46 protein-coding genes and 1 pseudogene (1 of these 47 running past the window's edge) are annotated in these 57,671 nt (G+C 71.4%); 31 read left to right on the top strand and 16 right to left on the bottom strand.

Annotated elements, in window-relative coordinates; translation table 11 throughout:
• Positions 1 to 198 (top strand): annotated as a pseudogene (locus ACWAT2_RS10465) (hypothetical protein); the annotation flags it as partial.
• Between the two features lie 4 nt (positions 199 to 202).
• On the opposite strand, the gene cysC reads toward ACWAT2_RS10465, so the two are convergent.
• Both cysC and ACWAT2_RS10475 read right to left on the bottom strand, forming a co-directional pair.
• The gene (gene cysC, locus ACWAT2_RS10470; protein ID WP_402375897.1) at positions 203 to 1,429 is read right to left on the bottom strand and encodes an adenylyl-sulfate kinase; all 1,227 of its coding nucleotides are present in this window, start codon (positions 1,427 to 1,429) and stop codon (positions 203 to 205) included.
• Entirely contained in the window at positions 1,426 to 2,409 is a 984-nt protein-coding gene (locus ACWAT2_RS10475; RefSeq protein WP_402375895.1) for a sulfite exporter TauE/SafE family protein, read from the bottom strand. Before ACWAT2_RS10475 ends, cysC begins: the two co-directional genes overlap by 4 nt.
• Before the next feature lie 184 nt (positions 2,410 to 2,593).
• On the opposite strand from ACWAT2_RS10475, the gene ACWAT2_RS10480 reads away from it, so the two are divergent.
• From ACWAT2_RS10480 to ACWAT2_RS10510, 7 genes are all read left to right on the top strand, one after another.
• A complete protein-coding gene (locus tag ACWAT2_RS10480; protein WP_402375893.1) occupies positions 2,594 to 3,487 on the top strand; it encodes an inositol monophosphatase family protein in 894 nt (297 codons plus the stop codon).
• Entirely contained in the window at positions 3,484 to 4,386 is a 903-nt protein-coding gene (gene cysD / locus ACWAT2_RS10485; protein ID WP_402375891.1) for a sulfate adenylyltransferase subunit CysD, read from the top strand. The genes ACWAT2_RS10480 and cysD overlap by 4 nt, the downstream gene beginning before the upstream one ends.
• A gap of 3 nt (positions 4,387 to 4,389) precedes the next feature.
• On the top strand, positions 4,390 to 5,700 hold the full coding sequence (cysN, locus tag ACWAT2_RS10490; protein ID WP_402375889.1) for a sulfate adenylyltransferase subunit CysN: 1,311 nt from the start codon (positions 4,390 to 4,392) through the stop codon (positions 5,698 to 5,700).
• A gap of 15 nt (positions 5,701 to 5,715) precedes the next feature.
• Complete coding sequence (locus ACWAT2_RS10495) at positions 5,716 to 6,465, top strand: sulfotransferase family 2 domain-containing protein (protein WP_402375887.1); 750 nt, start codon at positions 5,716 to 5,718, stop codon at positions 6,463 to 6,465.
• 107 nt (positions 6,466 to 6,572) lie between these two features.
• Positions 6,573 to 7,658: a sulfotransferase family 2 domain-containing protein gene (locus ACWAT2_RS10500; protein WP_402375885.1), complete on the top strand. Its 1,086-nt coding sequence runs from the start codon at positions 6,573 to 6,575 to the stop codon at positions 7,656 to 7,658.
• Between the two features lie 337 nt (positions 7,659 to 7,995).
• A complete protein-coding gene (locus ACWAT2_RS10505; RefSeq protein WP_402375883.1) occupies positions 7,996 to 9,996 on the top strand; it encodes a CDP-glycerol glycerophosphotransferase family protein in 2,001 nt (666 codons plus the stop codon).
• A 68-nt stretch (positions 9,997 to 10,064) separates the two neighbouring features.
• Positions 10,065 to 11,324: a nucleotide sugar dehydrogenase gene (locus ACWAT2_RS10510; protein WP_402375918.1), complete on the top strand. Its 1,260-nt coding sequence runs from the start codon at positions 10,065 to 10,067 to the stop codon at positions 11,322 to 11,324.
• Positions 11,325 to 11,454: 130 nt separating this feature from the next.
• Here ACWAT2_RS10510 and ACWAT2_RS10515 read toward each other — a convergent pair whose 3' ends face one another.
• Positions 11,455 to 11,859, bottom strand: coding sequence for a hypothetical protein (locus ACWAT2_RS10515; RefSeq protein ID WP_402375881.1), 405 nt, complete (start codon positions 11,857 to 11,859; stop codon positions 11,455 to 11,457).
• Positions 11,860 to 11,982: 123 nt separating this feature from the next.
• Between ACWAT2_RS10515 and ACWAT2_RS10520 the strand changes: the two genes are divergently transcribed.
• The 3 genes from ACWAT2_RS10520 (at position 11,983) to ACWAT2_RS10530 (ending at position 16,376) form a co-directional block, all read left to right on the top strand.
• On the top strand, positions 11,983 to 13,680 hold the full coding sequence (locus ACWAT2_RS10520) for a CDP-glycerol glycerophosphotransferase family protein (protein ID WP_480048908.1): 1,698 nt from the start codon (positions 11,983 to 11,985) through the stop codon (positions 13,678 to 13,680).
• Between the two features lie 261 nt (positions 13,681 to 13,941).
• The gene (locus tag ACWAT2_RS10525; protein ID WP_402375878.1) at positions 13,942 to 15,780 is read left to right on the top strand and encodes a glycosyltransferase family 2 protein; all 1,839 of its coding nucleotides are present in this window, start codon (positions 13,942 to 13,944) and stop codon (positions 15,778 to 15,780) included.
• Between the two features lie 185 nt (positions 15,781 to 15,965).
• Positions 15,966 to 16,376, top strand: a complete 411-nt coding sequence (locus tag ACWAT2_RS10530) for a hypothetical protein (protein WP_402375876.1) — start codon at positions 15,966 to 15,968, stop codon at positions 16,374 to 16,376.
• Positions 16,377 to 16,438: 62 nt separating this feature from the next.
• Here ACWAT2_RS10530 and ACWAT2_RS10535 read toward each other — a convergent pair whose 3' ends face one another.
• From ACWAT2_RS10535 to ACWAT2_RS10545, 3 genes are all read right to left on the bottom strand, one after another.
• On the bottom strand, positions 16,439 to 18,892 hold the full coding sequence (locus tag ACWAT2_RS10535) for a glycosyltransferase (RefSeq protein WP_402375874.1): 2,454 nt from the start codon (positions 18,890 to 18,892) through the stop codon (positions 16,439 to 16,441).
• Positions 18,889 to 21,000 carry an acyltransferase family protein gene (locus ACWAT2_RS10540; RefSeq protein WP_402375873.1) on the bottom strand — a complete coding sequence of 704 codons (2,112 nt, stop codon included), beginning with the start codon at positions 20,998 to 21,000 and terminating at the stop codon, positions 18,889 to 18,891. Before ACWAT2_RS10540 ends, ACWAT2_RS10535 begins: the two co-directional genes overlap by 4 nt.
• Before the next feature lie 296 nt (positions 21,001 to 21,296).
• Positions 21,297 to 23,381 carry an acyltransferase family protein gene (locus tag ACWAT2_RS10545; RefSeq protein ID WP_402375871.1) on the bottom strand — a complete coding sequence of 695 codons (2,085 nt, stop codon included), beginning with the start codon at positions 23,379 to 23,381 and terminating at the stop codon, positions 21,297 to 21,299.
• A 245-nt stretch (positions 23,382 to 23,626) separates the two neighbouring features.
• On the opposite strand from ACWAT2_RS10545, the gene ACWAT2_RS10550 reads away from it, so the two are divergent.
• The 5 genes from ACWAT2_RS10550 (at position 23,627) to ACWAT2_RS10570 (ending at position 27,815) form a co-directional block, all read left to right on the top strand.
• A complete protein-coding gene (locus ACWAT2_RS10550) occupies positions 23,627 to 24,580 on the top strand; it encodes a hypothetical protein (protein WP_402375869.1) in 954 nt (317 codons plus the stop codon).
• Between the two features lie 188 nt (positions 24,581 to 24,768).
• Positions 24,769 to 26,082 (top strand): CDP-glycerol glycerophosphotransferase family protein, encoded by a 1,314-nt coding sequence (locus ACWAT2_RS10555; protein ID WP_402375867.1) that lies wholly within the window; start codon positions 24,769 to 24,771, stop codon positions 26,080 to 26,082.
• 10 nt (positions 26,083 to 26,092) lie between these two features.
• A complete protein-coding gene (locus tag ACWAT2_RS10560; protein ID WP_402375865.1) occupies positions 26,093 to 27,052 on the top strand; it encodes a cation diffusion facilitator family transporter in 960 nt (319 codons plus the stop codon).
• A gap of 81 nt (positions 27,053 to 27,133) precedes the next feature.
• Complete coding sequence (locus ACWAT2_RS10565; RefSeq protein ID WP_402375863.1) at positions 27,134 to 27,391, top strand: hypothetical protein; 258 nt, start codon at positions 27,134 to 27,136, stop codon at positions 27,389 to 27,391.
• Complete coding sequence (locus tag ACWAT2_RS10570; RefSeq protein ID WP_402375861.1) at positions 27,384 to 27,815, top strand: TA system VapC family ribonuclease toxin; 432 nt, start codon at positions 27,384 to 27,386, stop codon at positions 27,813 to 27,815. The genes ACWAT2_RS10565 and ACWAT2_RS10570 overlap by 8 nt, the downstream gene beginning before the upstream one ends.
• A gap of 30 nt (positions 27,816 to 27,845) precedes the next feature.
• Here ACWAT2_RS10570 and ACWAT2_RS10575 read toward each other — a convergent pair whose 3' ends face one another.
• A complete protein-coding gene (locus ACWAT2_RS10575) occupies positions 27,846 to 29,654 on the bottom strand; it encodes a gamma-glutamyltransferase family protein (protein WP_402375859.1) in 1,809 nt (602 codons plus the stop codon).
• Positions 29,651 to 30,340, bottom strand: coding sequence for a YoaK family protein (locus ACWAT2_RS10580; protein ID WP_402375857.1), 690 nt, complete (start codon positions 30,338 to 30,340; stop codon positions 29,651 to 29,653). Before ACWAT2_RS10580 ends, ACWAT2_RS10575 begins: the two co-directional genes overlap by 4 nt.
• A 283-nt stretch (positions 30,341 to 30,623) precedes the next feature.
• On the opposite strand from ACWAT2_RS10580, the gene ACWAT2_RS10585 reads away from it, so the two are divergent.
• The 3 genes from ACWAT2_RS10585 to ACWAT2_RS10595 are packed head-to-tail and all read left to right on the top strand — an operon-like array spanning position 30,624 to position 33,797.
• Positions 30,624 to 31,883 (top strand): quaternary amine ABC transporter ATP-binding protein, encoded by a 1,260-nt coding sequence (locus tag ACWAT2_RS10585; RefSeq protein WP_402375855.1) that lies wholly within the window; start codon positions 30,624 to 30,626, stop codon positions 31,881 to 31,883.
• An 8-nt stretch (positions 31,884 to 31,891) separates the two neighbouring features.
• Entirely contained in the window at positions 31,892 to 32,809 is a 918-nt protein-coding gene (locus ACWAT2_RS10590; RefSeq protein WP_402375853.1) for an ABC transporter permease, read from the top strand.
• Positions 32,810 to 32,867: 58 nt separating this feature from the next.
• Positions 32,868 to 33,797: a glycine betaine ABC transporter substrate-binding protein gene (locus tag ACWAT2_RS10595; protein ID WP_402375852.1), complete on the top strand. Its 930-nt coding sequence runs from the start codon at positions 32,868 to 32,870 to the stop codon at positions 33,795 to 33,797.
• Between the two features lie 126 nt (positions 33,798 to 33,923).
• On the opposite strand, the gene ACWAT2_RS10600 is transcribed toward ACWAT2_RS10595, so the two are convergent.
• Entirely contained in the window at positions 33,924 to 35,153 is a 1,230-nt protein-coding gene (locus ACWAT2_RS10600) for an acyltransferase family protein (protein WP_402375850.1), read from the bottom strand.
• A 158-nt stretch (positions 35,154 to 35,311) separates the two neighbouring features.
• Here ACWAT2_RS10600 and ahcY point away from each other — a divergent pair, with 158 nt between their 5' ends.
• The 4 genes from ahcY to ACWAT2_RS10620 all read left to right on the top strand — a co-directional run bounded on the left by ahcY (position 35,312) and on the right by ACWAT2_RS10620 (position 40,406).
• Positions 35,312 to 36,868 (top strand): adenosylhomocysteinase, encoded by a 1,557-nt coding sequence (ahcY, locus tag ACWAT2_RS10605; RefSeq protein WP_402375848.1) that lies wholly within the window; start codon positions 35,312 to 35,314, stop codon positions 36,866 to 36,868.
• Between the two features lie 101 nt (positions 36,869 to 36,969).
• Positions 36,970 to 38,334, top strand: coding sequence for a sensor histidine kinase (locus ACWAT2_RS10610; protein ID WP_402375846.1), 1,365 nt, complete (start codon positions 36,970 to 36,972; stop codon positions 38,332 to 38,334).
• A 44-nt stretch (positions 38,335 to 38,378) separates the two neighbouring features.
• Entirely contained in the window at positions 38,379 to 39,056 is a 678-nt protein-coding gene (locus ACWAT2_RS10615) for a response regulator (protein WP_402375917.1), read from the top strand.
• A 123-nt stretch (positions 39,057 to 39,179) separates the two neighbouring features.
• A complete protein-coding gene (locus ACWAT2_RS10620; protein ID WP_402375845.1) occupies positions 39,180 to 40,406 on the top strand; it encodes an acyltransferase family protein in 1,227 nt (408 codons plus the stop codon).
• Between the two features lie 19 nt (positions 40,407 to 40,425).
• On the opposite strand, the gene ACWAT2_RS10625 is transcribed toward ACWAT2_RS10620, so the two are convergent.
• Complete coding sequence (locus tag ACWAT2_RS10625) at positions 40,426 to 40,848, bottom strand: hypothetical protein (protein ID WP_402375843.1); 423 nt, start codon at positions 40,846 to 40,848, stop codon at positions 40,426 to 40,428.
• 67 nt (positions 40,849 to 40,915) lie between these two features.
• Positions 40,916 to 41,737, bottom strand: coding sequence for an RDD family protein (locus ACWAT2_RS10630; protein ID WP_402375841.1), 822 nt, complete (start codon positions 41,735 to 41,737; stop codon positions 40,916 to 40,918).
• A 73-nt stretch (positions 41,738 to 41,810) separates the two neighbouring features.
• Here ACWAT2_RS10630 and ACWAT2_RS10635 point away from each other — a divergent pair, with 73 nt between their 5' ends.
• On the top strand, positions 41,811 to 42,800 hold the full coding sequence (locus ACWAT2_RS10635; RefSeq protein WP_402375839.1) for a stage II sporulation protein M: 990 nt from the start codon (positions 41,811 to 41,813) through the stop codon (positions 42,798 to 42,800).
• A 142-nt stretch (positions 42,801 to 42,942) separates the two neighbouring features.
• On the opposite strand, the gene ACWAT2_RS10640 is transcribed toward ACWAT2_RS10635, so the two are convergent.
• Genes ACWAT2_RS10640 through ACWAT2_RS10660 form a run of 5 tightly spaced genes read right to left on the bottom strand, consistent with a single transcriptional unit; the run spans position 42,943 to position 48,556 of the window.
• On the bottom strand, positions 42,943 to 44,316 hold the full coding sequence (locus ACWAT2_RS10640; protein WP_402375837.1) for a DUF58 domain-containing protein: 1,374 nt from the start codon (positions 44,314 to 44,316) through the stop codon (positions 42,943 to 42,945).
• A 1-nt stretch (position 44,317) separates the two neighbouring features.
• On the bottom strand, positions 44,318 to 45,460 hold the full coding sequence (locus tag ACWAT2_RS10645) for an AAA family ATPase (protein WP_402375835.1): 1,143 nt from the start codon (positions 45,458 to 45,460) through the stop codon (positions 44,318 to 44,320).
• Positions 45,457 to 46,671: a DUF4350 domain-containing protein gene (locus ACWAT2_RS10650; RefSeq protein ID WP_402375833.1), complete on the bottom strand. Its 1,215-nt coding sequence runs from the start codon at positions 46,669 to 46,671 to the stop codon at positions 45,457 to 45,459. Before ACWAT2_RS10650 ends, ACWAT2_RS10645 begins: the two co-directional genes overlap by 4 nt.
• Positions 46,668 to 47,345, bottom strand: a complete 678-nt coding sequence (locus tag ACWAT2_RS10655) for a DUF4129 domain-containing protein (RefSeq protein ID WP_402375831.1) — start codon at positions 47,343 to 47,345, stop codon at positions 46,668 to 46,670. The genes ACWAT2_RS10650 and ACWAT2_RS10655 overlap by 4 nt, the downstream gene beginning before the upstream one ends.
• Entirely contained in the window at positions 47,342 to 48,556 is a 1,215-nt protein-coding gene (locus ACWAT2_RS10660) for a DUF7847 domain-containing protein (RefSeq protein ID WP_402375829.1), read from the bottom strand. Before ACWAT2_RS10660 ends, ACWAT2_RS10655 begins: the two co-directional genes overlap by 4 nt.
• 121 nt (positions 48,557 to 48,677) lie before the next feature.
• On the opposite strand from ACWAT2_RS10660, the gene mtrA reads away from it, so the two are divergent.
• The 7 genes from mtrA to secA all read left to right on the top strand — a co-directional run.
• A complete protein-coding gene (mtrA, locus tag ACWAT2_RS10665; RefSeq protein ID WP_402375827.1) occupies positions 48,678 to 49,358 on the top strand; it encodes an MtrAB system response regulator MtrA in 681 nt (226 codons plus the stop codon).
• Complete coding sequence (mtrB, locus tag ACWAT2_RS10670) at positions 49,345 to 51,045, top strand: MtrAB system histidine kinase MtrB (RefSeq protein WP_402375825.1); 1,701 nt, start codon at positions 49,345 to 49,347, stop codon at positions 51,043 to 51,045. The genes mtrA and mtrB overlap by 14 nt, the downstream gene beginning before the upstream one ends.
• Positions 51,045 to 52,766 carry an LpqB family beta-propeller domain-containing protein gene (locus tag ACWAT2_RS10675; RefSeq protein ID WP_402375823.1) on the top strand — a complete coding sequence of 574 codons (1,722 nt, stop codon included), beginning with the start codon at positions 51,045 to 51,047 and terminating at the stop codon, positions 52,764 to 52,766. Before mtrB ends, ACWAT2_RS10675 begins: the two co-directional genes overlap by 1 nt.
• An 89-nt stretch (positions 52,767 to 52,855) precedes the next feature.
• Positions 52,856 to 53,614, top strand: a complete 759-nt coding sequence (locus ACWAT2_RS10680; protein WP_402375821.1) for a ComF family protein — start codon at positions 52,856 to 52,858, stop codon at positions 53,612 to 53,614.
• A gap of 187 nt (positions 53,615 to 53,801) precedes the next feature.
• Positions 53,802 to 54,461: a ribosome hibernation-promoting factor, HPF/YfiA family gene (gene hpf, locus ACWAT2_RS10685; RefSeq protein WP_402375819.1), complete on the top strand. Its 660-nt coding sequence runs from the start codon at positions 53,802 to 53,804 to the stop codon at positions 54,459 to 54,461.
• Between the two features lie 47 nt (positions 54,462 to 54,508).
• A complete protein-coding gene (locus ACWAT2_RS10690; protein WP_402375818.1) occupies positions 54,509 to 55,792 on the top strand; it encodes a winged helix-turn-helix domain-containing protein in 1,284 nt (427 codons plus the stop codon).
• A 155-nt stretch (positions 55,793 to 55,947) separates the two neighbouring features.
• On the top strand, positions 55,948 to 57,671 hold the 5' portion of the coding sequence (gene secA, locus ACWAT2_RS10695; protein WP_402375816.1) for a preprotein translocase subunit SecA. 1,219 nt of this gene lie beyond the right edge of the window; 1,724 of the gene's 2,943 nt are visible here — the first part of the coding sequence; it begins with the start codon at positions 55,948 to 55,950; its stop codon lies off the right edge, out of view.

Below are 57,671 nucleotides of genomic sequence, written 5' to 3' on the forward strand. Positions count from 1 at the left end.
ATGCACCAAGGCCGCCTCGTCATGGACGGACCCGTCGACCAGGTCACCACCGCCTACAAGAAGTTCGTCCGCGCGCACCGCCAGGCGCGGTCGGGCGGCCGACCGGGTGGCGGCGGTGGCGGCCGTGGCCGTGGCCGTGGTGGCGGCGGCGGCCGTGGCCGTGGCGGCGGCCGACGCCGCCAGCGCGACGAGGGCTGACGGCTCAGAGGACGGCGCGCACCTGGGCCACGGCGTCCTCGACGGAGGTCACCGAGGTGTCGACCACCACGTCGGCGTCCTCGGGCACCTCGTACGGTGAGGAGATGCCCGTGAACTCAGGGATCTCCCCGGCGCGCGCCTTGGCGTAGAGGCCCTTGCGGTCGCGGGCCTCGCACACCTCGAGCGGCGTCGAGACGTGCACCAGCACGAAGCGTCCGGAGGCCTCCGCCAGCTCGCGCACCCGCGCCCGTCCGCTCGCGAACGGCGCGATAGGAGCCGCGACGGCGGTGCCGCCGTGGTAGGCGACCAGGGAGGCGACGTAGCCGATCCGTTCGACGTTCAGCTCGCGCGAGGCCTTGTCGAACCCGAGCCCCTTGGACAGGTGCTGGCGCACCTCGTCGCCGTCGAGCAGCGTGGTGTGGCGGCCCTCGTCGTCGAGCTCGGCCGCCAGTGCGCGCGCGACCGTCGACTTGCCGGAGCCGGACAGCCCCGTGAAGAACACGACGGTGCCCTCGCGCCGGGCGCTGCTCGCCGCACGGGTCACCTCCTCGGCCACGGGCTCGGGGTACAGATCGGCGACCTCGTCGGCCCACAGCGTGCCGAGCCGTGCCAGGCGTGCGCGCGTGGCGGTGGACCGGTGGTCGGCGAGCAGCACGGACCGGTCGGCACCGTGCTGCGCCGCGATCTCCTCCCAGGAGAGCCCGGCGTCGGCCGCCCAGGGGACGACGACGGCGCGCGGCCGGGTCGCGCCGGTGCCGCCGACGGCGTCGCGCACCACCGTGGCGGCGCGGGCCAGGCCGGGGCCACCGAGCGTTCCGGGCGCCGGTGCCCGGCGCTCTGCGGGTGCGAGGACGAGGACGGCGGCGGCGCCGGCCGTGACGTCCGGCAGCGCGGCCAGCTCGTCGCGGGTGGGTGCTTCGGTGACGACGACCGCCAGCACGTCGGCGTCCGGTCCGACGGCGCGGCGCACCTCGTCCCGGACCTCGTGGGCGGTGCGGCGCAGCGCGGGGTCCCAGTGTGGACCGGCGGCGCGGGCCAGCGGCTTCACGGCCGTCGCCGTCCCGTCGGTCTCCAGGACGGCGAGGGGGGTGTTCTCCGCGTCCGTCAGCGTGACCGCGGCGTTCGGGCTGCCACCGCCCAGGCGCATCGTCGGCGTGCCGCCCCCGAGGTGGAGCTCGAGCAGGTCGAGCTCGTCGGGCGTCAGGACGTGGGTGGTCTCGGGAGTGTTCATGAGCTCTCGGTGCTGTCCTTCGTGACGGAGGCCGGTTCGGCGGTGGCTGGTGCGGCAGCGGGTGGTTCGGCGGTGGCCGGCGGTGGCGGGCGCTTCTTGAGCCGTTCGCGCACGATCACCCAGGCGAGGTTGCCGAGCACGAGGGCTGCGACGGCGGCCACCGCGACGACCGTGACGGACGCGCCGAGCAGCTTGAGGCCCGAGGCGAGCAGCAGGATCGCCAGCGCCCGGCGGATGAGCCCACCGGGGGCGCGGCTGGAGACCTGGGCACCGAACCACGCGCCGGGGATCGCACCGACGAGCAGGGACACGGTGAGTCCGAGCTCGAACTCGCCGTAGAGGACGTGGCCGAGGGACGCCGCGGCCACCAGCGGGACTGCCTGCACGAGGTCCGTGCCGACCAGGTTGGAGGCCTTGAGCGCGGGGTAGAGCATGAGCAGCGCGACGATGATGATGGACCCGGACCCGACCGACGTCATCCCGACGAGCAGCCCGGCGACGACCCCGAGGATCACGGTGGGCACCTTGCGGACGACGACCTCGGCGTTCGACAGGCGGGCCGGGCCTTCGCCGAGCGCCCGGCGGTGCTGGATCATGCCGAGGGTGGCGCGGACCACGAGCATCGTGGCCGCCATCAGCAGCGCGATGCCGAGGATGATCTGCAGCGCCTCGTCCAGGGAGTCGCCGAAGGGCAGGGCACGGATGAGGAACACTCCGCAGAACGCGGCGGGCACCGAGCCGAGGCAGAGCCACAGGACGAGCTGGAGGTTCACGGTCCGGCGGCGCAGGTGCACGATCGCGCCGGCGGGTTTCATGAAGAGGCTGGCGACGATGTCGCTGGAGACGGCGACGAGCGGGTCGACGCGGAAGACGAAGATGAGCATCGGCGTCATCAGGGCACCGCCGCCCATACCGGTCAGCCCGACGATGAACCCGACGAGCAGCCCCCCGACGATGAGGCCGGGATCGATGTCGATCATGCCGGGTGCCGGCCCCCGTCCCGGTGCTCGACGGCGGAGCGACAACCGCGGACCGGTGTGGTCGCCGGTCGTCTCGGCCGTCGGGTGCGCACGGTGACAGGCATGGTCGGAATGGTAGCCTCAGCGGCGTCCGAGGGCCGCGGTGAGCCACCTCCCGAGACACTCCCCAGACACAAGGAGCTTGATGTCCACGACCACCCCGGTCTTTCCTGAACCGGTGCTCGACGACGCCGCCCTCGCGGCTGCGCTGGCCGAGGGCGCGGGTGCGGTGCTGCTCTCCCTGCGCGACGAGGTCGACGCCGCGGGCGGTGGCTTCGAGCCGCGCCGGCTCAAGGATGCGGGCGACGCCGCCGCGCAGGCGTGGCTGGCCGGCGCGCTCGCCCACGCCCGGCCCGACGATGCCGTCCTCTCCGAGGAGGCCAAGGACGACTCGGCGCGAACGGGTGCCGACCGCGTCTGGATCATCGACCCGCTGGACGGCACCCGCGAGTTCGCCGAGCGTCCGGCCGACGGCGGGGCGGGGTCCTGGCGCGATGACTTCGCCGTGCACGTCGCGCTGTGGGTCCGCGGGGCCGACGGCGGCACGAGCGGTCCCGGCGGGCTCGCGGCCGGCGCTGTGGCCCTGCCCGCCCGTGGCGTGGTGCACACGACCGGCGCGCCGTCGTCGGCCGCTACGCGGGACGCCGAGGCCCAGGCCGTGCTGGCGGGGGAGCGTCCGCTGCGCATCGCGGCGAGCCGCAGCCGCCCGCCCGCCTTCGTCGCCGAGCTCGCCGGGCGCGACGACGTCGAGCTGGTGCCGATGGGATCGGCCGGCGTGAAGGTCGTCTCCGTCGTAGACGGTACTGTCGATGCCTACGTGCACGGCGGTGGCCAGTACGAGTGGGACTCCGCGGCTCCGGTCGCGGTCGCCCTCGCCGCCGGGTACGACTGCACGAGGCTCGACGGCACCCCGCTCGAGTACAACCGCCAGGATCCCTGGCTCCCCGATCTGTTCGTCTGCCACCCGAGCCTCGCCGCGCACCTGCGCGCGGCGCTCCAGGGCGTCGGCGTGGCGATCAAGGAAGGTGCCCAGTCGTGACGTCTCACGTCCTGAGCCAGCTCCGCAGCCTTGAGGCGGAGAGCATCCACATCATCCGTGAGGTGGTCGCCGAGATGGAGCGGCCCGTGCTGCTGTTCTCCGGCGGCAAGGACTCGATCGTGATGCTCCACATGGCGGCCAAGGCCTTCGCTCCGGCGCGGATCCCGTTCCCGATCATGCACGTGGACACGGGGCTCAACTTCCAGTCGGTGCTGGACACCCGCGACCGGTGGGTCGAGCGCCTGGGCATCCAGCTGGTCGTCGCCTCCGTGCAGGACGCGATCGACCGCGGCCTCGTCAAGGAGGAGCCCAACGGCTCGCGCAACCGGATCCAGACACCGGTGCTGCTCGAGGCCGTGGAGAAGCACGGCTTCGATGCCGCGTTCGGTGGTGGGCGCCGCGACGAGGAGAAGGCCCGCGCCAAGGAGCGGGTCTTCTCGTTCCGTGACGACTTCGGGCAGTGGGACCCCAAGAACCAGCGTCCGGAGATCTGGAACCTCTACAACGGCCGCGTCCACCAGGGCGAGTCGATCCGCGTGTTCCCGCTGTCCAACTGGACCGAGCTGGACATCTGGTCCTACATCGCGGCCGAGAACATGGACATCCCGGACCTGTACCTGGCCCAGGAGCGTGAGGTCGTGAACCGGGACGGCATGCTCTTCGCCGTCAACGAGTTCACCCCCCTCAAGGAGGGCGAGACCTCCGAGATCCGCTCCGTGCGCTACCGCACCGTGGGCGACGCCAACCTGACGGCTGCCGTCGAGTCCCAGGCCTCCACCCTGAACGCCATCGTCGAGGAGACCGCCGCGGTGCGCATCACCGAGCGCGGCGCCACACGTGGCGACGACAAGGTGAGCGAGGCCGCCATGGAGGACCGCAAGCGAGAGGGCTACTTCTAAGCCATGAGCACCACGACCGAGAACCTGGCCGAAGCACTGACCGACGGCTCGACCGACCTGCTGCGGTTCGCCACCGCGGGGTCCGTCGACGACGGCAAGTCGACCCTCATCGGCCGCCTGCTGTTCGACTCGAAGACCATCTTCGAGGACCAGCTCGACTCCGTGGAGAACGTCTCCAAGGACCGCGGGAACGACTACACCGACCTCTCGCTGCTGACCGACGGCCTGCGGGCCGAGCGCGAGCAGGGCATCACGATCGACGTCGCCTACCGCTACTTCGCGACCCCGAAGCGCAAGTTCATCATCGCGGACACCCCGGGGCACATCCAGTACACGCGGAACATGGTCACGGGCGCCTCGACGGCGGACGCCGCGCTGATCCTCGTGGACGCCCGCAAGGGCGTCATCGAGCAGTCCCGGCGCCACACCTTTCTGGCGACCCTGCTCGGTGTGCCGCACATCGTCGTGTGCGTCAACAAGATGGACCTCGTGGACTACTCGGAGGAGGTCTTCGAGAACATCCGCAAGGACTTCACGGAGTTCGCGTCGCGCCTGCGGGTGCCGGACCTGACCTTCATCCCGATCTCCGCGCTGGAGGGCGACAACGTCGTCAACCGCTCGGAGAACACGCCGTGGTACGAGGGCTCGCCGCTCCTGAGCCACCTCGAGCGCCTGCACGTGGCCTCGGACCGGAACCTCGTGGACGTGCGGTTCCCGGTGCAGTACGTGATCCGCCCGCAGTCGCACGACGCCCGTGACTACCGCGGCTACGCGGGAACCGTCGCCTCCGGCGTGATGAAGCCGGGCGACCGCGTCGTCGCGCTGCCGGCCGGCCTGGAGACGACCATCGAGTCGATCGACACCGCCGACGGCCCGGTCGACGAGGCCTACCCGCCCATGGCCGTCACGGTGCGCCTCGCCGACGAGATCGACATCTCCCGCGGCGACATGATCGCGCGGCCGAACAACACCCCGGCCGCCCTGCAGAACATCGACGCGCAGATCTGCTGGATGGACGAGTCGGCGCCGCTGACGGTGGGCAAGAAGTACGCGATCAAGCACACGACCCGGTGGGCCCGTGCCATGGTCAAGGACATCAACTACCGCGTGGACGTCAACTCCCTGCACCGTGACGAGGGCGTGACCGAGATCAAGCTCAACGAGATCGGTCGCATCCAGCTCCGCGTGACGCAGCCGCTGTTCGTCGACCCGTACCAGCAGAACTCGGAGACCGGTTCGTTCATCCTGGTCGACGAGTCCACGAACAAGACGGTCGCAGCGGGCATGGTCGGCGGCCTGCCGCACAGTTCCTGACGGGACGCGACCGCCATGCCAGTTTTCACGAAGGACGACCGCAACGTCCTGTTCATCCATGTGCCCAAGACGGGTGGCTCCTCCGTGGAGAACCACTTCGTCGCGGCCGGGTGGGAGATGTCCTACCACGACGGCCGCATGGGTAAGGGCAAGCCCAACTACCTGCGGACCTGTACGCCGCAGCACATGCACGGACAGCTCCTGCAGGAGACGCTGCGACTGGGTCGGTTCGACGCGATCTTCGCCGTCGTCCGCGACCCGGTCGCGCGGTTCCGCTCCGAGTACGTGATGCGCCACAAGCAGGAGCTCATGACCACCGCCGACGCCGTGGACGCGTGGGCCGAGCACACCTTCGAACGCTTCGAGCGCAACCCGTTCGTCCACGACAACCACATCCGCCCGCAGGTCGAGTTCCTGGTACGCGAGGCGCAGGTCTACCGGCTCGAGGACGGGCTCGACACGGCGATGACGGACCTCAACGAGCGGTTCGATCTCGGGTTGTCCACCGAGGTCGAACCGGTGCGGACGAGCGAGAAGACGCGCGGCATCTCGAGCAAGGACGTGGAGGTCTCGGAGGGTCTGTTGGCGCGCCTCGAGAGCTTCTACGCCGAGGACTTCCGACGGTTCGGGTACCGGGAGCTCCCGCAACCGCGGACGCCGGCGCTCTCGCTCGCGTCTCGCGTGCTGGGGCGCGCTTCGCGTGAGCTGGCAGGGCTGGCCGAGCGGAAGACGAGCCCGCCGGCTCCGCCGCGTCGCGCTGACTGATCCCGGAAGCGCGGTACGTCCAGCCGGATGCTCCGGTTGCCGTAGGCTGTCTCCGCGCGGTTCACCTGTGCCGGGTCTGGTGGGAACAAAGAGGAGTACGACTGAACATGTCAGTGCGCAGCGCCGAGGTGCGCGGCCGCGTCGCGATCTCAGCGTCTCGTCCACGGAACGCCGCCAAAGCAGGCCGCATCTGGAACTCGATGGTGGTGCCGCAGAGCAAGGTCGTCTTCGTCAACGTCTCCAAGAACGCGAGCACGAGCCTGAAGTGGTTGACGGCGGAGCTCAGCGGCCAGGACCCGGCGACGTTTCACTCGGTCATGGGTCTCGCTCCGACGCGGCAGCAAACGATCCACCGGCGCGCGTCGTTCGTCGACGTCCCGAAGCTGGTCGACCTCGACGAGGACGAGCGCGCCGAGATCTCGCCGGAGAACGGCTGGTTCATCTTCGGGGTCATCCGTGACCCGCGCGTGCGCGCATGGTCCGCATGGCAGTCCAAGTTTCTCGTCGGCAACCCCCGGCACGCATGGCACAAGTTCCGCGACGCTCCGTGGATGCCGCGTGTCCCCGAGAGCGACGCCGACGTCGTGGAGGACTTCGCGAAGTTCGTCCAGGCACTGCGTGGACCGGGCGGTGCCGACCTGCTCAACGACTCCCACTTCAAGCCGCAGACCCAGGCGCTCGGCGAGAGCGTGGTCCCGTTCAGCCACCTGTACGAGGTGTCCGAGCTGCCGCTGATGCTGGACGACCTGCGCGCCCACCTCGAGGCGCAAGGGCTCCCGGGCACCTACACCCTCACCCGCGAGAACGAGACGCCGCTCGCGGTGGCCGGCCGGGTGTTCGGCGACGACGTGCTCGCGATCCTGGACGACGTCTACGCCAGCGACATCGAACGCTTCGGGCACCTGTGGGACTTCGACGCCGTGCTGGCGAAGGACCCGACCTGGGCGAAGGAGGCTTTCCGCGACATCGCCGGGCGAGTGGCGACCGGGCAGCGCATCGCCGACCTCGCGCTGGGCGCCGACCGGCTGCGCGACGAGGTGCGCGACCTGGAGAAGGCCCGCCGCGCGGACCAGCGGCAGATCGCGGGTCTCCAGGCACGGGTCGCCGACCTGGAGGCCGCGCTGGAGCGCAGGACGCTGCGGGGCTTCCCGGGTGCGGTCGCGGGCCGCGTACGGCGGACGTTCGGCGCCTGACCCCGCGTCACGCTGGTGGAGCCCTCGTCGAGGCATCCCCGATAGCGCATTATGATGAACCGCCCGGCGCGGGCGGGTGAACACCGGGAGAAGGGTGGGCGATGATCGGATCTGTGCGGAAAGCGCGCGTGCGTTGCCCTGCCCGGGTGCTCATCGGCGGCCTGGAGCGCACCACGTCATGAGCGCGCCGTCCTCGACGCCGTTCCGAACGACGCTCCGCAATATCGTGCCAGGTCGTGCGAGGAATCGTGCCGCCGACGCGGCCCCTCGTACGCCGCGCAAGCGGAGTGTCCGGTTCGCGCTGCGGGAGGATGCCCTCCACCTCACGATCCGCTATGTGCGCCAGGGCTGGAAGGTCGGGGAGCTCGCGGCTGTGCTGCGCGAGAGTGGCGCCGCGGTGCGGGTGGTAGCGGCCGAGGCCGAGGGCAAGACGACGGTGGTTCTTCCCCTCGACGAGCTTCGCCGGGGAGCGGCGCGGTCCGGCGACGTGGCCGATCTGTGGATGCACCTGGTACCCGAGAGTCTCGACGTCACCGATGCCGCCGAGGTGGAGCCGCCGGAGCCGGTACGACTCGGCAACTTCGCCGCGACGCTCCGTGAGCGCGGATCGAGCACGACCGCTGCGGAGTCCGCGCAGGTCGTGGTCACGCAGAAGGGCAACCTCAGCCTGTCGTTCGGCGCGACCACACGCCGCAAGTTCGAGGTGATCGTCCGCGAGCGGCAGGGCGCTGATGCCGTGCCGGTGCTCGAGGTCGAGACTCACTGCGGTGACCGGCCGGCGACCGATGTCCGCGTCGTCGCGATCCCCAGGGAGAGCGAGAACCGCTACGTCTTCGACGGCGATCTCGTGGACCTGCCGGACGTGGCGCGGGCCGACCGAGGGCGCTTCGTCCAGAGCGCGTCCGTCGCGCTGGACCTCGAAGGGCTGGCTGACCGGCTCGATGCACGGGACGAGCTGCTGGACCTCTACGTCGAGGTCGGAGACGCCGACGGGCATGTCCAGAAGGTACGCATCAAGGCTGATCCCGGTGACCGCGAGTTCGCCTGGGGCCCGGTGCGGCATCGCGGAGATGTCCTCCAGTTCGTCCCGCACACGACCTTCCGGGGGAAGAACCGCTCGCTGCGTGTCGAGCGGATGGACGAATCCGTCCACCGCGAGATCTTGCGGTGGTCCCGCCTGGCGAGGTGGCTGCCCCTGGTGCGCCCGTTCCTCGGCATCTGGCTGATCGGAGAGCTTCCGTACAAGGCCCAGGACAACGGGTACCACCTGTTCAGGTGGCTCCGCGAGCACCACCCGCGTCGCCGCGCCTTCTACGTGATCGACCGGGAGGCGCCGGACCTGGAGCGTCTCGACGGGCTGGGAAACGTGGTCCTGCGGAACTCGCCCGAACACGTACGCGTCTCGTTCCTCGCGAGCCGGTTGGTCAGCACCCATCATGCGGAGTACCTGCTGCCCTCCCGGGACCCTCGGGTGATCGCGGGCGTGCGTGGCGTGCGCGTCTTTCTGCGGCATGGCGTCTCCGGCACCAAGAACATGGTGGCCAACTACGGTCGGTTCGCCTCAGGCTTCTTCACGGACCGTTTCCACGTGAGCTCCGACCGTGAGCGCAGCGTCGCCATCGAGGAGTTCGGGTACCGTCCGGCGCAGGTCCGGGTGACGGGGCTGCCGCGGTTCGACCGGCTCCTGGCCCCGCAAGAACATCCTCCGTCGGGCCTCCTCGTGATCCCGACGTGGCGCGAGTGGTTGACACATCGCGACTCCTTCAGCGCGAGCGAGTACCGGGACCGGTGGCAGGCCTTCCTGTCGCACCCGTGGCTTGCTGAGTCGTTGAGCGACGGGCTCCGGGTGACCTTCATCCTGCATCCCAACATGCGCCACTTCGCCGACATGTTCGACGCGCCAGGCGTGCAGATGCTGCGACAGGGGGAGACCGACGTCCAGACGCTCCTGCGTGACCACGCCGCCCTCGTCACCGACTACTCCTCGGTCGGCTTCGACTTCGCCCTGCAGCACCGTCCGGTCGTCTATTTCCAGTTCGACCAGGAACGATTCTTCGGACCTCAGGGGTCGCTCCTGGACATCGAGCAGGATCTGCCGGGGCAGATCGTGCAGGACGTCGATGGTCTCGTCGACGAGGTCAAGCGCATCATGGATGCTGGCTACACCGTGAAGCCGGAGCATGCGAGGCGTGCCGAGAGCATGGTTCGTTACCATGATCGGCGGAACTGTGAGCGAGTCGCGGCATCGGTGCAGAGCGCCGGCGGGCCCGCCGTGCAGTGGTGGCGGCTACAGGACCGGCGCGGAGCATCCGAGCAGCCGGCCCACGACTCGACCTAGTGATCTGGGCGAATCGTGCTCGACCTCGCAAGATCAGATATGTGCCTCTCCCAGGACTGGAGCAAGAAATGTCGCTCGACCTCGTAGTAGTCGGACTCGGTTACGTCGGTCTGCCTCTCGCGCAGGAAGCCGTGCGCGCGGGGCTCTCGGTGCGTGGGTTCGACGTGAGCCCGCAGATCATCGAGGGCCTGAACGCGGGCAGGTCTCATGTGGACGATCTGACGGACGCCGACGTGCAGAAGATGCTCGACGGGGGTTTCGTCGCGACGTCGGACATCGAGGAGATCCGCGACACCGATGCCGTGGTCATCTGCGTGCCGACGCCGCTCAGCCCGGACGGTGGACCGGACCTCGGCGCCGTCGTCTCGGCGACGAGCACCGCGGCGGAGGTCCTGCGTCCCGGGATGCTCGTGGTCCTGGAGTCGACGACCTACCCGGGCACCACGGAGGAGGTCCTGCGCCCGCTGCTGGAGAAGGGCGGCCTCAGCGCAGAGACGGACTTCCTCCTCGCCTACTCGCCCGAGCGCATCGACCCGGGCAACCCGGTGTACGGGATGAAGAACACGCCGAAGGTCGTCGGCGGCACCACCGAGGCCGCGACACGACGTGCTGCGGACCTCTACGGCCGGTTCGTCGACACGGTGGTCGAGGCCAAGGGCGCTCGTGAGGCGGAGACAGCGAAGCTGCTGGAGAACACCTACCGGCACATCAACATCGCGCTGGTGAACGAGATGGCGCGGTTCTGCCACGAGCTCGACATCGACCTGTGGGACGTCATCGACCTGGCGAAGACCAAGCCGTTCGGCTTCCAGGCGTTCTACCCAGGGCCGGGCGTCGGCGGGCACTGCATCCCGATCGACCCGAACTACCTCAGCCACAGCGTGCGCTCGCGTCTGGGCTACCCGTTCAGGTTCGTCGAGCTGGCCCAGGAGATCAACGCGACGATGCCGTCGTACGTCGCCCGGCGTGCGCAGGATGCGCTCAACGAGGACTCGAAGGCGCTGCGCGGCTCCAAGGTGCTCATGCTCGGTGTGACCTATAAGCGAGACATCGCGGACCAGCGCGAGTCGCCAGCGATCCCGTTGGCCCACGCGCTGCTGTCCAGCGGGGCGGACCTGCGCTTCCACGACCCGGCGGTCGAGGAGTGGCGCGTGGACGGCACGGTCCTGACGCGTGTCGACGACCTCGAGGCTTCCGTCCGCGAGGCCGACCTCGTCATCCTGGTCCAGGACCACACTGCCTACGACGTCGACGCCCTGGTCGCTCAGTCCCAGCGCTTCTTCGACACGAAGGGTGCTTCGAAGGATCCGCGCGCCGTCCGGCTGTGACGGCTGGCGCCATTGGCCACGCGATCTCCCGACTCGTCGGGGCCGTTGGCGTGCGGGCCGTGCGCACCGAGTCCGGGTCGAGGACATCTCGTCGAACCTGTCCATCACCATGCCGGAATGAGTACCTGTGTCAGTAGCAGCTGAGGCCGAAGCGGACGTCACGCTCGTCGTCGTCGTCGACGAGGAATCCGCGCTCCGGGCCTCCGATGTCGTCGAGGCCGTCCGTGCCGTGCCGCGTCTGGGTCGGGCACCGCTCGTGGTCGTCCACCCGGACGGCATCGCTCCCGATCTGTCGCTCGTCGGTGCGGACGGTGTGACGACCGTCGGAGTTTCGCTCGACGAGGGCGCCGATCCCGCGGTTGTGGTCGGCGAGCTGCTGCTCGGTGTCTCGACGCGCTACGTCAGCACGGCAGTCGCCCCCAGGACCCCGCGGGTCGGGTCCTGGGTGCGCAAGGTGCTGCGCGAGCTGGACCGGCTCGACGAGCTCGACCTGTCCGCCACGTTCCCGTTGCTCGTCTGGACGGACCAGATCCACCGACGTGAGATCGTCGGTTACATCGATCGGGTGCTCCGGTCCGGCACGGTCGATCAAGGGTCGCTCCTGGCCGAGTACCTCGGTCGTCTGTCGCTTGCCTCGGCCAAGCCGCTGCTCGAGGCGGTGGACCCGGACGACGGCGACATCGACATCCTGGCGTTCCTGTCCTCTGCTCAGCTCCTGCCGGGTACGCCGGAACCGCCGTGGCGGTACCGGGTAGCACTGGTTCGCCCGGAAGGTGAGGTCGGTCGTTCCCTCCCCATCGCGCTGACGTTGCGCGTCGATGCTCGAGGCGTCTTCCGATGGTCTGAGTTGCGTGCGCGACTGCCGCTCCACGATGCGGGCGACGGCCACGCCCGGATGGTCATCGAGATCGATACCGACGCGCCGGCCCTACGCACCCGACGCAACCTCCGGCCTCGCCAGGGTGCGCTCATCAGTGCCCGGACGGTGCACATGCGCGTCTCAGGCAGGTCGGATGACACGACGCGGAGTGTGACGGCGGTGCGCTACCTGCTCCATACGACCGGGGACGGCAGCGCTGCGTACATCACCTCGCAGTCCGGTGCGGGACGCGGGGCTCGACTGCGGTGGGCCAAGACACTCCTGAAGAAGGACGCGGGGTTCATCGTCCGCGGCACTGAGCACCGTCAGATGCGTCTGCTGCGACTTGCGCGGCTCATGACACGTCCCTTCTTCGCCCGGAGGCAGGTCTGGTTGATCGGTGAGCGGACGGACACTGCCCAGGACAACGGTGTCCACCTGTTCCGGCACCTGCGCGAGACGGATCCACGGCGGCCGGTTTACTACGTCATAGACAGGAGCAGCCCCCAGTTCGACAGGGTGGCGCAGTACGGGCATGTGGTCGCCCACTCGTCGTGGCGTCACCAGTTGCTCATGTTGCACGCCACGGTGCTCGCCAACGCTTACTCGGTTCGCTACCTGATACCCACCGGATGGAGCTTGGCCAACTACACGAGACACCTCGTGTGGCGAGTCGGGGCGCTGCGTGTCTATCTCAAGCACGGCATCCACCTGAGCCCGTACTCAGTCAAGCGAGGAACCACCGGCTACGACGTGTGCCTCACGGTCATGCCCGGTGAGACCGAAGCCCTCCGAGCGACGTCGGGTTACGACTCGCAGCTCGTCGAGGTCGGCATGCCGCGCTACGACGCTCTGACGCCGACGACACCAAGCCGCACGTTGCTCTTCATGCCGACCTGGCGCAAGTATCTCGTCGCCAAGGTGCTGGACGGTTCGGACAGCGCAGAGTCTCCCTACGAGGGATCCGCCTACGAGCGCTTCATGACGGGCTTCCTGACGAGCTCGCGGCTCCAGGGGATGCTGGAGAAGTACGACTACCGACTCACCTTCCTTCCGCACTACAACATGGCGCCGAAGTTCGACGGCATGACGGGATTGGCGAGCCGTGTCACGATCGAGAACGCCAACACCGTCGAGTTCCAGGAGCTGCTGCGCGGCTGCGACGGGTTCATCACCGACTTTTCCTCTGTCCACTTCGACATCGCCTATCTGGGTACGCCCATCGTCTACACACAGTTCGACCGGGAGGACTTCGAGGCGAAGCACTCGTCGCCGTCGTGGTTCGACTACGAGCGCGACGGTTTCGGTCCCGTGACGCACGATCTCGAGGGTGCGCTCGACGCCGTGGAGGAGATGCTCCGGGACGACTGTGCGCAGGACCCGCGCTACGCCGCGCGGATCGAGCACGCTTTCACTCACCGCGACCGGAACAACTGTGCCCGGACCGTCGCGGCCATCGACGCGGCGGTGCTGGACGACGACATCCGTGCCGTCTGAACCGGGTCCCGCACAGGTCGAACGACCATCGCAGACGATCACGACGGGAGCGTGCACCACGTGAGAGAGTCCGGATCAAGAGCCGTGCCAGATGCCGTGGACGCGAGCGTGGCAGGTTCCGCCTACCGACGCAACAGGTCGAGGCGCGAGGCGCTGGGTCGTACCGCGCTCCGCACTCGCTCGACCGGTCTGCGCCAGGTGTTGGCCCTAGGTTGTGCCCCCGGCGTCGAGTACGACCGTCTCGTCGCCGAGCCGTCACGCATGACGGAGCCATCCGGCCGTCCTGATGCGGAAGCGGGCGAGTGGCTACGAGAGCTGGCGCGCGTCGTCGCGCTCCAGCAGGTGCTGGCGGACGACACGCAAGCGGCACTTCGGCTCTTCGACGCGGCTGATCGGCTCCTGCCGTCTTCCACGTGGGACATGGTCCACCAGCGCGTCTACGCCCAGGTGATGTGGCTCTGCGGGGAGACGGATCGTCTGCGCGACGCGCTGCCGCAGCTGGCGAACCTCGAACCTGAGGACCTGGCCTTCCTGGAGACCGATCTTCTGGGCGCGGCGCACGGTACCGGGAGCGAACCCTGGCTGGCCGCTCTCAACCACCAGCTCGCGCGGTTCGGGGTCGCCCCTGTCTGGTTGCGCAACGCGGCAGCGGAGGGGGCCGCCTTCGACCGGCTCGCTGCTCAGGTCGACGAGATCGCGCCGCCTGGGCGAGGGCCGCTCGTGAGCGTCGTGATGTCGGCCTACCGCCCGGGGCGGGAGATCTACGCCGCGGTCCGGTCCGTTTTGGAGCAGACCTGGCGTGACGTGGAATTGATCGTCGTCGACGATGCATCGGGCGCTGAGTTCGACGCTGTGTTCGACCAGGTCCGAGCGATGGACCAACGGGTGCACGTCCTGCACCAGGCGACGAATAGGGGCACCTACGCCGCGCGGAACGTAGGTCTCGAGGCCGCCCGCGGGAAGTTCGTCACCTTCCAGGACTCCGACGACTGGTCGCACCCGGAGCGCGTCGCACGCCAGGTTGCGCCACTGGTGGACGATCCGGAGGTGCACTCGACGCTCAGCCGGTCCGTCCGGTGCAGCCCGGACCTTGTCTTCCAGCGTCTCGGATATGCGACGAGCCGGACCAACGCGTCCTCGTTGATGTTCCGACGGGAGCAGGCGGTGGCGAGCGTCGGCTATTTCGACCACGTACGCAAGGGTGCCGACGTCGAGTACGCCGAGCGTCTCGTGGCCGCACTGCCAGGCCATCAGGTGCGCCTCGACGCGCAGCTGGCCTTCGTGCGGATGACGGAAGGATCGCTCTCGCGCTCCGACTTTCTCAGTGGCTGGCAGCACCCCGTGCGCACCTCGTACCGTGAGGGCTTCCGGGCGTGGCACGCCACGTTCGACGACGGTGCCTCTCCGCGCCTGGACCGCCTCCCGGAGACCAGGGCCTTTCCTGCTTCGCGCGCGATGTCGCCGGACCCTGCACCGGACGAAGAGCCGTTCGACTTCGTCTTCGTCGGTGACTGGCGGCGTTCGGGCGCTGCACAGGAAGCAGCCGTCGAGCGGATTCGCAACCTCGCGGGACGAGGACTGCGCGTCGGGCTCGCCAGCATCGAGATCGTCGGAGTGGCGAAGGCCGGGCGGGGACGGACGTTTTCCGCGGCGCAGGAGCTGATCACCGACGGGACCGTCGAGCGCGTCCTGCTCGACGAGGGACGCCGGGCGCGGCTGGTCGTCGTCGAGGACCCGAGGACGCTCGAGTTTCCGCCGTCCCTCCCGACGAGGATCTCCGTGGATCAGCTGGTGATCGAGGCGGACCTGTCCCCGGTCGACCAGGACGCCCAGGATCACCGCTACGCGGTCGACGACTGCGACCGCAACGCACAGCTGCTGTTCGGTGTGGAGCCACGCTGGGCGTCAAGGAGCGAGCGCATCCGAAGGGCGCTCGAGCCGCAGGTGACCGGCGCTCGGCTGGTGGACCTCGGCCGCATGATGGAGGTCGCTACGTCGCGACCCGGCGACTCCCACCGTCCGCGGTCGGTGGATCCCGGGGACGGTCGTGGCCTGCTCGACCGGGTGCGGGCGAAGCTTGCTCGCCGGAGGAAGGGCTGAAAGGCTACGTCGGCACGGAGCGCGGGTCGGTCGGCTCCGTCCTTCTCCAGGGACGGTCAGGTATCGTGGGCGCGCTCGCACCGGGCCTCCGGTTCGGCGGAGGGAGTCCGCGGTCCGTTGGAGCGGAGCGGTGACAGAGTCGCGGCGTGCCACTCACGCTGGAGGATCGATATCGAGGAGCCCAAATGCCCAAGCCGTCGCGAACAGACGCGCTCACCTTCATTGCTGTCGCCGCGGGCATCCTCGCCGTTGTTGCCTTCGCCCTGGGGAACCCCGACCTCGGCGGGGCAGCACTGGCTGTGACGGCCGTTGTCATTGCTCTGTTGGTCCACAGCATCGCCCGACACGTCGACGCTCGGCACGGTGACCTGCGATCAGCGGTCGGCAAGAACGCGATGCGGATCGAGCGTCTCGAGGGCGAGACTCGGGAGCTATCCGACAAGGCGCACCTGATTGTCAAGTCACACAAGAGGACGATCCGGGCCGTTGTCGCACAGGGTGACCGCATCGAGGAGCGGACCGAGGCGATGAGCCGCCGGATCCTCGCCGATCTCAGTGCCGCCCGGCTCGAGGTAGCGGACAGCGCCGGTCGGTAGACCGACCCAGCCTCTCCAGAGAGGTGGTCGACGGTGCCGGATCGGAGGCTGCCTTCTCTCGGCTAGGAGCAGATCTCGGCGAAGCCCTCGGCCGAGTTGGCGAAGCGTTCCTCGACCCAGCGTCGGCCTTTCTGTGACTGCTCCCGATAGGCGTCAGGTCGGTGGCGCAGGTCGGTGACGAGCGCAAGAGCATCAGCGGGCTCGCAGTAGACGGCTGCGTCGCCGAGGTGCGGCGAGATGCTCTGGTCGGTGACGACCACGCATCCGGCAGCAAGAGCCTCGTGCATGGTGCGCAACGTGTCCAGCGTAGGACCCTCCGGAGGGAAGGCGACAGCGAAGTCGAGCTGCATCATGAGCTCGCGTGCGCTGATCTCTCCGGCTCCGTATACCAGCCACGCCGGCGGCACACTGCCGAGCGCCGCTCGGAGATGCTGCCGCCCGCCAAGGATCCGCACGTCGACGGAACCGTCGTCCGGGTAGATCTCCTGGAGGAGCGGGAGCGAAGCAGGAAGGGCCGCGGGGTCTGTGCCGCAGATCCACCCGATGACCGGCCGGTCGGCCCGAAAGCGCGTCCTGGGCGTGGACCACGCGAGGACGTCGAGCACGGCAGGGTGACGCTGCACGGGGCGATCGCCGATGTGGCGTGCAACTGCCGCTTCCACCATGTCGTCCTGGGCCGCCCAACGGGGGACCAAGCCGAAGAGTGCTTGGGCGTTGTTGTCGCAGTCGGCGACTGTCCATCGAGGCTCGGCACCAGACTCCGGTCCGGGGAGCGAATCCGCGACGATCACGACCTGGTCGGTCGTCAGGGCCACGGGACGGGAGCTCGGGAACTCGAGGATCTCCGGCTGGCGGACAACGATCGTGGGAACGTGGTCGGCCTCCTCCAGGGAGACAAACATGGCGGAGCGATCGGCCAGCGCCCGACGTGCCGCGATGGACAGAGCTGCACGAGGCGTCGCGTCGCCAAACATGGAACGCAGATGGACGAGCCCGACGCGTCGACCTGACCGCGTGAGCGCTTGAATCTCCTCGAGCGCGGCGCGTTGAGTTGCTCCGTCCATCGACCAATCGGCCGCGACCGCCAGGTCGACGTGCTGGTCAGGCACCTCGAGGTCGCGCAGGAAGGGTCGCGGAGCCGTGAGCGGACGCCGGGCGACGTCGACCGGGATCTCGGGGCTCGCGCCCACCTTGATCTGCTCGTGCCAATGACGCATGGCGTCGCGATATTCGACACGAGCTGGATGTGTCCATCCGGGGCGGAAGTCTCCTCTCGACAGCGAGTCAGGTTCGAGGCGGACGAATGCGAGCGGCTCAGTCATCTGAAGCCGACGGCCAGGGAAAACTGCCTCGAGGCGCTGGTCGAACTCGGAGTCCGCGCCCTTGCGGACCCAGTCGAAGCGGCCGACGGTCTCGAGCACCGACCTCCGGAACATGTGGGATGACGCGTTTTCCCGGTCGGGACTGTAGCCCAGATACTGGAAGACGAGGCCGTCGGAGCATCTCAGGGAGCGGCTCAGCGTCCGGACGAGGCTGGGGTCATTCTGTAGGGGAATGACCTGCCGCTCGAGGCGCTCGGGATGCGACCAGTCGTCGATGTCCTGGAACGTCACGAACTCACCCCGAGCTTCCTCGAGAGCTCGGTTCCGGACGGCGTAGGTGCCGCGGTTGACCGGCTGGCGGATCACCCGGACACGCGGGTCCATGTACGCGATCTGAGCGAATACCTCGTCGTACTCGGCGCCGGAGGCGTCGTCGACCACCAGCAGTTCCCAGTCCTGCCAGGTCTGCTCGACGATCGAGCGCACCGCGGTGATCGATTCGGGGCCGGGACGGAACGCCGGCATGACGACCGAGATCAGTGGGCCTGGGCCCGCGGCGCGGGAGGTGCTGGGCCCGAGCCGGTCGAATGGTGGTGCGCTCGTCGTCGCGAGGGTGACCGGTGCTACGCCCTCGCCGACGAGATGAGCGTTGAGCAGGTCGAGCCAGGGGACCGAGCCGACGCCGTGTTCCACACCGGCGAGTTCGATCTGGAGGAACTCCGGCCAGGGTGCGGGCAGCGCGGCGAGCAGCTCGGAGTCTCCACGGAGGGTCTCGTAATGGCCCTCGATCCACAGCAGCTGGGCGTACGTCTTCAGCTCGGACGGGGACCATCGCGAGGCCGATAGATCCTGGCGTGCTCGGCGGAAGAATGCCAGGGCGTGGGTCACGTCGTCCTCATGGAACCGTTGGAGGCCGACGGTCCGTCCGAGGGAGCAGAGCACTCGGGCCTTCGACGTGTCGTCACCCGCCGATGCTGTCATGGCCGGTTCGAGCGCGTCCGCGATGATCGCTGTGTAGTCGGCGTCCGGGTCGATCATCCGTGCCATCACTTCGCGCGCCGACTCCGACTGCATGTCGAGGGCGGTCGTCGCCGCGCGTTGGCCAGCCCTGATGCCTGCGCGCGCAAAGCGGTCCGCGGCGGTGCGGGCCACAGCCGCGTCGAGGACGAATTTCTGACACGACTGTGTGGTCATGACGATGTCTCCAGGAGGGGCGCGATCCGATCGGCGAGAATGACGCGCGTAGACATCGCGTAGGTGTTGGTGATGTGCGAGCCCTGCCTATAGACCAGGACATCGCCAATGACCGGCGGACACGCGGTGTCCTCGCACAGAGTATCTGTCATGTCGACGATGTCCACGTCCCGTGACTGCTCAGCCGCGGCGCGCAGAGCGATGGCGCCGGAGCGGTCGATCGCCTCGTCGCGGGTGAACGCGCAGCTGGACAGTTCGGCGGGGTGCGCAGCGACGCACCGGTAGACCTCACCTTCGCTGGTCTCGGGCGGTGCCGGGTTGTCGAGCAGAGCGATGACGTCAATGCCGTGTTCCTCGAGCGTCTCCCAGGTGCGACCGAGACCGTCGGCCATCGCGGCCGTAGTGAGGTCTCCGTCTGCGTCGAATGCCGTACTGTGTCGCTGCGAGACGATAACAGCGTCGGGAGGGTCCCGAAGCAGTTCGCTGAGGAGGTTCTCGTTGTACTCCTGGCACTCTTCGTAGGGCCCATCGTCGAAGCCGGTGCGGATCGCGTCCGCGAATCCGCAGGCGCTCTTGGTCGCAAGGTCGAGCTGCCAGCTCTCCGACTTCGCCACCGCGTCGAGGGCGTCGGCCCACTGGAGTGCCTTGGAGTCGCCCGCGAGGACGACGCGGACATTTCCCGCGGGGTCGCCATAGGTGCAGATGGTGGGCTCGGTGGTTTCTGGGTCCGCCACGCAATCGTCAGCGTAGGCGCGAGGAACATCGTCGGGAGCGTCGGCGGGCGCCGGGGCAATCGAGTCGGAGCTGTCCTGCAGCTCGAGGCCGGCAACACGTCCGTCCTCGAGTGTCAGCCCGGCGGCGCCGGAGGCCGTCGTGGCGGTAGTGGTTCTGTTCTCCTGCGGCAGCGCGATCGCCAGGACGAGGCCTGCGATCACGCTCACAGCGGTGAGGTTCAGTCCGACGGAGAGCGTCATCCGGGGCGTCCAACGCGTCTGCGCGATCCTGCGGACCGGGTCCTCCACAAGCTTGTAGGAGAGCCAGGCAGGGATCAGCGCCAGGAGGACCACGAGCAGTCCACGCTTCTGACCGAGGTCGCCCCATACCCAGGTGGCAGCGACGAGGAGGGGCCAGTGCCAGAGGTACAAGGAGTACGAGAGCCCGCCGAGCCACACCAGCAACCGGTGGCCGAGTATCGCCGGAGCGGACCGGGTGGCGCCGGCGACGATGACGGCTGCCGTACCGAGGACCGGGACGAGCGCCAGGTGACCGGGCCAGGTCGCTGACTCGTCCAGGAGCAGGGCGCCGGCGATGATGGCGGCAAGCCCGGACCAACCGAGCGCCAGCGCGACCGGCTTGGGAACGCGCGGCCACACCGCGACCCCGACGGCCACCAGCCCGCCGATGCCTAGCTCCCACAGACGTGTGGTCGTGACGAAGAACGCGCTCGACGGATCGGCCGAGGACATCACGACCGACCAGATGAAGGACGGGACGACGATGGCAGCGAGCCCGGCTGCCATCACTGTCCGGGCGGGCCAGCGGAACCGACGGGCCAGGAGACCCACCACGATCAGCAGGAGCGGCCAGATGACGTAGAACTGCTCCTCGACCGACAGGGACCAGAAGTGCTGGACGGGCGACACGCCGACGTCTTCGGCGAGGTAGTCGACGGAACGCTCGGCAAGCCGCCAGTTCACGACGTAGCCCGATGCGGCGACGATGTCGCCCCCGAAGGTCCGGCGATCAACGACGCTCCCCAGCGCGACGACCATTACGGCTGTCGCGACGAGCACGAGCGCGGCGGCTGGGAGGAGGCGTCTCGCGCGGCGGGCATAGAACCGCAGCAGCGATACCCGCCCCGTCGCCTCGAGCTCACGGACGAGCTGTCCGGTGATGAGAAAGCCGGAGATGACGAAGAAGACATCGACACCGACGAACCCGCCGGGGACGGCGACGATCCCTGCGTGGTAAAGCAGGACGGCACCGATGGCCAGAGCGCGCAGTCCTTCGACGTCCGGCCGGAAGGCTGACGTCCCCCGGGAGGCGGCTCCGGGGTTGAGTTCCCGCTGGCCAGGATCGACCGTCTGCGGAGCCGCACCCGCCGTCATGGCCGACCCGTCCCGGCGAGCCTGGCGTCGCCCCTCTGGACGCTGCTACCGCGCTGCGGATGGTGCCGACCGACGCTGATGACGTACTCGTCAGGGGGCATCCTGGTCCAGTTCCTTCCAGTGACGACAACGAGTCCGACGCCGCCTCATGGTGTCCGGAGGTGTCGTGGTCTGTCGGACGGTGCTGGTGCGCCGTCGTGGCGCCAGCCGTGCGCCGTCGCGAGTATGTCAGAGGCAGACAGGCGTTCCCAAAAACTCGGGCGGCATCGACCGGGTGCGCCGCCGCCTGACGCTCGTCAAGCGGCCTGCTCGATGGCCGGGACCAGCTCCTCACGGACGCGGTCGGTCAGCGTGCGGACATAGGTGTCGGTGAGGTGGGACGTCTGCCGGTAGAGCAGCACGTTGCCGATGATCGGAACGCACGGGTCGTCGGGGCAGATCTCGGAGCGGAGGTCGATCGTTCTGACGCCGGGCACCTGCTCCGCAGCTGGCTCTTGGGCGAGGGCGCCGCTGCGGCCGATGCCTTCCTCCAGGTCGAACGTGCATGCGGCGAGGTCGTCGGGATTCTCGGCGACGCATTCGTACACGGTGATGCCGGGGTTCGGGTTGTCCAGCATCACGACGAGCGGGACCCCGGCGTCGGCGAGCGTGGTCCAGCGACGAACCATCGCGTCGACCATGGAGTCGACGGATCGGCTCTCGACATCGTCCGGGTCGGCCAGGACGTCGTTGATGCGCTGGGAGGTCAGGACGACGTCCGGGTCGAGCTCGACGAGGAGGTCGATGACGGCGTCGTTCCAGGTGGCGCACGACTCGTACCGCTCGCCCTTGGCGACCTGCATGCCGTCGTGGAACCCGCACGCCGACTTGGTGTACGAGACGATCCGCCATCCCTCGTCCTGCGCGATCTCGTCGATCGCCGAGTACCACTGCATGATCTTGGAATCGCCGACGACGGCCACGGTGAGGTCGCCGTCCACGTCGCCCCACTCGCACCTCACGGGTCTGGTCGACTGCTGATCGACCTGGCACTCCGGCGCGTACGAGGGGACGTCGTCGACGGCCGCGACAGCGTCGGGAACGAACCAGTCGACGTCGGTGAGGCTGGAGGTGGTCCCCGGCTCAGGCTCTGCGCCCGACCCGATCGCGGATGCCCCCTGTGCCTGGCGGTCGTCCGTGCCGCCGCCGTTCGACGGGACAAGGAGCACGAGCACCAGCCCGGCCAGCACACCGACCGCCGTGAAGTTCGCGCCGACGGACAGGCTCAGTCGGTTGGACTTCAGGGACGGCGCGAACCTGACCGGGTTCTCGACGAGTCTGTAGGAGATGTAGGCCGGGATGAACGAGGCAGCGACGACGAGGAGGCCCCGCCGAGCGCCGAGGTCGCCCCAGTAGGCGGTCGCTGCCACGATGAGCGGCCAGTGCCAGAGATATAGGGAGTACGACAGACCTCCGACCCAGACGGCCGGTCGCCAGGACAGCACGCCGGCGACCCCGGCGCGGCCTGAGGTGTATCCCGCGATGATCATTGCCGCGGTGCCCAGGGTCGGCAGGAGTGCCGCGTACCCGGGCCATGCAGTGCTGGTGGAGAACAGGAATCCGCTCGCCATGACCGCGGCCAGCCCTGTCCAGCCGAGCACGATCGCGGCGGCGCGGGGGAGGCGCAGCCAGACCGTGGTCCCGATGGCGGCCAGCGCTCCGATGCCGAGCTCCCACAGCCGTGTGGGCGTGACGAAGAAGGCGGTCGCCGGGCTGTTCGTCGTCAGGTAGACCGAATAGGCGAGGGATGGCACGATCACGGCCAGGATCCCGGCGGTCAGCACTTGTCGGATCCGCAGGTGCCCGCGCCGTCGCAGCCACCACGCGAGTGCCACGATCAGCAACGGCCAGACGATGTAGAACTGCTCCTCGACGGCCAAGGACCAGAAGTGCTGCACCGGGGAGGCTCCGACGTCCTCCGCGAGGTAGTCGACGGAGCGGTCAGCGAGCCGCCAGTTCACGACATAGAGGGCGGCTGACACGATGTCGCCGCCGAAGGCTCGCCAGTCGACTGCGGAAACCGTCCACCACGTGAGGAGCGCCGTGGTGGCGAGCACGAGGCCTGTCGCGGGAAGAAGGCGCTTGGCGCGCCGTGCGTAGAAGGTCGACAGGGAGATCCGGCCGGTGCGTTCGAGCTCTCGGATGAGCAGACCGGTGATGAGGAAGCCCGAGATGACGAAGAAGACGTCGACGCCCACGAAGCCGCCGGGTAGCTGTCGCACGCCCGCGTGATAGATGAGCACGAGGCCGATGGCGATGGCGCGCATGCCTTCGATGTCGGGCCGGAAGGCTCCCGCCGGTCGGCCCTTGACGGAAGTGGCGCTGGTGTCGCTGCTGGTCAAGTTGCTGAGATCCTCTGGGCTCGGGTCAAGCGGGCAAGGAGCGCTCGTTGCCCGGCCCGTCGTGGGCCCCGACATGTTACAAGGTCGCTCTCGACGTCTGGAGGTCCGGCTGGGTGGTGTCCGGGCGGGATCGGTGACGATTTGCCACGGCCGGCACTGGCGGCATCTCGTTCCGGCCCTCACGATGGCAACAGTCACCACGCATGCTGTGCTCCTCTGATCAGACGTCGTCAGGAGACTGCCGGATGAGACGAACCCTGAGTCATCTGGTGAAGAAGGCCGCCCACGAGAGACCTGCGCGCCCCCCGACGCTGGTCGGGTTCGACGGCACGGCCACCGACGCCTGGCTGACGATCTCGTCTCCTCGCGACGACGGCGCCCCGCTGCTCCTGCTCGTGGGCCGCTCGACCGGCGTGGAGGTACGGGCCCCCCTCGCGGAGGATTCCCGGGGCTGGCAGGGCCACGTCACGGACGAGGACCTCGCTGTCTTCGAGGGGGAGACGATCGACCTCCACCTCGCCCTCGACGACGGCGCGGCCACTCGGCGGCGTGTCGCGGGCGGAGTGGACCTGGCGCCCTTCGCGGCCGAGGGGCAGCCGCGGCGCTGGTACATCACGGTCGAGGGCAACGTCAGCGTGCGGCGCCGGAGAGCCGCCGAGGTGATCGCCGAGTCGGGCACCTTCGACGTCGACCACTATCTCGGCGAGGTCGCCCGTTCGTCGATCGCCGGGATCCCCGAGGGGATGGACCCGATCGAGCACTATGTCGCCAAGGGTGCCGCTGAGGGACTCGATCCCTCGCCCATGTTCGACACCACCTACTACCAGCGGATGAACCCGACCGTGCGGCGCAACCCGCTGGCCCACTACCGCGAGACCGGTCGTCGCCAGGGCCTCTCGACGCGGCCCGAGCCGTCACCCTCGCGCAGGGTGGGTATCGGTCACCGCTTTCCCGAGGGGCGGGACGTCCGGCGCGTGTGCCTGTTCGCCGGGTACGACCCGCAGGGCGTCGTCGACGACTACGTCGTCGCCTACATCAGGGAGCTGGCCCGGCATGCCGACGTGTACTACCTGGCTGACGGCGAGATGCCGGACCCTGAGCTCGCCAGGCTCGCGGAGCACACCGAGGGCGCCTGGGCCGAACCTCACGGCGAGTACGACTTCGGCTCGTACTCCCGGCTCATCGATCGCGTCGGTTGAAGTCCGTCGACGTCTCAGGGCGGGCCCTGCACGTCGTGAAGACGGTCGGGCGCAGCACCGTCCTCGAGGTCGGACGGCGCCAGGACGACGGCGCGACACCGACCCGGTGAGGCGGAGCACAGGGTCGACCGGTGCAAGGATGGACGCTCGACAGGCGATCGACGGCAGATCGCGGAAGAGGGGTGCTCATGGCCGGCTCGACGCGCGGCGCAGGGCTGCGCCGTACCGTCCGGTCGACCGGCGGGCGGATCATCCGCCGTCTGGGGATGCTGCCTGGCGGCATACCCGACGGACTGGGCGAGGACGACGCGCTGCAGGGCACCACGCTCTCGGCGCGCGCCGTCGTGTTCTTCGGCGACCCCCCGGAGAGCATGTACCAGATCCGCCAGTGGTACACCGCTCTGGAAGCGTTGAACCGCCGTGTGCCGCTGGTCGTCATCGCCGGGGACTCACGCACGGCCCGTCTGCTGCGCACCGAGTCGTCGCTCCGGGTCGTCACGGTGGCGCAGCACGCGACGCTGGACGAGATCCTCACCGGCAGCGACGTGCGGCTCGCCCTCTACGTCAACCACAGCCCGCAGAACTTCACGATGCTGAGCTTCGGAGGGCTCGTGCACGTGTCGCTGCTGCACGGCGACTCCGACAAGACCGTCTCCGTGTCGAACCAGCACAAGGCGTACGACCTGGTCTTCGTGGCGGGCCAGGCCGCCGTCGACCGCTTCGCCCGCAACCTGCCGTACTTCGACGCGGCAGCGCGGTGCGTGCCCGTGGGACGGCCGCAGCTCGACGTGCTCGGCCCGGACCCGGTCTCCCGGGCGGCTGCCGAACGCTCGACGGTCCTCTACGCGCCCACGTGGGAGGGCGCGAACCCGTCGGTCGCCTACGGGTCGGTGGACGTGCTCGGGCCCGAGCTGGCTCGCGCGGTGGTCGCGGACCCCGGGCTGCGCCTGCTGTATCGCCCGCACCCGCTGACCGGTGTCCGATCGCCCGCCTACGCCGCGGCTGACGCCGAGGTGCGGGAGGTGGTCGAGACGGCGGCCGCCGCCGATCCCTCCCGCGGCCACGAGGTGCGCACCACGGGTGAGATGGCAGCGACCTTCGCGGAGGCGGACGTGCTCGTCTGCGACATCTCGGCCGCTGCGACGGAATGGCTGCCGACCCTGCGTCCGCTCGTCGTCACCGACGTCGCGGCACCGTGGGCGACCGTCGCGACGACGCCCTTGCTGCAGGTCGCTCCCCGGCTCCGGGTGGACGGCATCGAGGACGTCGCCGGGCTGCTGCGCACGGCGACGACGCAGGACCCGGCGCGTGAGGAGCGCCGTCGGCTCGTCGAGTACTACCTCGGCGACGTGACGCCCGGCGCGTCCCTCGAACGGTTCGTGGCGGCCTGCGAGGCGGCCATCGAGCGCCACGAGAGGGAGCTGGGTCGCCTCGTGGAAGCCAGGGCGGACGACGAGCGACGCACGGTGGACGGGACACCACCCGGCGCCAGCCCTCGCTAGGATCCGAACCATGTCTGCACAGGGCGGTACCAAGGCCGTCGTCGCCGCACTCCTCGCCAACCTCGGCATCGCGATCACCAAGTTCGGCGCCTGGGCGCTGACCGGTGCGTCGTCCATGCTGGCCGAGGGCGTGCACTCGCTCGCCGACTCCGGCAACCAGGCGCTGCTGCTGCTCGGTGGGCGGGCGGCCAAGCGGGCCGCGGACGAGGAGCACCCGTTCGGCTACGGACGCGAGCGTTACGTCTATGCGTTCGTCGTCTCGATCGTGCTGTTCGCCGTCGGTGGCCTGTTCGCGCTCTACGAGGCGTTCCACAAGTGGCAGCACCCGGAGCCCATCGAGGGGCGCTGGTGGTGGGTGCCGCTCGCGGTCCTGGTCGCGGCGATCGTCATGGAGTCGTTCTCGTTCCGGACCGCGATCGTCGAGTCGAACGCCGTACGGGGCCGCGCCTCGTGGGTGGAGTTCGTGCGGCGGGCCAAGCAGCCGGAGCTGCCCGTGGTGCTCCTGGAGGACCTGGGCGCCCTCGTGGGCCTGGTCCTGGCGCTGTTCGGGGTGAGCCTGACGCTGCTGACGGGCGACGGCCGGTGGGACGCGGCGGGTACCGCGTGCATCGGCGTGCTGCTGGTGCTCATCGCGATCGTCCTCGCGATCGAGACGAAGTCCCTGCTGCTGGGTGAGTCCGCCACGCGGGCGCACGTCACCGCGATCAGGTCGGCGCTGGTCGGTGAGGGCGTCCGCTCGATCATCCACCTCAAGACGCTGCACCTCGGCCCGGACGAGCTGCTGGTCGCGGCGAAGATCGAGGTGGACGAAGCCACCACCGCAGCAGACGTCGCGCGCGCCATCGACGCGGCGGAGTCCCGGGTGCGTGCCGCCGTCGACATCGCCCGGGTCATCTATCTGGAGCCGGACCTGCGGCACGCCGGGAAGACCTCTGACGGGGACGCCGTCGCTCCGCGCCGGATGCCCTGACGCACCGGGCCGAGGTGCGACGCATCCGACGGCCGCATGCGAGGCTGCTAGGTGGCTGCCTGACCGAGTAAGATGGATGCCATGGCCGCGACGACACGACGAAGGATCCACCTGACGGAAACGGCACGGCTGGCGGCGATCATCGACCGGAACGCCATGGCAGGCGAGCCGCGCGCTGCCACGGTGGCGCGCCTCGTCGAGAAGGCAGACCTGCTGTCCGCCCAGGACGAGGACTTCCTCGTCTTCCACCCGGACCGCCCGACGATCACCACGGAGCAGGTGGCCGACCTGTTGGACGAGGACGACACCGACCTCGTCCGGGGGACCACGCGTGACTGACCGGGTCTGCTTGCCGGACGTCAACGTCCTGTTCGCCGCTCACGTCGCGGCGCACGTGCACCACGCGACGGCCTTGAGCTGGTTGCGGGGCGTCCCGGCGTTCGCGACGTGCGCGACGACTGAGCAAGGGCTGGTGCGGCTGCTGTCGAACGCCGCCGCCAATCCCGGAGCGTCCACCGCTGATGCGCTTGCTGCGTTGGCGCGGGTGCGCGCACGCCGCCAGCATCAGTTCTGGCGTGACGACACAAGCCTTGCGGAACCGGCCGTCGACCTGTCCCGCATGGTCGGGCATCGCCAGGTGACGGACTTCCACCTGCTGAACGTGGCGGCGGACCGTCGTGGCGTGCTCGTCACGCTCGACGCGAGGATCGAGCGTGCGTTGCTGCCGTCGGACCGGCGCCATGTCGTGACGCTCGCCGGCTGACCGAACGGCCGTCTCGTGATCATCGTCGCGCTACCGCCCCGCGGCGTAGCCCTGCGCGCCGCGGGAGTTCGCGGCGGCGCCCAGCACTCCGGTGGCAGGGTCGCGCGTGACGGCGGAGAGCCGCCCGAGCGACCACGGCCCGGCCTCGGTCAGCACGTGCCCCCGGGCGGCGAGCCCGGCGAGCACGTCGGTCCCGAGCCGCGTCTCGACCACCGCGCCCCCGGGCACCCAGGTGCGCGGCCAGAACGAGTCGACCATCGACGTCGTGTGCAGGGTGGGCGCGTCGATCGCCTGCTGCGGGCTGTAGCCGCCCACCAGCACGCGCAGCAGGAACGGCAGCTGCCACTGGTCCTGCTGGTCGCCGCCCGGCGTGCCGCACGCCATCACCGGCACGCCGGCCCGGTCCAGCACCAGCGTGGGCGACAGCGTGGTCCGCGGCCGGCGGCCGGGCTCGAGCCGCGACGGTGACGCCTCGTCGAGCCAGGTCATCTGCAGCCGCGTGCCGAGGCAGAACCCGAGCCCGGGCACGGTCGGCGAGGACTGCAGCCAGCCGCCCGACGGCGTCGCGCTGATCATGTTGCCCCACCGGTCCACGACGTCCAGGTGGCAGGTGTCGCCGCGGGTGGTGCCGTTCGCCTGCACGGTCGGTTCGCCCGCACCGGCGCCTCCCATCGCTGAGGTGCCCGACGTCGCCGCGTCGGCAGCGGTGCGCAGCGGTGCCGGGGGAGCGGTCCGTCCGGGGACGACGCCGGGGCGCACCTCGTGCGAGGCACGTTCGCCGATCAGGGCTCGCCGCTCGGCGGCGTACTGCTCGGACAGCAGGTGGTCGAGCGGCACGTCGGTGTCCCCGTACCAGGCGTCACGGTCGGCGAGGGCCAGCTTGAGCGCCTCGAGGACGGTGTGCGCGCCGAGCGCCGTCGCCGGGTCGAGGCGGTCGTCCTCGAACCCGTCGAGGATCCGTAGCGCCTGCAGCAGCACGGGTCCCTGGCCCCACGCACCGGTCTTGACGACGGTGCGCCCGCGGAAGTCCGCCGTCGCCGGCTGCTCGTAGCCGGCGCGGAAGCGGGCGACGTCGTCGGCCGTCAGGACGCCCGCGTGGTCGCGGCCGTCGGAGTGCCGGTGCGGTGTCGTGACGAAGGCCTCGGCGGCCGTGCCGACGATCTCGCGCCAGGTGCGGCGTGCGGCGTCGACGCCGGCCTGCCGCGAGGGCGCGGCGTCCGCCACCTCGGCGAGGTGCTCGAGGAGAGCCGCGTACTCGGGGTTCGTGACGAGCTCACCGGCGCGGGGGACACGTCCGCCAGGCATCCAGCGCTCGGCCGAGGTGGGCCAGTGCTCGGAGAACAGCCCGGCGACACGCTCGACGGTGGCGGCGACGGCCCCGAGCACGGGGTGCCCGTCGCGGGCGTAGCCGGCCGCGTGCGCCAGGACGTCGCGCACGGTCCACGTGCCGTGGTCGCGCAGCAGGAGGAGCCAGGCGTCGACGGCGCCCGGGACGGCGGCGGCCAGCGCACCGGCACCGGGGACCAGCTCGAGCCCTACTGCGTCCCGGTAGTGCTCGATGCTCGCGCCGGCCGGTGCCGGGCCCTGTCCGGCGAGGACGGTAGGGACGCCGTCGGACGCCGCGAAGACGCCCGTCATGTCCCCGCCGGGCCCGTTGAGGTGCGGCTCGACCACGTGCAGCACGAACGCGGCCGCCGTGGCGGCGTCGAACGCGTTGCCGTCGCGCTCCAGGACGGACTGGGCCGTGGCCGTGGCGAGCCAGTGCGTGGTGGCCGCCATGCCGAACGTGCCCCGCAGGTCGGGACGGGTCTGGTGCGGCTCGGGCGGGGTGAAGGTCATGGCCGGCCGTCCGAGGTGCCGTCGGTCGTGGTGCGGCCGCCGGTGTGGCCGAGCACCGTGACCGCCAGGGTGATGGCCGCCGCGAGGCCGACGCCCCAGGCCACGTGCACCTGCAGCAGGAAGGCGCCGGCGCACGCCCCCGCACCGATCAGCGCGATCGCGGCGATGCGCCGTCGGACGTGCCTGCCGTGCCCCCCGACGAGGCGCGAGTCCATCGCCAGGCCGGTGATGGCGCTGGTCACCACCACGGTGGTGATCTCCTTGACGGCCAGGTGCCGGGCCGTGGCGGCCTGCAGGCCCATCGCACCGGCGAGGGAACCGGTGACGGCGAGCTGGACGCCGTACGGCATGCCGCCGTCGAACACCGCCAGCGCCACGGAGATCGAGACCAGCAGCGCGCCGACGACGCCGAACAGGACCGTCGTGCGTTCCGTCCAGCCGACGTCCTCCGAGCGCACCACCAGCCCGCCGAGGGCGGCGCCGGCCAGGAAGGTCGCGAAGGCGAGCAGCGGGCCGACGACGGGCAGGTCGTCCGCCCCGGCGAGCGCCATGCCCAGGATGACGATGTTGCCGGTCATGTTCCCCGTGAATACCCGGTCCAGGCCCAGGTAGCCGACGGCGTCGGCGATGCCGGTGGAGAACGTCAGCGCCAGCATGAGGCGCAGGTGGAGGCGGTCGCGGTGCACGCAGGTCACTCTATGGGTGCCGTCGGCGACGGTCATCACGGGCGATATCTGGGATATCTGAACCCCAAAGTGTGGTCGATCTCCCTGACTTGGTCACATGGTGATAAAGATCATCGGGGGACCGGGTGAATTCGTGCAGGACCCTCAGAGGTGTGGCCTACGCTCGTGCAAAGAACGTGAATGTCGACTCGCGGCGCGAGCCGCGGGCGCGGGTTCACCACCCGCTCGGGCACGTCCACCGGCGGTCCCGACGGCAGCAGACTGTCCCCGACCCGGGAGAAATGTGCCAGCCATCGAGGCAAGTGGCCTGACAAAGATCTTCGGACGCCGGCCGCAGCGCGGTGTCCGCATGCTGAACGAGGGCGCGGACCGCGCGCAGCTACGCAAGGAAGGCCTGACCCCCGCCGTCATCGACGCGACGTTCGACGTGGCGCCGGGCGAGATCTTCGTGGTGATGGGTCTGTCGGGGTCCGGCAAGTCGACGCTGATCCGCATGGTCAACGGCCTGTTGGAACCGACCGACGGTGTCATGCGCATCGACGGCCAGGACGTCACGCACCTGTCCGCCGCCGGCCTGCGCGAGGTGCGCCGGACCAAGGTGAGCATGGTGTTCCAGCACTTCGCCCTGCTGCCGCACCGCACCGTCGGCGAGAACGCCGCCTACCCGCTGAAGCTGCGCGGGGTGAGCAAGGCCGAGCGCGAGGCGCGCGCCGAGGAGTCGCTGGCCATGGTCGGCCTCAAGGGCTGGGGCGGCTCGCTGCCGTCCGAGCTCTCCGGCGGCATGCGCCAGCGCGTCGGGCTCGCCCGGGCGCTCGCGGCCGGCACCGACATCATGCTGATGGACGAGGCGTTCAGCGCCCTGGACCCGCTGATCCGCAAGGAGATGCAGGACCAGCTCCTCGAGCTCCAGGCGGAGCTGGGCAAGACGATCCTCTTCATCACCCACGACCTCAACGAGGCCATGCGCCTCGGTGACCGCATCGCGATGATGCGCGACGGCCGGATCGTCCAGGTGGGCACCAGCGAGCAGATCCTCAACGAGCCCGCCACCGACTACGTGGCGCAGTTCGTCGCGGACGTCGACCGGTCGCGCGTGCTCTCCGCGGGCGACGTGATGGAGCGTCCCGTCGCCGTGGTCGGCCCGGAGTCCGGCCCGAAGGCCGCGCACAAGCTGATGCGCGAGAACCAGGTCTCCTCCCTGCTCGTGACCGGCCGCGACCGTCGGGTCCTCGGCATCGTGTGGGAGCAGGACGTCGCCGACGCGGTCCGTGAGGGCAGCGACAGGCTGCCGGTCAGCGACGAGACCGTGGCCCAGGTCGCCCCGGACACGCCGCTGGCGGAGCTGTTCCAGTACGCCGCGGCCAGCACGGCGCCGCTGGCGGTGGTCGGCGCGGAGGGTCGCCTGGACGGCGTCATCCCGCGGGTGACGCTGCTCAGCGCGCTCGCCGTGCCGAGCACGGAGAGCGCCGCCAGCCCGGCCGACGGCGTGGACGACGGTCCCACCGACGGCGAGCCCGTCCTCGACTCCGCAGGAGCACAGTGATGTTGCCGATGTCCACCCCCGACACCACCAGCATCCCCAAGGTGCCGATCGGAGAGGTCGTCGACAAGGGGATCGACTGGATCGACGACAACCTCGAGTGGCTCCTCGACGGGATCGCCCTCGTGACGTCGTTCCTGGTGGACGGCATCGCGGAGCTGTTGATGACGCCCTCCGCACTCGTCATGGTCGGGCTGTTCACCCTGCTCGCGCTGGTCGTGCGGTCCTGGGGGCTGGCCGTCTTCACGGTGCTCGGGTTCCTGCTCGTCGTGAGCATGGAGATGTGGGAACCCGCGATGGAGACGCTCAGCCTCGTGCTGGTCGCCGCGCTGATCGCGCTGGTCGTCGCGATCCCCGTGGGGATCCTCGCCGCGCGCAGCGACACCGTCAGCACGTTCATGCGACCGGTCCTCGACTTCATGCAGACCATGCCGGCGTTCGTCTACCTCGTGCCCGTGGTCGTCTTCTTCAGCATCGGCGTGGTCCCCGGCGTCGTCGCCACGATCGTCTTCTCCCTGCCGCCGGGCGTCCGGCTCACGGAGCTGGCGATCCGCCAGGTCGACGCCGAGACCGTCGAGGCCGGCGAGGCGTTCGGCGGCACCTCCTGGCAGATCCTGCGGGGCATCCAGCTCCCGCTCGGCCTGCCGACCATCATGGCGGGCGTCAACCAGGTCATCATGCTGGCGCTGTCGATGGCGGTCGTCGCCGGCCTGGTCGGCGCGGGCGGGCTCGGCGGCGTGGTCGTCTCGTCGATCTCCACGCTCAACGTCCCGCTCGGCATCGAGGGCGGCCTGTCCGTCGTGATCCTCGCGATCTTCCTCGACCGCCTCACCGGCGCCATCGGCCAGCCCACGGGCCGGTCGCTGGTCGCCATCCTCAGCAGCCGGAAGGGCGACGGCGCTCGAGCCGCCACCGCTGGCGCGGTCTGAACCGCCGCACCCCACCTTGCTCCAGGACACCATCCACCGACACGGAAGGAGCTCACCCATGAGCACCCACCGCAAGAACTTCCGCCGCCAGGGCGTCGCGATCGTCTCCGCCGCCGCACTGGGCCTGACGCTCGCCGCCTGCGGCTCGGACGAGGGCTCCGACGCCGGCACGGGCGGCGACGAGAACGCCGAGGGCGACAAGAGCATCACCCTGGGCTACATCGCCTCGTGGACCGACGGTCTGAGCACCGCCTACCTGCTGGACAACGTGCTCTCGGAGGCCGGCTACGACGTCCAGCACCAGGACATCCAGGAGGCCGGCCTGCTCTACACGGCGCTCGCCGAGGGTGACGTGGACATGTACCCGTCGGCCTGGCCCGAGGTGACCCACGCGCAGTACATGGAGGAGTACGGCGACTCCATCGAGGACATCGGCGCCTACTACGACAACGCCAAGCTGACCATGGCGGTGCCGGAGTACACCGACATCGACTCGATCGCCGAGCTCGCCGACAACGCCGACATGTTCGACGGCACGATCACGGGCATCGAGCCCGGTGCCGGTCTGACGGCGGCCGTGCAGGACAACGTCATCCCGACCTACGGTCTGGACGAGGCCGGCTACGAGCTGCAGACGTCCTCCACGACGGCGATGCTCACCGAGCTGGAGCAGGCCACGGAGAACGAGGAGGACATCCTCGTCACGCTGTGGCAGCCGTTCTGGGCCAACGCGTCGTACCCGGTCAAGACGCTCGAGGACCCGGAGGGTGCGCTCGGTGAGGCCGAGGCCCTGCACTTCCTCGGCACCGACGGCTTCGCGGAGGACCACCCCGAGGTCGCCGACTGGATCTCGCAGATCAAGCTGGACGACGCGCAGTACGGCGCCCTGGAGGACTCGGTCGTCAACCAGCACCCGGACGACCCGGCCGCCGGCGTCGAGGCCTGGCTCGAGGCCAACCCCGACGTGATCCCCGCGTTCGAGGGCTGATCCTCACCACGTGAGGCGTCGCTGCACCGCAGCACCCGAGCACGACGGAGCGCCCGTCCCGGATGACGTCCGGGACGGGCGCTCCGTCGTTCCTCGGCCTCCTGGTCCCGCCGTGGCGAGGGGACGTCAGGCAGCCACCCGCGACTGCTGCACCTGGGCGATCGCGTCGCGGCCGTGGTGCACGCTGTCGTCAGGGACCCTCGGTGTCAGCGGACGTCGAGCCAGATCAGGGGTCAGGGCGCTGGTCACGGCGCGGCGCAGCCGCGTCGCGAACGGCCGCTCCACGGCGTAGTAGATGGCCGCGGCCAGCAGCATCGAGACGGCGGTCGCGGCGGTCAGCGCGGTCCAGGTGCCGTAGCCGTTGCTGCTCAGCAGCTCCGTGACGGCCCAGCCGAACTGGGTGTGCACCAGGTACAGCGGATACGTGAGCGCGCCGGCCAGGACGCACAGCGCCGCGAGGTGCCGGTTGTGGAGCGTGGCCCACGGCTGCACGGCGAGCCAGACGGCGCCGACGACGGCGAGGAGCACCGCCACGGCGACGCCGCCGTGGACGGGCACGCCCTGCAGGCCGCTCGCCTGGTGGGCGGAGGTCGTGACGCGGTCCACGGAGAGGCCGAGGAGGAGCGCGAGCGCGCCGAGGTCGATGAGGAGCGCGCGGCGAGCGACGCCGTCGGGCACGGTCTGGTCGCGGTGGGCCGTCACGTCCTGCCAGAGCAAAAACAGGACCATCCCGATGCCGAAGTAGACGGAGTGGCGTACCACGAGGTGCTCGGCGACCTCCGGGTAGCCGAAGTCCTGGACCAGCATCCCGGCCGCGGGCCACGCGAGCGCCAGGGTCAGGGCGCGGACCCGGGTCAGCGCGCCGAAGAGCATGAGCACCCCGACGAGCACGTAGAACTTGAGCTCCACGAGCAGGGTCCAGTAGACGACCTGCGAGAGCTCCGCGCCGAAGACGTCCGGCGCCATGGTGAGGTTGAGGAGCGTGTCGCGGAGGCTGAGCTCACGGCCGCCGGACCAGAACGTCTGGAGGACGGCGGTGGCCAGCACGCAGGCCCACAGCCCGGGGTAGAGGCGTCCCGCGCGCGAGCCGGTGAACTGTGCCGGCGTGCGTCCCTGGCTCGACCACAGGATCGCGAACCCGCTGATGACGAAGAACGCCTCGACCGCCAGCCATCCGTAGCGGGAGACCTGGTTGAGCCCCTCGAAGAGTGTGCTGACCTCGGTGCCCCAGTACTGGCTCGCGGTCGGCGTGGCCGTGAAGTGGTAGACGACGACGGCGAACGCTGCGCCGAACCGCAGCACGTCGAGCAGGTGCTTGCGCGGTGGCGGCTGCGTCGTCTGGGGCGTCGAGGTCATTTGATCAACCATAGATCACGAATCGATAACATTCGAGCCCGGGGCAAGCGTGGGTCCGACCTACTACCCTGGGACGTGGGCGTCCTTCGAGGTGCGCCCACAGCGCCGACGGGAGCCCCCAGCGCGCGACAGCACCGACACGTCCCCAGGAGGCACCCATGACCGACACCGCCACGGCCACCGCTGCGCAGCCGACCCCCGGCTTCGACGAGGCCCCCGGCCGCTACAAGGTCCGTTCACTCGCGCTCGCCGAGGCCGGCCGCCACCAGATCCGGCTCGCCGAGCACGAGATGCCGGGCCTGATGGCGCTGCGCGAGGAGTACGGCGAGGCGCAGCCCCTCGCCGGCGCCCGCATCGCCGGCTCGCTGCACATGACTGTCCAGACCGCCGTCCTCATCGAGACGCTCACCGCGCTCGGCGCGGAGGTCCGCTGGGCGAGCTGCAACATCTTCAGCACGCAGGACGAGGCCGCGGCCGCCGTCGTCGTCGGCCCCGACGGGACGCCCCAGGATCCCCAGGGCGTGCCCGTGTTCGCCTGGAAGGGCGAGTCGCTCGAGGAGTACTGGGCCTGCACCGAGCAGATCCTCGTCTGGCCGGCCGGAGAAGGCCCCAACCTCATCCTGGACGACGGCGGCGACGCCACGATGCTGGTCCACCTCGGCTTGCAGTACGAGCGCGCGGGCGTCGTGCCGCCGAACACGCTGCCGGGCGAGCCCGACCACACCCAGGAGATGAACGTGGTGCGCGACCTGCTGCGCAGCGCGCTCGAGGCCGACCCGCTGCGCTGGACCGGCGTCGCCGAGCAGATCGGCGGCGTCACCGAGGAGACCACCACCGGCGTGCACCGCCTGTACCACCTGGCGGAGGCGGGCGAGCTGCTCTTCCCGGCGATCAACGTCAACGACTCGGTCACCAAGTCCAAGTTCGACAACAAGTACGGCATCCGTCACTCGCTGCCGGACGGCATCAACCGCGCCACCGACATTCTCATCGGCGGCAAGGTCGCCTTCGTCGCGGGCTACGGCGACGTCGGCAAGGGCGCCGCGGAGGCGTTCCGTGGCCAGGGTGCGCGCGTCGTCGTCTCCGAGGTCGACCCGATCTGCGCGCTGCAGGCCGCGATGGACGGCTTCCAGGTCGCTCGGCTCGAGGACGTCCTCGACCACGCGGACTTCTTCATCACCACCACCGGCAACTTCGGCGTCATCACCGCCGAGCACATGCTCGCGATGAAGGACAAGGCCGTGGTCGGCAACATCGGCCACTTCGACAACGAGATCGACATGGCGGGCCTGGCCGACGTGCCCGGCGTGGTCAAGACCGAGATCAAGCCGCAGGTCCACGAGTGGACGATGCCGGCCGGCAGCGGCCCGGCCGGCGCGGACGGGCCGCGCGCCGAGCGGTCGATCATCGTGCTGTCCGAGGGGCGCCTGCTCAACCTCGGCAACGCCACCGGTCACCCGTCGTTCGTCATGTCCAACTCGTTCGCCAACCAGGTGATCGGCCAGCTCGAGCTGTTCGCGGACATGGCCCGCCCGGCCGAGGATCGGCAGTACGAGCGCCAGGTCTACCGACTGCCCAAGGTCCTGGACGAGAAGGTGGCGCGCCTGCACCTCGACGCGCTCGGCGTGCGCCTGACCGAGCTCAGCAAGGCCCAGGCCGACTACCTCGGCGTGCCTGTCGAGGGGCCGTTCAAGCCGGACCACTACCGCTACTGACCCCCACCTGGTTGCGGGGGGAGGTTGCGGGGGGTAGCCCCCGGGCACGACGGCGGCACACACCCTGGGCAGCAGCCGCTGCCGGTCGGGAGGATGGCACCATGACCACCCTCACGCCTGCCCCGCGGTTCCGCACGGCGCCGTTCGCGCGGCGCACCTGGCGCGCCTACGGATTCCTCTGGCTCGCCCTGCCGCTCGCCCCGTTCGCGCTCGCCTACGCGGTGCTCACCACCGTGCTGACGGTCGGGCTCGCGGCGACGGTCGTGGGGCTGTTCGTCGCGGGCGGTCTCGTGCTCGGGGCGCGCGGCTGGGGCGGGATGTACCGGCGGATGGCACGCCGCTTCCTCGACATGGAGATCGCCGATCCCGCACCCCGGCAGCCGCGCCGAGGGTTCTGGCGTCGGCTCGGCAGCACGGTCGGCGACGCCACGGGATGGCGCGCGATCCTGTACATGGTGACGACGTTCCCGCTGTCCCTCGCGTCCTTCGTGGTCTCCACCGTGTTCCTGGTCGCGGCGCTGGGCAGCATGACCCACTGGGCCTGGTCGTGGGTGCTCCCGCTGCAGGAGGCGCCGGACGGCACGATGCACCGCGGCTTCTCGATCATGGCGGGGGACTGGTACTGGTTCGCCGACACCCCGGCCCGGCAGGTGCCCCTCGTCGTGGCCGGGGTGGTGCTGTTCTTCCTCTGGCCGCTGGTCCAGGCGCCGTTCGTCGCCCTCGTCCGCCTCCTGGCCGGTGCCCTGCTCGGCCCGACGCGCGCGAGCCTGCGCGTCACCGAGCTCGAGCGCACCCGGGCCGGTGTCGTCGAGGACGCCGACGACCGCCTGCGTCGCATCGAGCGGGACCTGCACGACGGCACGCAGGCGCGCCTCGTCGCGGTGGCCATGCAGCTCGGCGAGGCACGGGACCTGCTCTCGGGCGGCGGCGACGACGTCACGCTGGCCGAGGACCTGGTCGGCACCGCCCACGACTCCACCAAGGAGGCGCTGGCCGAGCTCCGCGAGATCGCCCGCGGCATCCACCCGCCCGCCCTGGACAGCGGCCTCGCCGTGGCGCTGGAGACGCTGGGGGCGCGGGCGGCGCTGCCGGTGACGGTCGACGTCGACCCGGACGTGGAGGCAGGCGGCCGGCTCGCCCCGGCGGTGGAGTCCATCGCCTACTACACGGTCGCCGAGCTGGTGACCAACGTCGTCAAGCACGCCGAGGCCTCGGGCGCCTACGTGATGGTCCAGCGCAGGGCCGACGGTCTGCGGGTCCGCGTGCGCGACGACGGCCGGGGCGGCGCCGTCGTCGTCGCACCGGACGGCAGCGGGCACCGCACCGGGCTGGCCGGCCTGATCGACCGCGTCCGGGCCGTCGACGGCACCCTCGACCTGTCCAGCCCTGTCGGCGGGCCTACGGTGGTCAGCGTGCTGCTGCCCACCCACACCCGCCCGGCGACACCCACCCGGCCACGCTCGTGAGCGCCGGACCGGGCTCGCGCCGTCCGACGCCCCCGGCTCCGCACCTGCGCGTCGCGATCGCGGAGGACTCCGCCGTCCTGCGGGACGGCCTCGCGGCGCTCGTCGAGCGACGCGGCCACACGGTCGTCGCCGCGGTGGCCGACGGCGCCGCGCTCGAACGGGAGGTCGCGCTGCAGCACGACGCGGGCGAGCTGCCCGACGTCGTCGTCGTCGACATCCGCATGCCGCCCACCTTCACCGACGAAGGGCTGCGCACCGCGCTCGCCCTCCGTGGCGACCATCCGGGCCTCGGCGTGCTGCTCTTCAGCCAGTACGTCGAGACCCGCTATGCGGGACGCCTGCTCGCCGGGAGCTCGCGCGGCGTGGGCTACCTGCTCAAGGACCGGGTCGCGGACGTGGGTGACTTCCTGGACGCCCTGGTGCGCATCGCGGACGGCCAGACCGTGCTCGACCCCGAGGTGGTCTCCCAGCTCATGGGAGCGTCGTCCGGCGACGACGGGCTGTCCCGGCTCACCGGTCGGGAGCGGGAGGTCCTGGACCTGATGGCCCAGGGGCGGTCCAACGGTGCGATCGCGGAGCTGCTCTACCTGTCGTACGGCGCGGTGGAGAAGAACGTCGCGTCGATCTTCGCCAAGCTGGACCTCCCGCAGGACGCCGCCGACCACCGCCGGGTGCTCGCCGTGCTGCGGCACCTCGGCATCTCTGCGCAGAGCCCCGAGTAGGGACAACCCCCGAGATCTTTCGGGGGTTCTCGGCGCGAAGACCGGGGGAACCACCCATGGTCCGCGTCGCCGCAGGTCAGCAGGCTGGAGGGGTCACCACGACCTCGACCTGCGGAGCCTGTCATGACCCAGACCACGACCCTCGTGCCGAAGGCGCCGCCCGCGCCGGCAGCGCCAGCCCCGAGTGCGGCAGCGGTAACCGAGCGGGCCGAACCTCGCCGGCCCGGGCGGGACGGGTTCGTCGACGCCGTCCGGGCGCTCGGCATCGTCGCCGTCGTCATGCTGCACTGGCTGATGGCCGAGGCGACCTGGGACGGCAGCACCCTGCGGATCGGCAACGCCCTCGGCCACGGCGCGGGCTGGACCGTGACCTGGCTGCAGACCCTGCCGCTGCTGTTCCTCGCCGCGGGTGCCGCGGCCGCCTACCGCAGCTCGCGCACGGTCGGGCTCCCGGGCCGCTGGTGGCGCGCCCTGGGCGGGAGCCTGCTGGGCGCGGCGCGGCCCGTCGTCGTGCTCCTGGGTGTGTGGGCGGTGGCGGTCGTGGCCATGCTCGCCGTCGGCGTGCCCGACGCCGCCGTGTGGCGCCTGGTGCGGATGGTGCCCCAGCCGCTGTGGTTCCTCGGTGTGTGGGTGGTCCTCGTGGCCCTCGCCCCTGTGCTCCAGCGCGCCTGGCGCCGGTGGCGGTGGGGCGCGGCCGGCGTCGTCGTGGCCCTGCCGCTCGCCGTCGACGCCCTGCGGTTCGGGGCCGGTCTCGACGGACCGGCAGGGGCCAACGTGCTCCTCGCGTGGGCCGTGCCGTTCGGCGCGGGCGTCGCCTACGCGACCGACCGCCGCGACGGACGCCGGGCGGTGCCGCACGGCCGGGCGCTGCTGGTCACCGGTGCGGTGACCGCGCTCACCGGTGCCGCGGCACTGATCGCCGTCGGCCCCTACCCGGCGAGCCTGATCGGGATGCCGGGAGCCGAGATCTCCAACCTCGCGCCGCCCACCGCGCCCGTGGTGCTGCACGCCGTGGCGATGGTGTGCCTGGCGCTCGCGGTCCGGCCCGCCCTGGCCCGGTGGTCCGAGAGCACGGGCCGCAGCACGGTCCGGTGGTTGTCGCAGCGGTCCATGACCGTCTACCTGTGGCATCTGACCGCGATGTTCGCCGTCGTCGGCGCGGTCCTCCTGGGGCTCGGGCAGAGCCTCCCGGAGCCGTGGAGCACGGACTGGTGGGCGAGCCGGCCCGTGTGGTTCGGGGCGACGTTCCTGGTCCTGGCCGGTCTGGTGCGCCTGTTCGGCCGGTCCGAGTCCTCCCGTGCCGGGATGGCGGACGCCCCGGCCGGTACGGGACCGGTCGGGGCGTCGTGAGGCGCTCGTGCGCCGTGGGTCAGGAGCAGTTCGCGGTGGAGTACTCGTCGAGCTCGTCGGTCGCGTTCGAGAACTCCTCGCTCGTGAACGAGTTGGTCGCCTCGGTGAGCACGGAGGGGTCGGCGTTCGCCGGGTCGTCCAGGGCGCCGGAGATCGTGTCGCTGAAGCTGCGGAACGCGGAGCTGACCACGGCGTAGGAGTCCGCGATCTCCTCGGGGGCCTCGATCGACTCGATCTCCGTGGTCAGCTCCTCGAGGGAGGCAGCCGCGGCGTCCGGGTCGCTGAGGTCGACGCTCTGCAGGTCGGCGGACAGGTCCTCGACCGAGGTGAAGGAGTCGCAGAACGCCTGCGCCGACTCGTCCGAGCCTCCGCACGCGGCCAGGGAGAGGGTGAGCACACCGGCGGCGGCCAGAGCGGTGGTCCGGGAAAGGTGGGTTCGCATGCCGTCACCCTAGGGGCCGCTCCGAGCCGGGACACAGCCCGTCTCCAGGAACGAGACGGTGCGGCGTTCAGTCCCGCGGGTCGGCGACGGCGTACGGCAGGCGGTGCAGCACCTCGGCCTGCTGCGTCGCGCGCTCTCGCTCGGCCCGTCCGCGCACCAGCTCACGGTCCCGGCGCTCGTGCAGCACCGCGTGCAGGAACGCCTCGGGCGGGGTGCCCGACGGCGGTCCGGGGGCCACGTAGGCCTCCACCTGACCCGCGAGCTCGTCCGTGAGCCGCACCCGCGAGGACGGGGCGAGGCGAGGGGCGCGGTCGAGGACCTGCCGAGCCCGCAGCGCCAGGCCGTCCGGCAGGCGGCGGATGTCGGCGGTGCCCGCCCAGCCGGCCAGGTCCGGTGCCATGACCAGCGGCCGCTCCCAGCCGCGGGCGCCGCGCACCCGCACCGAGTAGGTCCCCGCGAGCAGGTCGCCGAGCCGCTTGCCGCGAGCGTTGGCCAGCGAGGTGATCACGGCGACAGCGCCGAAGGTGAACCACAGCTCGAAGACGCCGACCAGCGCCCGGACGAACGCGTGCCGGAACCGCACCGGGCCGCCGTCGTCGCGCACCACCCGCAACCCCGTGGCGAGCTTGCCGAGCGAGCGACCGCGGCTGAGCGTCTCGATCGCGACGGGCAGCGCGACGAGGAACGTCACCAGCAGCACGATGGCGAGGGTGCTGCCCCACTGCTGGTTCAGGCGGTCGAGCGTGGTGCCCAGCACCACGACCAGGGTGACGAAGCCCAGTGCCAGCGTCGCCAGAGCGTCCAGCAGTGAGCCCACCGCCCGCGACGCGAACGACGCCGGGCGGGAGTCCAGCACCACGCCCTCTCCGATGAGGATTCCGTCCTGCACCGTGCCTCCGTCTCGTCGGTTCCTTCTGTGGGCGCGTCCTCACGACGCCCCCTCCTGTGGCAGGGTAGCGGGCGTGGACCTGGATGCCTTCACCGCCGTGCACCGCCCGGAGTGGGACCGCCTCGACCGTCTCGCGAAGCAGCGCCGGCTCGACGGCGCCGAGGCCGACGAGCTCGTCCGTCTCTACCAGGCCGTCGCCACCCACCTGTCGACGGTGCGATCCGCCGCGCCCGACCCCGTGCTCGTCACCCGGCTCTCCGAGCTCCTGAGCCGGTCGCGCACCCGGATCGCGGGAGCGCACGAACCGGCGTGGTCCGACGTCGTCCGGTACGCCACCGTGACCGTCCCGGCCGCGCTGTACCGGATCCGGTGGTGGACGTTCTGGGTGACCGCCGCCTTCCTCCTGGTGGCCCTGGTCGCCGGCGTGCGGGTCGCCGTCGACCCCGACGCGCTCGCCGCGATGGGTACGCCGTCGCAGCGCGAGGAGTACGTCGACGAGGCGTTCGCCTCGTACTACGACCCGCAGACGTCGTTCGCCGCGATGGTGTGGACGAACAACGCGTGGATCGCCGCGCAGATGATCGCCTTCGGCGTGACGGGGGCATGGCCCGTGTGGGTGCTGCTCCAGAACGCCGTCAGCATCGGGGCGACCGGCGGGATGATGGCCGCCTACGGCGAGCTCCCCCTCTTCTTCCAGCTCATCACGCCGCACGGGCTGCTGGAGCTGACCAGCATCTTCGTCGCCGGGGCGGCCGGTCTGCGGCTGTTCTGGGCCTGGGTGGACCCCGGTGCGAGACCTCGGGCGACGGCGCTCGCGACCGAGGGGCGCGCGCTCTTCACCGTCGCCGTCGGGCTCGTGGGGGCGCTCGCGCTGTCGGGGGTCGTGGAGGGGTTCGTCACGGGGTCCGGAATGGCGTGGTGGCTCAAGATCGTCATCGGGGCGCTCGCGCTCGGCGCGTTCCTCGCGTACTACCTCGTGCTCGGGCGGCGCGCCGTCCGGGCAGGGGAGACGGGGGACCTGGACGTCGACCGCGCGGGCGCCGTGCTGCCCACCGCCGGCTGACCGCGCCGCACCCGCCCGACCCCGCCGCACCCGCCCGACCCCGCCTGAACGGTTGTGGGCGCGATTTCTGGGCGCGAGACCCGTACAGACCGGGCGAATCGGGCCACGAATCGCGCCCACAACGCTCGGAGCGGGGGCGGGGTCAGAGACGGCCGGCGGCCTTGAGGGCGAGGTAGGTGTCGGCGAGCCGCGGCGCGAGCTGGTCGGGCAACGCCTCGGACACCTCCGCCCCGTGCTGGCGCAGCACCGCCGCGACGGCCGAGCGCTCGAGGTCGCCTCGAGCCGCTGCCGCCGCGCCGTAGACCTCCTCGACGTCCTCGCGGCCGGCGCGCATCGCCGCCACCTCCGCGTCGGCGACCGCCGCGACCACCACCTGGTGCGTCCCGGAGAGCTGGTCGATGACGGGCAGCAGCCCTGTCTCCACCACCGCGGGATCGAGGGACGTCAGCAGCACGACCAGCGCACGCTGCGAGACGCGCGTGCGCACCTGGGCCACGAGGCCGGTCCAGTCCGTCTCCAGCAGCACCGGTTCGACGGCGGCGAGCGAGTCCGCCATCGCGGGCAGCAGCCGCGGTCCGGACGCACCGGCGACCCGGGCCCGCAGCACCCGGTCGTAGGCCAGCACCTGGAAGCGGTCGCCCGCGCGGTCGGCCAGCGCCCCGAGCAGCAGCGCCGCCTCGACGCTCGCCTCCAGCCGGGTGCCGCCCGTGTTCAGCGACCCGTCGGACGAGGTGCCGATCCGCGCCGCCGACGTCCGGCCGGTGTCGAGCACGACCACGACGCGGCGGTCGCGTTCCGGGCGCCACGTCCGCACGACGACGTCACCGCCGCGCGCCGTCGCCCGCCAGTCGATCGAGCGGACGTCGTCGCCCACCACGTACTCGCGCAGCGAGTCGAACTCGGTGCCCTCGCCGCGCACCTGGACCGCGGCGCGCCCGTCCATCTCGCGCAGCCGCGCCAGGCGGCTCGGCAGGTGCCGGCGCGACGCGAACTCGGGCAGCACGCGGATCCGGCCGCCCACGTCGATCGAGGCCTGCCGCCCCGCCAGGCGCAGCGGCCCCAGGGTGCGCAGGGTGACCGCGCCGGCGATGCGTTCGCCACGCCGGGTGGGCAGCAGGGGCGTGCGCAGCCGCGCCGACTCCCCGGGGGGAAGGTCCACGGCGTGCCGGGCGGTCCGAGCGGGCTCCGCGGGGTCCGTGTGCGGGCGCAGGCCGCCGTCGTCGCCCCGCGCGGTGGCGAGCGACGGGGGCCAGGCGTCCCGCACGAGGGCGCGCAGCCTGCGGCGGCTCGCGTTCGTCAGCACCACCTGCGACGTCGTCGGGGTACCGAGGCGCACTGACGACGGCACCGTCCGCTGCACCGTCACCTGCCGGGGAGAGGCCGCCAGCGCGACGTCGAGCGCGCAGAGGACCACGACGACGGCGGCCCAGAGCAGCACCGTCCCGGGCACCGGCCAGATCGCGACCGGCACCAGGCCGAGCGCCGCCAGCACGACGGCGCGCCAGGACAGCGCCATCTCAGCGCGGGACCGGGACGGCGGCCAGGACGGTGCCGAGCACCGACTCGGCCGTGACGCCCTCGAGCTCCGCCTCCGGACGGAGCTGGACGCGGTGCCGCAGCGTCGGGTGCGCGAGCGCCTTGACGTCGTCGGGCGTCACGTACATGCGGCCCGACAGCCAGGCCCAGGCCCGGGCCGTCGCGAGCAGCGCGGTCGCCCCGCGGGGGGAGACGCCGAGCTGCAACGACGGCGACTGGCGCGTCGCCCGGCACACGTCGACGGCGTAGCCGAGCACCTCCGGAGCGACCTCCACCTGACGCACCTCGGCCCGGGCGGCGGCGAGCACGCCCGGGTCCGCGACGGGGCGGACGCCCGCCGCACCGAGGTCGCGCGGGTCGAACCCGCCTGCGTGGCGGGCCAGCACCTCGATCTCGGAGTCGCGTTCGGGCAGGGGCAGCAGCACCTTGAGCAGGAACCGGTCGAGCTGCGCCTCCGGGAGGGGATAGGTGCCCTCGTGCTCGACGGGGTTCTGCGTGGCGATGACGACGAACGGCTCCGGCAGGGGGCGCGGCTGACCGTCCACGGACACCTGGCGCTCCTCCATCGACTCCAGCAGCGAGGCCTGCGTCTTGGGGGGCGTCCGGTTGATCTCGTCGGCGAGCAGCAGGTTGGTGAACACCGGGCCCTGACGGAACGAGAACTCGGCCGTGCGGGCGTCGTAGACCAGCGAGCCGGTGACGTCGCCGGGCATGAGGTCCGGCGTGAACTGCACGCGCTTGAAGTCGAGGTCCAGCGAGGCGGCGAGCGAGCGGACGAGGAGCGTCTTGGCCACCCCCGGCACGCCCTCGAGCAGCACGTGCCCGGAGCACAGCAGCGCGATGAGCAGGCTGGTCACGGCGGAGTCCTGCCCGACGACGGCCTTGCCGACCTCGGTGCGCACGGCCGCCAGCGCGCGGCGCAGCTCGAGCGACGGCTGCGACGGCTCGGGCGGAGCCGGCTCGCCGGCCGGTGCCGCCGAGGCCGGTGCCGCCGCGTGTGCGACCCCGGTCGTCGGCGCGCTCTCGGTCGTCGACGCAGCGGGTGCCTGCGACGAGTCGTCCGTGCGTGCCTCCGAAGCTCCGGGTGCGGCGGGTGCCGGCTGGTTCTCGTCAGGGTGGGTCACGGTCGGTGAACCTCGCTCTCCAGGGTGTCGAGCCGGCGGGCGAGCTCGCTGAGCGCGGCGTCGTCGGCGGGTGGGGGGCCGTAGATCAGGTCGGCGACCTCGTGCGGGTCGCGCCCGGAGGCGCGCACGACGGCGTCGACCACGGTGTCGGGGTGGGCGGACCGGGCCAGGCCGAGCCGGTGGGCGACGGCCTGGGCGGTCGAGGCCCGCAGGCCGGCCGCCGCGTGCCCGCGCGAGCGTGCGCGGCGGTAGAGCCGGGCGCGCCCGCGCGCCGACTCGGCGGAGGGCACGACGACAGGCAGCCGTTCGGTGACGAGCCTGCCGAGGCGTCGGCCCCGCCAGACGGCGACGACGAGGGCGACCAGGACGGCCCACCACAGCGCGGCGCCGAACCAGGCCGGCAGCACGGCCTCGGGCTCCGGCTCGGCGGTCTGGTCCCCGGCGACGGTCGAGTCGGCCGGGTCGGGCACGAGCCAGACCAGCCGGTCCTGACGCCCGAGGAGGTGCAGCGCCAGTGCGGCGTTGCCCTCGGTGAGCACGTCGTCGTTGCGCAGGAACGCCGGGTCGTCGACGGCGACCACCTGGCGACCGCCCTGCTCGACCGCGGCGAGCACCGCCGAGCCGTCCGGGCTCGACCAGCACGTCGTCACGGCAGGCGAGGTGGCCTCCAGCCCTGCCTCGAGCATCGAGGGGCCCGCGGCGACCGCGGCGGGAAGGTCGCACCCCGGCTCGGTCGCGGACGGCGGAGCGGAGGCCCAGGAAGAGCGCTGGACCTGGTCTCCGGTCGCCGCCCGCAGCAGGCCGTCGTCGGCGCCCGCCAGCACGACGTCGGCGTCGACGGCGGAGAGCGCAGTGACCTGCTCGGGCAGCATGTACGGCGCGGGGACGACCAGGAGCGTGGTGCCCGCAGCGGCGGCCTCGACGGCGTCCGCCACGTGCGTCACGTGCTCGATCTCGACGCCCTGGCGCTCGAGGACGTGGGCGAGGGCCTGCGAGCCGTCCGGTCGGGTGTTCTCGGGGTCGTACGCGACGAGCGAGCCCGCAGGGCGCAGCAGGGCGAGGGCCACGACCGCGAGGAGCATCGCGGCGACACCGCCGACGAGCCACCGAGCGGCCCGCCAGCGGCGTCGGCTGCGGGAGCCGAGCGTCGTGCCGTCGCCGGTGACCGCTGCCGAGCTCCAGGTCGCCGTGGGGGCGGCGGGCGCGCTCACAGCGCCTCCTCCGGGGTTCGCGACGCCGGCGGGCTGGGCCGGGTGGACGACACCCGGTCGTCGAGCGCGCGCATCGCGGCGTCGTCCGCGGGCCCTGCCGGGAGGTGGCCGTAGCGGACCCCGTCGAACCGGCCGGCGGCCGTGTGCAGATCGGCGGAGAGGTCGGGCATCCGGGCGCTCGCGGCCTCGGCGGCCTCGCGAGCGGTCCGGCCGGGACGTTCGTCGAGCACCACGCGCTCCTCCAGCCCGCGCACCACGGCGCGGAAGCGTTCGATCACGGCGAGCGGCCAGTCCTGCCGGCCGGCGGCGTCGTCGGCGGCGGCCCGCATCTGCGCGGCGGTCCGGGTGTCGTCGTCGTGCACGACGGCGGAGCTTTCGGCGGCGTGGCGCCGCAGCCGGGCGGGGCCCGCGACGAACAACGCGACCGCCACCACGACGACCAGCACCACGGCCAGGACGACCGCGAGCCGCCAGGGGCTGATGTCCACGGTGCCGATGTCGCCGAAGACCCTGGCGAGCCAGTCGAGCAGCCGCCTGAGGACCGACGGGTCCTGCGAGTACTCGGGGCGGGCGAGCTCCTCGACGAGCCAGTCGCGGGCCGTCTCACGGTCCGGCACGACGGGCACCTCGCCGGTGACGCCGTGCAGCAGCCCCACCGTCGTCGCTGCCGTCACCACTGCGGGGTGCCTCCGGGCGGCGGCTGCATCCCGGCCGGGCCGGCAGGCCTGTCGGGCGGCTGGTTCGCCACGCGCTCGGCGGCTGCGGCGAGCTGGACGTCGAGCCCTTCGCGGCGCATCCGCACGTCGGTGTAGACCAGTGCGACGACGCCGGAGACGAACACCAGGTAGAGCATGCTCGCGATCACCGACGCGACGACGGAGCTGACGATCATCCCCCAGCCGAAGTCGCCGCCGTCGACGAGCAAGCCGAGCATGCCGAGCGGGTAGGACACGACCTGGCCGGCGACGCCCGCGATGATGCTGGCGAGCAGCACGGTCCCGAAGACCCGCCAGTACGCGCTGCGGGTGAGGCGCCACGCACGGGCGATCGTGCGGCCCAGCCCGGTGCCCTCGAGCACGAGCGCCGGCGCGACGAGCATGAGGCGGACCCACAGCCAGGCCGCCAGGGCGACGATCGCAGCCAGGCACAGCAGGGCGACGAGCACGGACAGCACCGCCGAGTCGGTCGCGACGGCGACGGCGCTGACCAGCAGGATCGCCCCGAAGAAGACGACGAACGTGGCGACGCCGAGGCCGATCGTCCGCAGCAGCATCCAGCCGATGAGGACGGCGAGCCGCGGACGGACCTTCTGCCAGACCTCGCCCACCGACATCTTGCGGCCGATGACGGACTGGCTGACCGAGACGGTGATGAACCCCTCGGTGACGGGCTGCGCGATCAGGAGGGTCAGGGACAGCGCACTCGACACCGCCACGATCTGGGCGAACCAGCCGGCGTCGGCCGCGGTGAAGCCGGTGAGCTCGGCGTCGGTGCCGAAGGGCTCGGCGAGCAGGTCGGTCAACGGCGGGACCGCGAACTGCGCCAGCAGCGCCGCGAGCAGGGTGGCGGTGGCGACGACCACGGCCACCAGGCCGAGCATGACCGCAGGGTTGTGGCGGACCGCGCTGAACGCCCCGTCGAAGATCTCCCCGAGCGACAGCGGACGCAGGGAGACGATGCCGGGTTTGGACGCGGACGGGCCGTAGGGGTCGGGCCCCACCGGGCCGGGCCGTGGCGCTCCCGGGGGGGTGCCGCCGTCGGCCCCGGGCTGACCCGGGCCGTACCGTCCGGACCCGTACTGCCCTGGCCCGTACTGCCCGTAGGCGGGCGGCCTCGGAGCCTCGCCCCACCCGGAGGGCGGCGTCGGCTGGTCGGGCGTGCTCATGCTGCTGCCTCCTGGGGCACGGCTGGCTGGACGGGTGCGTGACCGCCACGACCCTATAGCGTTCACGGCCCTCAGGGCGCGGCCCGGCACGGAACGCTGTGGACCCTGGCAGACTGTGCGCATGAAGTCCCGCGTCCTGGTGGTCGACGACGACACTGCCCTCGCCGAGATGATCGGCATCGTCCTGGAGTCCGAAGGGCTCGATCTGAGCTTCTGCTCGGACGGCGATGCCGCCATCGGCATGTTCCGGTCGACCCAGCCCGACCTCGTCCTGCTCGATCTCATGCTGCCGGGCAAGGACGGTATCGAGATCGCTCGGGAGATCCGTGCCGAGTCCGGCATCCCCATCATCATGCTCACCGCGAAGACGGACACCGTCGACGTGGTGCTCGGCCTCGAGTCCGGTGCCGACGACTACGTCACCAAGCCGTTCAAGCCCAAGGAGCTCGTCGCCCGCGTGCGGGCCCGGCTGCGCCGTTCCGACGAGCCCGGTCCGGAGCGCCTCAAGATCGGCGACATCGAGATCGACGTCACAGGGCACACCGTCACCCGCGACGGGGAGCGGATCAGCCTCACCCCGCTCGAGTTCGACCTGCTCGTCGAGCTCGCGCGCAAGCCCTGGCAGGTCTTCACCCGCGAGGTGCTCCTCGAGAAGGTCTGGGGATACCGGCACAGCGCCGACACCCGCCTGGTGAACGTCCACGTGCAGCGCCTGCGCTCCAAGATCGAGAAGGACCCGGAGAACCCCGAGGTCGTGCAGACCGTGCGCGGGGTGGGCTACAAGGCCGGTGCCGCCCGCTGACGTCCGTGCGACCGACGCCCTCGTCCGAGGTGCCCGGTCGCTCGTGCACCGCTGGCGCTCCTCGATGCAGGTGCGCGTGGTCACCTCTGCGGTCGCGCTCGGCGTGCTGGCCGTCGCCGTCCTCGGCGTCTACCTGTCGTTCTCGATCCGAGACGGTCTCTTCGACCAGCGCCTGGACCAGGTCGAGCGCGAGAACGCCGCCGTGATCCAGGAGGTGCGCACCCGGCTCGCCGCGACGGCCGCGACGCAGACCGGCGAGCAGCAGGCCCTGCTGCGCGACGTCATCCTGTCGTTGAGCGCCGGGGGCTCGAGCGCGCAGGACTACTTCCTGCGCCAGGCGCCCGAGCAGCAGCTGCCCCTCGTCGACTCGTCGTCGCGCCAGGGACTGGCGGTCAGCGAGGTCGTCACCCCGGAGCTGCGCGCCGCGACGCTCGCCACGGGGGACCAGGTGCTGCAGTCGGTGCCGATCCCCGCCGACTTCACGGGGTCGGGTGCCGAGGAGCCCGGCGTCGTGGTCGGGGCCACCGTCGACCTGCCGTCGGCCGGCACCTTCGAGCTCTACGCGCTCTACTCGCTGGCCTCGGAGCAGGAGACGTTGGGGTTCGTCCAGCGGACCCTGGCGCTCGGCTCGGTGGCGATCCTGGCCATGATCGGCCTGCTGACGTGGACGGTCACCCGGCAGACGGTCGCTCCCGTGCGCCGGGCCGCCACCGCGGCGGCCCGGCTCGGCGAGGGGCACCTCGACGTCCGTGTCCCCGGGTCGCGGGGCCAGGACGAGCTGGCGACGCTCGCGCGGACGTTCAACGAGATGGCGGACAACCTCGAGGAGCAGATCGCCCGGATGGAGGAGCTGTCCGCCGCGCAGCGACGGTTCGTCTCCGACGTCTCGCACGAGCTGCGGACCCCGCTGACGACGATCCGCATGGCGGGCGAGATCATCCACACCGCGCGCGCCGACCTCGAGCCGTCCGCGCGACGGTCCGCGGAGCTGCTGCAGACGCAGCTCGACCGGTTCGAGGAGCTCCTGACCGACCTGCTCGAGATCAGCAGGTTCGACGCCGGCGCGGCCGTGCTAGACGTCGAGCAGCAGGACCTGCGCAGCGTGGTCACGGCCGTCGTCGACACGTGCGCCCCGCTCGCCGAGCGCAAGTCCGTCTTCCTCTCGGTGGACATGCCCGACACGCGCACGACGGCGGACATCGACCCTCGCCGGGTCGAGCGGATCCTGCGCAACCTCGTGGTGAACGCCATCGAGCACGCGGAGGGCAACCCGGTGGAGATCACGGTCGGCCAGGACGCCCGGGCCGTCGCGGTCGTGGTGCGCGACCACGGCGTGGGTCTGACCACGGAACAGCTCAGCCGCGTCTTCGACCGGTTCTGGCGGGCGGACCCGGCACGGGCCCGGACGACGGGCGGCACGGGTCTCGGCCTGTCCATCTCGCAGGAGGACGCCCGGCTGCACGGCGGACGTCTGGACGCCTGGGGGCGGCCCGGCCACGGCGCGAGCTTCCGGCTGACCCTGCCGCGGCGCGCGGGGATCGAGATCGACCGCCCGCCGCTGCCGGTCGAGGGGCCGTCGCGCTCCGGCGGGCAGCACGTCCCCACGGGCCAGGTGCCCGTCGTGAACCCGCCGACCGGTCCCACGCCCACCGCCATCCCCGACCTGCCGTCCGAGGAGGAGTCCTGATGAACCACGGGATCCGCCGGCGCCTCGCGCGGGCCCTCTGCGCCGCCGTGCTGGTGTCGTCGGTCGGGGCGTGCGCGAGCATCCCCACCACGGGCGGCGTCATGGAGGGTTCCGCCGAGGTCGACAGCGCCAGCGACCTGGGCTTCGACGTGCAGGGCCCGGCGATGGACGCCAGCCCCGAGCAGATCGTCCAGGGGTTCGTGAGCGCGGCCCAGTTCGGTCCGGCGTCGGCCGCGACGCTCGACATCGCGAAGGAGTACACGACGCCGGTGGCCTGGTCCGCGTGGGACGAGTACACGCAGGTCCTGGTGCTGTCGGAGTACCCCCGGTGGACCGTCGAGGAGTTCGACGAGTCCACCGTCGAGACGTCGGTGCGCGGCGAGGCCACCGTCGTCGCGTCCCTCGACGAGTCGGGCGTCTACTCGGAGCTGGCCGAACCCAGCGTCGTCGAGGTGGCGTTCGACCTGACACGGGGCGACGACGGACAGTGGCGCATCAGCGGGCTCGAGGACGGGATGCTCGTGCTGGCCGACTTCCTCGGGAACGCGTTCCACCGGACCTCGCTGTACTACCCGACGTCGGACCGCGAGTGGTGGGTCCCCGACGTGCGCTGGTACCCGGGGCAGTCGTGGCGAACCGGCGCGACCCAGGCGATCCTCGACGGACCGCCGGAACGGCTCGCGCAGTCGACGATCTCGGTGGTCCCTGACGGCGCCACCCTGGCGATCGACGCGGTGACGGTCGCGGACGACGGCACGATCGACGTGAGCCTCACCTCGGCGATCACCACCGCCCCGCCGGACGACAGGGCGCTGCTCGTGGCCCAGCTCGAGGCGACCCTGCGGGAGGGAGACGGCCGCACGGTGGTGCTCTCGTCCGGCACCTCGCCGCTGGCGGCGACGTCGGCGGCCGAGCCGTCGCGGCCCGTCACCGTGGGGGACGCGGTCGCCGTGCTGGACACCGAGGAGGGCCAGGCGCTGCGCCGGGTCGTCGGCCGTGAGCTGACGGACCTGGCCGAGCCGCAGGACGTCGCGGGGCTCGACGTGACCGCCGTCGCCGTGGGGACCGGCGGGTCCATCGTGGTGCGGGACGGTTCCGTACGGCTGGTCCGGCTCGGCGAGGAGGGCCGGTCCGAGCTGCTCGCCGGGCCCGAGCTGGTCCCGCCGTCGGTCGACCGCTTCGGGACGGTCTGGACGGCTGTGGGCGGCGACCTGCGGGTCGCCCTGCCCACCGGTGGCGTGGTGCCGGTCGAGGCCGAGTGGTTGGCCGACCTGTCGGTGCGTTCTCTGCGCGTGGCACCCGAGGGCGCCCGCATCGCCCTCGTCACCGACGGGCCCGACGGGCCCGAGGTCTGGGTCGCGGCGATCGAGCGCGACGCCGAGGACGTCCCCACCGGGTTGTCGGCACCCGTGCGCGTCGGCGGGCCGGTGGCCTCCGCCGAGGCTGTCGACTGGTCGGAGGAGTCCACCCTCCAGCTGCTGGCACGGGACCCGGACGGCACGCGGGGACTGTTCGCCGCGGGCGTCGGCGGTCTCGCCGGGTCGAACGACGGGCTGACGCGCCCGTTGGCGACGACGGCCGTGCCCACGGCGCTCGCGGCCGGCGTCGGGGCGAGCCCGACGCTCGCGCTGGACGCCGACGGGACGCTGTTCGTGCGGCAGAGCGCGGCCCTCTGGCCCGTGGTCTCCGAGGACGTCGTGGCGGTCGCCTACCCGGGATGACCGGGCCGGAAGCCGTCCACGGTCGCCCGCCGTCCACCGTCCGGTGCCAGAGCCGCCCGGTGCGGCGCGGTGCCGCGCACCCTGGCGTCATGCTCACCCGACTGGCTCGCCTCGTGGTCCCCGTGTCGTGCCCGGGCTGCGGGTCCTACGACGTGCGGTGCTGCTCCTCGTGCGCGGCGGCCGTCGTGGGCATGCCGCTGCGCCGTGTCGAGGACGGCGCCCCACGCCTCGACCGCATGGACGGCGTCCCGCCACTGCCGGTCTGGGCCGTGTGCGACTACGCGGGTCCGGTGCGTGACGTTGTCGTCGCCTGGAAGGACCGGGAGCGCGCCGACCTCGACGCTCTGCTCGCCCCGGCGCTGCACGACGCCGCGGCAGAGTTGGCACCGCTCGTGCGGTCCGCCGTCGGCGACGCGGGCGTGCTGGTCGTCCCGGCGCCGTCGGCACCGGGGGCGCGGCTGCGCCGGGGCCGGGAGCCGGTCGGCGTGCTGGCCGGCGCGGTCGCGGCCGGGCTGCGCACCGGCGGGGTGGGCGCCGCCGTCGTACCGGGGCTGCGACGCCGTCGTTCGACGCGCGACCAGGTCGGCCTGGGGGCGCGCGCCCGCGGACGCAACCTCGACGCCTCGGTCGCCGCGCGCCGACGCACCGAGGGATCGCTCTGCGTCCTGGTCGACGACGTCCTGACCACCGGGGCCACCCTCGCAGCCTCCGAGCGGGCGCTGACCTCGGTCGGCGCCGTCGTCCTGGCCGGTCTCGTGCTGGCCGCGACACCACCGCCGGGGGCTGTCACCGAATCTCCCCACGACGCGACGTCGCCAGAGGTTCACCCCGTCGACGCGTTGGGATAACCTGGGAACCCGACGGCGAGCGGACCGCGAGAGCGGAGCGATCGCCGCATCCCACGAGCGGGCCGGGCAGGTGATCCGGCGACCGGGAGGTGGTGCCAGGACCGGCACCCACCGCGGTGCCCAGAAGCACACGAGGGCCGCCCGAAGGATGCAGCAGGAGCGGCCCACGACGAAGTGGAGCAACACGATGGAGATCGCCGTCGTCGGCAGGCACACGGACGTCACGGACCGGTTCCGTGACCACGTGGAGGACAAGCTCGCCAAGGTCACGCAGCTCGCGCCGAACGCGCGCCGCGTGGACGTGGAGGTCACGCACGAGAAGAACCCACGACTCGCCGACCAGAGCGAGCGGGTGGAGCTGACCGTGCGGGACAAGGGGCCCGTGATTCGGGCGGAGGCGGCCGCGGACGACCGCTTCGCCGCTCTCGACCTCGCGATCGACAAGCTCAGCGAGCGGCTCCGCCGCTCCCGTGACCGGCGCAAGGACCACCGTCGCCGCGGACCGGGCGTCTCGCCGCCGGTGGACGTGCGCCCCTACGACGAGGTCCTGGCCGCGCAGCCCGAGCCGCGCACCGAGCCGGCCCCGCTCTCCACGCCGGGGGACTCCGTCGAGTACCAGCTCGGCGACTCGCCCGTGGTGATCCGACAGAAGCTCCACCGCGGTGAACCGATGACCGCCGACGAGGCCGTCGAGCACATGGAGCTCGTCGGTCACGACTTCTTCCTGTTCATCGACAAGGAGTCGGCCCGCCCGGCCGCCGTGTACCGACGCCGCGGCTGGACGTACGGCGTCATCGAGCTCGACGCGACGTGCAGCGGGGCGGCGCCGGTGTCCTCGCTGACGTGATGACGTGAACCCGGCTCCGTGTCGGTGTCGGGGTGCAGGATGCCGGCATGGAGTCGATGTCGATCACCGAGGCCCGTCGGGTCGCGCTGCGGGCGCAAGGTCTGGACCGCGGACGACCCGACGGGCCGGTCACGATGCGGCGTCTCACCGGCGTCGTGGACCGGCTGAACCTGCTGCAGATCGACTCGGTCAACGTGCTGGCGCGCGCCCACCTGGTCCCGGTGTTCTCCCGGCTGGGTCCGTACGACACGGGGCTGCTGGAGCGGGCCGCCGGGCGAGCGCCGCGCCGCCTGGTCGAGACGTGGGCGCACGTCGCCTCCTACGTCCCCACCTCGACGTACCCGTTGCTCGAGTGGCGTCGGCGGGCGTACGAGCGGGAGGCGTGGGGGGCCATCTCCGCCGTGCCGCAGGCCCACGCGCACGAGCTCGACCTGGTGCGTTCGCTCGTCAGCGAGCTCGGCCCCGTCACCGCGAGCCGGATCCACGACGAGCTCGAGAAGGCCGGCCGGACGGCCCCGCGCTCCCGGCTCGAGTGGGGTTGGAACTGGACGACGGCGAAGCGCTGTCTCGAGTACCTGTTCTTCACCGGCGAGGTCATGTCGGCCCGGCGCAACGGTGCGTTCGAGCGCTGCTACGACCTGTCCGAGCGGGTGCTGCCCCCGGCCCTGCGTCACGCACCTGAGGTCTCCGACGACGACGCGGTGCGTCGGTTGCTCGAGCTGGGCGCCCGTGCGCACGGCGTCGGCACCGCCCGGTGCTTCCGTGACTACTTCAGGCTGCGTGGCCCCCGCGCGCAGCGAGCGCTCGAGGACCTGGTCGACGCCGGTGTCCTCGTCCCCGTGGCCGTCGACGGCTGGGCGGAAACCACCTACCGGCACCGGGACGCCGTGGTGCCACGACGTGCCGCGGGGGCTGCGCTGCTCAGCCCGTTCGACCCGCTCGTGTGGGAGCGCCGTCGGCTCGAGGCGCTCTTCGACGTGTTCTACCGCATCGAGATCTACGTCCCCGCGCCGCAGCGCCGGCTCGGCTATTACGTCCTGCCGTTCCTCCAGGGCGAGCAGATCACCGCGATGGTCGACCTCAAGGCCGATCGGTCCGCCGGCGTCCTGCGGGTGGTCGCCGCGCACAGGACGCCGCACGGCGACGGCTCGACGCCGGCCGCGCTGGCGGCCGAGCTCCGGCTCCTGGCCACCTGGCTCGGACTGCCCGAGGTGGCCGTGGCACCCGCCGGCGACCTCGCCGCCGGGCTCACCGCGGAGCTGAGCGACGTCCGCGCGTCGTCGGCGTCGTCGCCGCCCGCGGCGCACGGGCAACCGGCGGCCGAGGCCTAGATTTTCGTCGGCCGCGAACCTGGCCCCACGCCTCGGCCCGGGGGAATAGGATGGCATGCGGTGCGACCGGGACGACGGCGCCGTCGTCCGGCCCGGTTGCCGCCACCGAACGGGCTCGGGAGGCTTCCCGGGCACCACCGACACGGGAGAACTGCGTGCCTGCGATCCTCGAGAAGATCCTCCGCCTGGGCGAGGGCCGGATCCTCAAGAAGCTGACCGGACTCGCCGAGCAGGTGAACCGGCTCGAGCCGAGCTTCACCGAGCTCAGCGACACCGAGCTGCAGGAGGAGACGGCGCGGTTCAAGGAACGGCTCGAGCACGGCACGACGCTCGACGACCTGCTTCCCGAGGCGTTCGCCACGGTCCGCGAGGCGTCTCGGCGGACGCTCGGCCAGCGACACTTCGACGTGCAGCTCATGGGCGGCGCCGCCCTGCACCTCGGCAACATCGCCGAGATGAAGACCGGTGAGGGCAAGACGCTGGTCGCCACGACGGCGGCCTACCTCAACGCGCTGACCGGCAAGGGCGTGCACGTCGTCACGACGAACGACTTCCTCGCGCGGTACCAGGGCGAGCTGATGGGCCGCGTCTTCCGGTTCCTCGGGATGACGACGGGCGTGATCGTCTCGGGTCAGAACCCGACCGAGCGCCGCGAGCAGTACGCGGCGGACATCACCTACGGCACGAACAACGAGTTCGGCTTCGACTACCTGCGCGACAACATGGCCTGGTCGCCGGACGACCTGGTCCAGCGCGGTCACCACTTCGCGATCGTCGACGAGGTCGACTCGATCCTCATCGACGAGGCGCGGACGCCGCTCATCATCTCGGGGCCGTCCGCCGGCGACGCCAACCGCTGGTACGTCGAGTTCGCCAAGGTCGTCAAGCGGTTGCAGGTCGAGAAGGACTACGAGGTCGACGAGAAGAAGCGCACCGTCGGGGTCCTCGAGCCGGGCATCGAGAAGATCGAGGACTACCTCGGCATCGACAACCTCTACGAGTCGCTCAACACCCCGCTCATCGGGTTCCTGAACAACGCCATCAAGGCCAAGGAGCTGTTCAAGCGGGACAAGGACTACGTCGTGCTGAACGGCGAGGTCATGATCGTCGACGAGCACACCGGCCGCATCCTTGCGGGGCGTCGCTACAACGAGGGCATGCACCAGGCCATCGAGGCCAAGGAGGGCGTGCAGATCAAGGCGGAGAACCAGACTCTCGCCACGATCACCCTGCAGAACTACTTCCGCCGGTACGGCAAGATCGCCGGCATGACCGGTACGGCCGAGACCGAGGCTGCCGAGTTCCAGGGCACCTACGAGCTCGGCGTCGTCCCGATCCCGACGAACAAGCCGATGATCCGCATGGACCAGCCCGACCTCGTGTACAAGAACGAGGAGGGCAAGTTCAACGCGGTGGTGGCCGACATCGTCGAGCGGCACGCCAAGGGCCAGCCGGTCCTCGTGGGCACCACCAGCGTCGAGAAGTCCGAGCTGCTGTCGAAGCTCCTGAAGAAGGCCGGCGTCCCGCACGACGTCCTCAACGCCAAGGAGCACGAGCGCGAGGCCTCGATCGTCGCGCAGGCGGGCCGCAAGGGCGCCGTCACGGTCGCGACCAACATGGCCGGCCGTGGCACTGACATCATGCTCGGCGGCAACGCCGAGTTCACCGCGGTCGCCGAGATGGCGGCGCGCGGCTTCGACTCCACCGAGGACCCGGAGGCGTACGAGGCGGCCTGGCCCGAGGTCCTGGCCAAGGCGACCGAGTCGGTCGCGACCGAGCACGAGGAGGTCGTCGAGCTCGGCGGGCTCTACGTGCTGGGCACCGAGCGGCACGAGTCGCGGCGCATCGACAACCAGCTGCGTGGTCGTTCCGGCCGTCA

It is taken from the genome of Isoptericola sp. GX10416, assembly GCF_056590155.1.

Excerpts from the sequence above, each read along its gene's own strand:
- ACWAT2_RS10540 (WP_402375873.1), bottom strand. The coding sequence starts at position 21,000 with ATGACGGCGGGTGCGGCTCCGCAGACGGTCGATCCTGGCCAGCGGGAA.
- ACWAT2_RS10535 (WP_402375874.1), bottom strand. The coding sequence starts at position 18,892 with ATGACCACACAGTCGTGTCAGAAATTCGTCCTCGACGCGGCTGTGGCC.
- ACWAT2_RS10690 (WP_402375818.1), top strand. The coding sequence starts at position 54,509 with ATGGAGTCGATGTCGATCACCGAGGCCCGTCGGGTCGCGCTGCGGGCG.
- ACWAT2_RS10600 (WP_402375850.1), bottom strand. The coding sequence starts at position 35,153 with ATGACCTCGACGCCCCAGACGACGCAGCCGCCACCGCGCAAGCACCTG.
- ACWAT2_RS10500 (WP_402375885.1), top strand. The coding sequence starts at position 6,573 with ATGTCAGTGCGCAGCGCCGAGGTGCGCGGCCGCGTCGCGATCTCAGCG.
- ACWAT2_RS10525 (WP_402375878.1), top strand. The coding sequence starts at position 13,942 with ATGACGGAGCCATCCGGCCGTCCTGATGCGGAAGCGGGCGAGTGGCTA.
- hpf (WP_402375819.1), top strand. The coding sequence starts at position 53,802 with ATGGAGATCGCCGTCGTCGGCAGGCACACGGACGTCACGGACCGGTTC.
- ACWAT2_RS10575 (WP_402375859.1), bottom strand. The coding sequence starts at position 29,654 with ATGACCTTCACCCCGCCCGAGCCGCACCAGACCCGTCCCGACCTGCGG.
- ACWAT2_RS10555 (WP_402375867.1), top strand. The coding sequence starts at position 24,769 with ATGGCCGGCTCGACGCGCGGCGCAGGGCTGCGCCGTACCGTCCGGTCG.
- ACWAT2_RS10620 (WP_402375845.1), top strand. The coding sequence starts at position 39,180 with ATGACCCAGACCACGACCCTCGTGCCGAAGGCGCCGCCCGCGCCGGCA.
- ACWAT2_RS10565 (WP_402375863.1), top strand. The coding sequence starts at position 27,134 with ATGGCCGCGACGACACGACGAAGGATCCACCTGACGGAAACGGCACGG.
- ACWAT2_RS10640 (WP_402375837.1), bottom strand. The coding sequence starts at position 44,316 with ATGGCGCTGTCCTGGCGCGCCGTCGTGCTGGCGGCGCTCGGCCTGGTG.
- ACWAT2_RS10610 (WP_402375846.1), top strand. The coding sequence starts at position 36,970 with ATGACCACCCTCACGCCTGCCCCGCGGTTCCGCACGGCGCCGTTCGCG.
- ACWAT2_RS10595 (WP_402375852.1), top strand. The coding sequence starts at position 32,868 with ATGAGCACCCACCGCAAGAACTTCCGCCGCCAGGGCGTCGCGATCGTC.
- ACWAT2_RS10680 (WP_402375821.1), top strand. The coding sequence starts at position 52,856 with ATGCTCACCCGACTGGCTCGCCTCGTGGTCCCCGTGTCGTGCCCGGGC.
- ACWAT2_RS10550 (WP_402375869.1), top strand. The coding sequence starts at position 23,627 with ATGAGACGAACCCTGAGTCATCTGGTGAAGAAGGCCGCCCACGAGAGA.
- mtrA (WP_402375827.1), top strand. The coding sequence starts at position 48,678 with ATGAAGTCCCGCGTCCTGGTGGTCGACGACGACACTGCCCTCGCCGAG.
- ACWAT2_RS10475 (WP_402375895.1), bottom strand. The coding sequence starts at position 2,409 with ATGATCGACATCGATCCCGGCCTCATCGTCGGGGGGCTGCTCGTCGGG.
- cysC (WP_402375897.1), bottom strand. The coding sequence starts at position 1,429 with ATGAACACTCCCGAGACCACCCACGTCCTGACGCCCGACGAGCTCGAC.
- ACWAT2_RS10495 (WP_402375887.1), top strand. The coding sequence starts at position 5,716 with ATGCCAGTTTTCACGAAGGACGACCGCAACGTCCTGTTCATCCATGTG.
- ACWAT2_RS10625 (WP_402375843.1), bottom strand. The coding sequence starts at position 40,848 with ATGCGAACCCACCTTTCCCGGACCACCGCTCTGGCCGCCGCCGGTGTG.
- ACWAT2_RS10530 (WP_402375876.1), top strand. The coding sequence starts at position 15,966 with ATGCCCAAGCCGTCGCGAACAGACGCGCTCACCTTCATTGCTGTCGCC.
- ahcY (WP_402375848.1), top strand. The coding sequence starts at position 35,312 with ATGACCGACACCGCCACGGCCACCGCTGCGCAGCCGACCCCCGGCTTC.
- ACWAT2_RS10560 (WP_402375865.1), top strand. The coding sequence starts at position 26,093 with ATGTCTGCACAGGGCGGTACCAAGGCCGTCGTCGCCGCACTCCTCGCC.
- ACWAT2_RS10590 (WP_402375853.1), top strand. The coding sequence starts at position 31,892 with ATGTCCACCCCCGACACCACCAGCATCCCCAAGGTGCCGATCGGAGAG.
- ACWAT2_RS10510 (WP_402375918.1), top strand. The coding sequence starts at position 10,065 with ATGTCGCTCGACCTCGTAGTAGTCGGACTCGGTTACGTCGGTCTGCCT.
- ACWAT2_RS10660 (WP_402375829.1), bottom strand. The coding sequence starts at position 48,556 with ATGAGCACGCCCGACCAGCCGACGCCGCCCTCCGGGTGGGGCGAGGCT.
- cysN (WP_402375889.1), top strand. The coding sequence starts at position 4,390 with ATGAGCACCACGACCGAGAACCTGGCCGAAGCACTGACCGACGGCTCG.
- ACWAT2_RS10480 (WP_402375893.1), top strand. The coding sequence starts at position 2,594 with ATGTCCACGACCACCCCGGTCTTTCCTGAACCGGTGCTCGACGACGCC.
- ACWAT2_RS10675 (WP_402375823.1), top strand. The coding sequence starts at position 51,045 with ATGAACCACGGGATCCGCCGGCGCCTCGCGCGGGCCCTCTGCGCCGCC.